General features: G+C 70.0%; 47 protein-coding genes and 3 tRNA genes (1 of these 50 running past the window's edge). 13 read left to right on the forward strand and 37 right to left on the reverse strand.

Features of this window, described 5'->3' with window-relative positions:
• The 7 genes from MK786_RS09640 to MK786_RS09670 all read right to left on the reverse strand — a co-directional run.
• Positions 1 to 181, reverse strand: partial view of a heavy metal translocating P-type ATPase gene (locus MK786_RS09640; protein WP_241112018.1) — the beginning only. 1712 nt of this gene lie to the left of the window's left edge; 181 of the gene's 1893 nt are visible here — the first part of the coding sequence; its start codon is at positions 179 to 181; its stop codon lies beyond the left edge, outside the window.
• A gap of 52 nt (positions 182 to 233) precedes the next feature.
• Positions 234 to 638: a TM2 domain-containing protein gene (locus MK786_RS09645; RefSeq protein ID WP_241112019.1), complete on the reverse strand. Its 405-nt coding sequence runs from the start codon at positions 636 to 638 to the stop codon at positions 234 to 236.
• 347 nt (positions 639 to 985) lie between these two features.
• Positions 986 to 1059, reverse strand: a tRNA-Met gene (locus MK786_RS09650).
• 23 nt (positions 1060 to 1082) lie between these two features.
• A tRNA-Thr gene (locus tag MK786_RS09655) sits at positions 1083 to 1154 on the reverse strand.
• A gap of 65 nt (positions 1155 to 1219) precedes the next feature.
• Positions 1220 to 2833 (reverse strand): peptidoglycan DD-metalloendopeptidase family protein, encoded by a 1614-nt coding sequence (locus MK786_RS09660; RefSeq protein ID WP_241112020.1) that lies wholly within the window; start codon positions 2831 to 2833, stop codon positions 1220 to 1222.
• Positions 2834 to 3029: 196 nt separating this feature from the next.
• Positions 3030 to 3836, reverse strand: a complete 807-nt coding sequence (locus MK786_RS09665; protein ID WP_241112021.1) for an inositol monophosphatase — start codon at positions 3834 to 3836, stop codon at positions 3030 to 3032.
• A gap of 74 nt (positions 3837 to 3910) precedes the next feature.
• Positions 3911 to 4945 carry a ScyD/ScyE family protein gene (locus tag MK786_RS09670; protein ID WP_241112022.1) on the reverse strand — a complete coding sequence of 345 codons (1035 nt, stop codon included), beginning with the start codon at positions 4943 to 4945 and terminating at the stop codon, positions 3911 to 3913.
• A 236-nt stretch (positions 4946 to 5181) separates the two neighbouring features.
• Here MK786_RS09670 and MK786_RS09675 point away from each other — a divergent pair, with 236 nt between their 5' ends.
• On the forward strand, positions 5182 to 6765 hold the full coding sequence (locus tag MK786_RS09675; protein ID WP_241112023.1) for an NAD(P)/FAD-dependent oxidoreductase: 1584 nt from the start codon (positions 5182 to 5184) through the stop codon (positions 6763 to 6765).
• Positions 6766 to 6804: 39 nt separating this feature from the next.
• Here MK786_RS09675 and MK786_RS09680 read toward each other — a convergent pair whose 3' ends face one another.
• From MK786_RS09680 to MK786_RS09720, 9 genes are all read right to left on the reverse strand, one after another.
• Positions 6805 to 7770, reverse strand: a complete 966-nt coding sequence (locus MK786_RS09680; protein ID WP_241112024.1) for a hypothetical protein — start codon at positions 7768 to 7770, stop codon at positions 6805 to 6807.
• Positions 7771 to 7877: 107 nt separating this feature from the next.
• Positions 7878 to 7962, reverse strand: a tRNA-Tyr gene (locus tag MK786_RS09685).
• Between the two features lie 99 nt (positions 7963 to 8061).
• Complete coding sequence (locus MK786_RS09690) at positions 8062 to 8982, reverse strand: PfkB family carbohydrate kinase (RefSeq protein ID WP_241112025.1); 921 nt, start codon at positions 8980 to 8982, stop codon at positions 8062 to 8064.
• Positions 8979 to 9479, reverse strand: a complete 501-nt coding sequence (locus MK786_RS09695) for an FBP domain-containing protein (protein ID WP_241112026.1) — start codon at positions 9477 to 9479, stop codon at positions 8979 to 8981. The genes MK786_RS09690 and MK786_RS09695 overlap by 4 nt, the downstream gene beginning before the upstream one ends.
• Before the next feature lie 156 nt (positions 9480 to 9635).
• The gene (locus MK786_RS09700) at positions 9636 to 10550 is read right to left on the reverse strand and encodes a bile acid:sodium symporter family protein (RefSeq protein WP_241112027.1); all 915 of its coding nucleotides are present in this window, start codon (positions 10548 to 10550) and stop codon (positions 9636 to 9638) included.
• A gap of 33 nt (positions 10551 to 10583) precedes the next feature.
• A complete protein-coding gene (locus MK786_RS09705) occupies positions 10584 to 12569 on the reverse strand; it encodes a glycoside hydrolase family 13 protein (protein ID WP_241112028.1) in 1986 nt (661 codons plus the stop codon).
• Between the two features lie 120 nt (positions 12570 to 12689).
• Positions 12690 to 13706, reverse strand: a complete 1017-nt coding sequence (locus MK786_RS09710) for a sugar ABC transporter permease (protein ID WP_241112029.1) — start codon at positions 13704 to 13706, stop codon at positions 12690 to 12692.
• A complete protein-coding gene (locus tag MK786_RS09715; protein ID WP_241112030.1) occupies positions 13706 to 15301 on the reverse strand; it encodes an ABC transporter permease subunit in 1596 nt (531 codons plus the stop codon). The genes MK786_RS09710 and MK786_RS09715 overlap by 1 nt, the downstream gene beginning before the upstream one ends.
• Positions 15302 to 15398: 97 nt before the next feature.
• A complete protein-coding gene (locus MK786_RS09720; RefSeq protein WP_241112031.1) occupies positions 15399 to 16643 on the reverse strand; it encodes a maltose ABC transporter substrate-binding protein in 1245 nt (414 codons plus the stop codon).
• Between the two features lie 271 nt (positions 16644 to 16914).
• Here MK786_RS09720 and MK786_RS09725 point away from each other — a divergent pair, with 271 nt between their 5' ends.
• The gene (locus tag MK786_RS09725; protein ID WP_241112032.1) at positions 16915 to 17403 is read left to right on the forward strand and encodes a YajQ family cyclic di-GMP-binding protein; all 489 of its coding nucleotides are present in this window, start codon (positions 16915 to 16917) and stop codon (positions 17401 to 17403) included.
• Between the two features lie 39 nt (positions 17404 to 17442).
• Here the strand turns inward: MK786_RS09725 and MK786_RS09730 are convergent, their stop codons facing one another.
• The 5 genes from MK786_RS09730 to MK786_RS09750 all read right to left on the reverse strand — a co-directional run bounded on the left by MK786_RS09730 (position 17443) and on the right by MK786_RS09750 (position 26747).
• Positions 17443 to 18834: an Ig-like domain-containing protein gene (locus MK786_RS09730; protein ID WP_241112033.1), complete on the reverse strand. Its 1392-nt coding sequence runs from the start codon at positions 18832 to 18834 to the stop codon at positions 17443 to 17445.
• Positions 18824 to 19618, reverse strand: a complete 795-nt coding sequence (locus tag MK786_RS09735) for a TIGR03943 family protein (protein ID WP_241112034.1) — start codon at positions 19616 to 19618, stop codon at positions 18824 to 18826. The genes MK786_RS09730 and MK786_RS09735 overlap by 11 nt, the downstream gene beginning before the upstream one ends.
• 1 nt (position 19619) lies before the next feature.
• Positions 19620 to 20705, reverse strand: coding sequence for a permease (locus MK786_RS09740; RefSeq protein WP_277397461.1), 1086 nt, complete (start codon positions 20703 to 20705; stop codon positions 19620 to 19622).
• A gap of 78 nt (positions 20706 to 20783) precedes the next feature.
• Complete coding sequence (locus MK786_RS09745; protein WP_241112035.1) at positions 20784 to 24998, reverse strand: beta-L-arabinofuranosidase domain-containing protein; 4215 nt, start codon at positions 24996 to 24998, stop codon at positions 20784 to 20786.
• A 210-nt stretch (positions 24999 to 25208) separates the two neighbouring features.
• Positions 25209 to 26747, reverse strand: a complete 1539-nt coding sequence (locus MK786_RS09750) for a serine/threonine-protein kinase (RefSeq protein WP_241112036.1) — start codon at positions 26745 to 26747, stop codon at positions 25209 to 25211.
• A 309-nt stretch (positions 26748 to 27056) separates the two neighbouring features.
• Between MK786_RS09750 and MK786_RS09755 the strand changes: the two genes are divergently transcribed.
• The 3 genes from MK786_RS09755 to MK786_RS09765 are packed head-to-tail and all read left to right on the forward strand — an operon-like array spanning position 27057 to position 30330.
• A complete protein-coding gene (locus MK786_RS09755) occupies positions 27057 to 27557 on the forward strand; it encodes a hypothetical protein (protein ID WP_241112037.1) in 501 nt (166 codons plus the stop codon).
• A 58-nt stretch (positions 27558 to 27615) separates the two neighbouring features.
• A complete protein-coding gene (locus MK786_RS09760) occupies positions 27616 to 29481 on the forward strand; it encodes a lipase family protein (protein WP_241112038.1) in 1866 nt (621 codons plus the stop codon).
• A gap of 48 nt (positions 29482 to 29529) precedes the next feature.
• A complete protein-coding gene (locus MK786_RS09765; RefSeq protein ID WP_241112039.1) occupies positions 29530 to 30330 on the forward strand; it encodes a hypothetical protein in 801 nt (266 codons plus the stop codon).
• Here the strand turns inward: MK786_RS09765 and MK786_RS09770 are convergent.
• From MK786_RS09770 to MK786_RS09790, 5 genes are all read right to left on the reverse strand, one after another.
• Positions 30241 to 31248, reverse strand: coding sequence for an alpha/beta hydrolase (locus MK786_RS09770; protein ID WP_241112040.1), 1008 nt, complete (start codon positions 31246 to 31248; stop codon positions 30241 to 30243). The genes MK786_RS09765 and MK786_RS09770 overlap by 90 nt on opposite strands.
• Before the next feature lie 59 nt (positions 31249 to 31307).
• Positions 31308 to 32678: an FAD-dependent oxidoreductase gene (locus MK786_RS09775; RefSeq protein ID WP_241112041.1), complete on the reverse strand. Its 1371-nt coding sequence runs from the start codon at positions 32676 to 32678 to the stop codon at positions 31308 to 31310.
• Positions 32679 to 32756: 78 nt separating this feature from the next.
• Positions 32757 to 33812: a polyprenyl synthetase family protein gene (locus MK786_RS09780; protein ID WP_241112042.1), complete on the reverse strand. Its 1056-nt coding sequence runs from the start codon at positions 33810 to 33812 to the stop codon at positions 32757 to 32759.
• Positions 33813 to 33897: 85 nt separating this feature from the next.
• Positions 33898 to 34644, reverse strand: a complete 747-nt coding sequence (gene ubiE, locus MK786_RS09785; protein WP_308220037.1) for a bifunctional demethylmenaquinone methyltransferase/2-methoxy-6-polyprenyl-1,4-benzoquinol methylase UbiE — start codon at positions 34642 to 34644, stop codon at positions 33898 to 33900.
• A gap of 41 nt (positions 34645 to 34685) precedes the next feature.
• Positions 34686 to 35234 (reverse strand): DUF402 domain-containing protein, encoded by a 549-nt coding sequence (locus tag MK786_RS09790; protein ID WP_241112043.1) that lies wholly within the window; start codon positions 35232 to 35234, stop codon positions 34686 to 34688.
• 22 nt (positions 35235 to 35256) lie between these two features.
• On the opposite strand from MK786_RS09790, the gene MK786_RS09795 reads away from it, so the two are divergent.
• The gene (locus tag MK786_RS09795) at positions 35257 to 36549 is read left to right on the forward strand and encodes an isochorismate synthase MenF (RefSeq protein ID WP_241112044.1); all 1293 of its coding nucleotides are present in this window, start codon (positions 35257 to 35259) and stop codon (positions 36547 to 36549) included.
• A gap of 172 nt (positions 36550 to 36721) precedes the next feature.
• Here MK786_RS09795 and MK786_RS09800 read toward each other — a convergent pair whose 3' ends face one another.
• Both MK786_RS09800 and MK786_RS09805 read right to left on the reverse strand, forming a co-directional pair.
• On the reverse strand, positions 36722 to 37618 hold the full coding sequence (locus tag MK786_RS09800; RefSeq protein WP_241112045.1) for a permease prefix domain 1-containing protein: 897 nt from the start codon (positions 37616 to 37618) through the stop codon (positions 36722 to 36724).
• Positions 37615 to 37968 carry a PadR family transcriptional regulator gene (locus MK786_RS09805; RefSeq protein ID WP_241112046.1) on the reverse strand — a complete coding sequence of 118 codons (354 nt, stop codon included), beginning with the start codon at positions 37966 to 37968 and terminating at the stop codon, positions 37615 to 37617. Before MK786_RS09805 ends, MK786_RS09800 begins: the two co-directional genes overlap by 4 nt.
• An 80-nt stretch (positions 37969 to 38048) precedes the next feature.
• Between MK786_RS09805 and MK786_RS09810 the strand changes: the two genes are divergently transcribed.
• On the forward strand, positions 38049 to 38813 hold the full coding sequence (locus MK786_RS09810; RefSeq protein WP_241112047.1) for a class I SAM-dependent methyltransferase: 765 nt from the start codon (positions 38049 to 38051) through the stop codon (positions 38811 to 38813).
• A 15-nt stretch (positions 38814 to 38828) separates the two neighbouring features.
• Here the strand turns inward: MK786_RS09810 and MK786_RS09815 are convergent, their stop codons facing one another.
• The 3 genes from MK786_RS09815 to MK786_RS09825 all read right to left on the reverse strand — a co-directional run bounded on the left by MK786_RS09815 (position 38829) and on the right by MK786_RS09825 (position 42138).
• Positions 38829 to 39692: a polyphosphate kinase 2 family protein gene (locus tag MK786_RS09815; RefSeq protein ID WP_241112048.1), complete on the reverse strand. Its 864-nt coding sequence runs from the start codon at positions 39690 to 39692 to the stop codon at positions 38829 to 38831.
• A gap of 149 nt (positions 39693 to 39841) precedes the next feature.
• Entirely contained in the window at positions 39842 to 41653 is a 1812-nt protein-coding gene (gene menD / locus MK786_RS09820; RefSeq protein ID WP_241112069.1) for a 2-succinyl-5-enolpyruvyl-6-hydroxy-3-cyclohexene-1-carboxylic-acid synthase, read from the reverse strand.
• A gap of 5 nt (positions 41654 to 41658) precedes the next feature.
• Complete coding sequence (locus MK786_RS09825; RefSeq protein WP_241112049.1) at positions 41659 to 42138, reverse strand: PLD nuclease N-terminal domain-containing protein; 480 nt, start codon at positions 42136 to 42138, stop codon at positions 41659 to 41661.
• 109 nt (positions 42139 to 42247) lie between these two features.
• On the opposite strand from MK786_RS09825, the gene MK786_RS09830 reads away from it, so the two are divergent.
• On the forward strand, positions 42248 to 42538 hold the full coding sequence (locus tag MK786_RS09830) for a DUF4229 domain-containing protein (protein ID WP_241112050.1): 291 nt from the start codon (positions 42248 to 42250) through the stop codon (positions 42536 to 42538).
• A gap of 30 nt (positions 42539 to 42568) precedes the next feature.
• Here the strand turns inward: MK786_RS09830 and MK786_RS09835 are convergent, their stop codons facing one another.
• Positions 42569 to 43549, reverse strand: a complete 981-nt coding sequence (locus MK786_RS09835) for a 1,4-dihydroxy-2-naphthoate polyprenyltransferase (protein ID WP_241112051.1) — start codon at positions 43547 to 43549, stop codon at positions 42569 to 42571.
• Positions 43550 to 43664: 115 nt separating this feature from the next.
• Here MK786_RS09835 and MK786_RS09840 point away from each other — a divergent pair, with 115 nt between their 5' ends.
• Entirely contained in the window at positions 43665 to 44048 is a 384-nt protein-coding gene (locus MK786_RS09840) for a VOC family protein (RefSeq protein WP_241112052.1), read from the forward strand.
• Positions 44049 to 44203: 155 nt separating this feature from the next.
• On the opposite strand, the gene MK786_RS09845 is transcribed toward MK786_RS09840, so the two are convergent.
• From MK786_RS09845 to MK786_RS09865, 5 genes are all read right to left on the reverse strand, one after another.
• A complete protein-coding gene (locus MK786_RS09845; protein ID WP_241112053.1) occupies positions 44204 to 45358 on the reverse strand; it encodes an AMP-binding protein in 1155 nt (384 codons plus the stop codon).
• Positions 45359 to 45362: 4 nt separating this feature from the next.
• Positions 45363 to 46259 carry a 1,4-dihydroxy-2-naphthoyl-CoA synthase gene (locus MK786_RS09850; protein WP_241112054.1) on the reverse strand — a complete coding sequence of 299 codons (897 nt, stop codon included), beginning with the start codon at positions 46257 to 46259 and terminating at the stop codon, positions 45363 to 45365.
• A 32-nt stretch (positions 46260 to 46291) separates the two neighbouring features.
• Positions 46292 to 47092 (reverse strand): LLM class F420-dependent oxidoreductase, encoded by an 801-nt coding sequence (locus tag MK786_RS09855; protein ID WP_241112055.1) that lies wholly within the window; start codon positions 47090 to 47092, stop codon positions 46292 to 46294.
• A 62-nt stretch (positions 47093 to 47154) separates the two neighbouring features.
• Positions 47155 to 48117 carry a permease prefix domain 1-containing protein gene (locus tag MK786_RS09860; RefSeq protein WP_241112056.1) on the reverse strand — a complete coding sequence of 321 codons (963 nt, stop codon included), beginning with the start codon at positions 48115 to 48117 and terminating at the stop codon, positions 47155 to 47157.
• 3 nt (positions 48118 to 48120) lie between these two features.
• Positions 48121 to 48456, reverse strand: coding sequence for a PadR family transcriptional regulator (locus MK786_RS09865; protein WP_191763904.1), 336 nt, complete (start codon positions 48454 to 48456; stop codon positions 48121 to 48123).
• 134 nt (positions 48457 to 48590) lie between these two features.
• On the opposite strand from MK786_RS09865, the gene MK786_RS09870 reads away from it, so the two are divergent.
• From MK786_RS09870 to MK786_RS09885, 4 genes are all read left to right on the forward strand, one after another.
• Positions 48591 to 49556 (forward strand): TIGR03885 family FMN-dependent LLM class oxidoreductase, encoded by a 966-nt coding sequence (locus MK786_RS09870; RefSeq protein WP_241112057.1) that lies wholly within the window; start codon positions 48591 to 48593, stop codon positions 49554 to 49556.
• A complete protein-coding gene (locus MK786_RS09875; protein ID WP_241112058.1) occupies positions 49553 to 51214 on the forward strand; it encodes an alpha-amylase family protein in 1662 nt (553 codons plus the stop codon). Before MK786_RS09870 ends, MK786_RS09875 begins: the two co-directional genes overlap by 4 nt.
• Positions 51215 to 51272: 58 nt before the next feature.
• Complete coding sequence (locus tag MK786_RS09880) at positions 51273 to 51449, forward strand: hypothetical protein (protein ID WP_241112059.1); 177 nt, start codon at positions 51273 to 51275, stop codon at positions 51447 to 51449.
• A 19-nt stretch (positions 51450 to 51468) separates the two neighbouring features.
• On the forward strand, positions 51469 to 52254 hold a 786-nt coding region (locus MK786_RS09885), incomplete at its 3' end, for an o-succinylbenzoate synthase (RefSeq protein ID WP_241112060.1).

Here is a 52254-nt window from a genome sequence, read left to right on the forward strand (position 1 = left end):
CACGGAGGACGTCGCGCACCATGCCGACGATCGTCCAGGCGATGAACAGCCCGACGTACGCGGTCGCAAGCCACCTCGCCGGGCCGGCCGCGCCCGAGAACTGCAGTCCCAGGACGACGGCGAGGATCACGACCGACACCGTGATCACCGGGTACCGCCGTACGGTGCGAACCAGCTTCACATGCCCAGCATCCCGGCTCCTCTGCTCGATCGCCAAACGCGAGGCCGCGAGATCACTGCAGCTGCCACCACGGCATCATCGGCCAGACGTCGGGGATGTAGGCCATCACCCGCGAGATCGCCGCCGTGAAGAGCCAGAGCCCGAACCCTGCGGCGGTGATGATCCAGGCGATCATCTTGTGCTCTTCGAAGTCGGGAAGCAGGCGACCCTCCTTGTCACGCTGCACACCGGCCAGCGTCAGGATGAGGTCGATGAGCCACCAGACGCCGAACCCGCCGACGGTCAGCAGCTTGATGATCCCGGTCCCGATCTTGCCGAGGTAGAAGCGGTCGACGCCGAGGAACCCGAGCAGCCAGGCGAACATCCACGTGGCGATGAACGACCTGTCCGACATCGCGATCTGCGACGGAGCGCCCACGCCTGCCGGCACGTGCGGCGGGGCTGTGTTGGTGGACATGGCATCCTCCTTCACCCCTCACACTGCGCCAACGCAGCACGGGTACACGGGTCGAAGGTCCCGCGCGAACCCCGGCCGAAGGTGAGAGCCCCCCGGCGATCGCCGCCGCGGCGCGCGACGCCGGCGTACCGCCGCACCAGAGACGAACTGTTCGCCGCGCGTCATCCTTGGTGCGGGTTGCGGATAGTGCACGACGCGCGGGCTCACGCAGCGCTATCGTCGCAGCAGCGGTGCGGGTTCCGGCGAGGGAATCCGCACCCTTTCTTTCGTCTGATGAGAATCAGAGCGGCGCCGGGAGACGTCCACGACAACGACGAAACCCCCGGAAATCCGGGGGTTCTAATCTGTAGCAGGAGCGGGGCTTGAACCCGCGACCTCACGATTATGAGTCGTGCGCTCTCACCAACTGAGCTACCCTGCCGCGTCACACCTCACGATGTTCCGAGCCCCGAGTCAGGATTGAACTGACGACCCCTTCCTTACCATGGAAGTGCTCTGCCACTGAGCTATCGGGGCACACTGCCCGCGTGCGGGCAACTAGAAGAGGATACCAGAGCAACGGCACCACTCTTGAATCGAGGTCAGCCTCCGGTGTGCTCCCGCAGCCAGGGCAGCGGGTCGATCGCGGTCTTGCCGTTGAGGAGGAGCTCGAAATGCGTGTGGGCGCCGTACGAACGGCCGGTGTTGCCCGTGCGACCGAGCACCGTGCCGACCGTGACGTGCTGACCCTGCGACACCTGGATCGAGCCGTACTCCATGTGCGCGTAGTGGCTCGAGATGAGCTGGCCGTCGATCACGTGGTCGATGATCACGTGCACGCCGTAGGCGCCGCCCGCTTCTGAGGCCACACGCACGGTGCCGTCGGCGATCGCCTGGATCGGCGCACCCGCGCCGGGCGTGAAGTCGATGCCCTCGTGCATGCGGCCGGAGCGCATGCCGAAGCCGTACGACATGGTGACGCCGACGGCGAACGGCCACTGGATCGCGGCGTTCGGGTCGTTGACGAAGAGGTTGGAGAAGTTGCGGATGCCCGCCTCGGACGCGAGCTCGGCGACCGTCGTCGTGCCGTAGTTCTCGGTGCGGTCGAGCGTGTCGGCCGCGATGCCGGCCGGCGCGACGTAGGCCTGGATCTCGTCGGCGTCGACCTCGGTGACGGTGGTCGCGCCGGGGGCGAGGATCGACATCGACGTCTCGGCACCGCCGGCGGCTGCCACGGCCTCGGCGGGGGTGGTCATTCCGACTGTCATGAGACCGACGATGCCCATCACGCCCACCGAGAACGACGCTGCGGTCAGGCGCTTGAAGGACGCGCCGCGGTTCACGCGCGCTTTGCGCGGAGCGGTATGTGCGGCCTGGACGGGCTCCGCGGCGGGCTCGGCGGCGTCGACCGTCGTGACCTGCTCGTCCTGGACGGGCAGCTCACCGGTGAACGAGAACAGGCGGGCAGCGGCTTCGAATTCATCGGAAGCGGATGCCGCGGCCCGCGGCCCCTCCGACGGGTCGGTGACCCGCTCGGCGGCGATCGTCGGCTCGCCGACCGGGGTCTCGTCGGGAACGACTTCGAGCACGGTGACCTCTTCGGTCACCGGCGCGACGGTCGGCTCGAGCAGCTGGAACGGCTCGGCGGGTGCGAGGACGGCCTCGAGCATCGGTGCCGGAGCCTCAGCCGACGGGAGGTCCGCGTGGAAGACGGGTGCGGGACGCTCGACCTCGGCCGGGGCGGCGAGCGCGATGGGCGGCACGACCACGGCGGGCTGCTCGCCCGTGCGCGGAACGCGGCGAGCGCGACGGCTCATCGGCGCGGGCTGCGCGACCACCGGCTGCGGTGCGGGGGCGACAGGCACCGCGGCTGCGATCGGGTCGGCGATGTGGATGGGCGCTGCCGGAACCTCGATCGCGGACGGGGCCGGGGCGGGGGCCACGGGAGCGGCAGGCAGATCGGTGAGGGGCTGCACGCGCGCGAGGTCCTCGACCTCGGCCGCCGCGATCACCGGACTGTCGGTCGGCGCCGAGGGCGCAGCATCCTTCTGCTTCTCTTCGACCGGGCGGCCCCACACGACGGCGGGACGCTCGGAAGCCGCACCGGCGGCCCTGCGACGGAGCTCCGCACGTGACGTCCCGAGGGTCTCCGAGGTCGCCTGGACAGGCGTCGAGGAGGTGCGGCTGGAACGGCGCGTGCGGGCGGGCTCAGCCATCGGGGCGTCAAAAGGCAAGCGGGGGGCTCTCGGGTCGTGTCGCTCGGGGGGCAACGGTACGGTCTTCGGGCAAGTGATGACTTCCGCCGTTCGGGCGACGAAAGTAACGATCGCATAAACACTACATGGGGAGACCTGGGAATGCCATGAGCGGTGTGGACAACTCACCGCGTTTCGTGGAGATCCTTGCGAACGCTCAGGCTTCGTCGGCGAGCGCCGCGTCGACCAGCCGCTCGAAGATCACCGGAGTCGACGCCACGATCAGGTGCCGCGACCGCTCAGAGTCATCCCGGACGAACGTGAACGAACCGCCCGCCTCCGTGACCAGCAGCGAGCCCGCTGCGTGATCCCACGGCGCGAGGCCACGCTCGAAGTAGCCGTCCAGCCGCCCAGCGGCGACCCACGCGAAGTCGAGCGACGCTGCGCCTCCACGGCGGATGTCGCGGGCCATCGGCATCACCCGGCCGACGCGGGCCAGGTCGCCGGCATGCGTCGTCGGGTCGTAGCCGAAGCCTGTCGCCAGCAGCGCACCTGCGGCCGACACGTCGGCGTTCACGGTCAGCGACTGGTGGCCGAGCCAGGCGCCCTCCCCCCGTGCGGCCCGGAACATCTCGCCCGACGCCGGCGCGTACACGGCTCCAGCGACGGCTTCCCACTCCCCCGGTGTCGGTTCGCCGATGACGGCCGCGATGCTGACGGCGTAGGCCGGGATGCCGTATGCGTAGTTGACGGTTCCGTCGATCGGGTCGACGACCCAGGTGACGTCGGTCCTCCCACGCTCGGCTCCGGTCTCCTCACCGAGGAACCCGTCGTCGGGTCGGGCATCCGCGAGGCGTGCCCGAATGAGCTCTTCCACCTCGCGGTCCGCTTCGGTGACGATGTCGGCGAGCGCCGACTTCGTCGCGGCGATCGCGACCCCCGCCGTGCGACGCACCCGCGCCAGCTCACCGGCTTCGCGGGCGATGTCGACGGCCAGGGACTCGAGTTCCTTCGCGAGCGTCATCCCCTCACGCTATCGGGCGCCGCGAGACACGACGCGCGATAGCGCTGCGGGACGCGGCATCCGCTCCGCAGCTCTCACCAGGCGCCATGCCCGCACGCCCTGCCGTGCCTGCCGGCGCTGGTCATGTCGACCTTCCACACCTCGCCGTCGACCGTCACGACGAAGGCGGAGCGGCGCGAGAAGTCCACGGAGGTCGGCAGGTCCAGCCCTGCGGCGATCACGGAGACCGTGCCGTTGCGGTTGACCTTCAGCAGTTCACCGCTGTCGGGCAGCGCGGGAGAGCCGGGCTCGACGTCACCGGGAGAGTCGCCCTGCGACAGGGCGTACAGACCGCACGCGCCCCACTCCACGTCGACGAGAAGGCTGGCCCCCGACGCCACCTGTCGCGACTGCGGGTGGCGCAGGCTGAGCGACACCACCTTGCCGGTCGCCGGCAGGTGCGGCACGGGCCCCGCCTCGGTCATGTAGATCCTGGATCCCTTGACGTCCAGACCCGTCGGCACGATGTTGCCGTACTGCGCGATGAGCGTGATGTCACCCGACAGCGAGACCTTGAGCAGGCGGTTCATGTGCCCGTCGGTGACGAGGAATCCCCCACGGATCGGCTGCATCGCGAACTGGAGCCCGGCGGCCACGAAGAAGTCGATCTCAGGCGGCGGCGGATTCTCGACCGTCCACGAGCCGAGGTCGGCGATCGTCGTGAAGCTGTGTCGGCCGTCGACGCGGTAGATGCCTGCGATGTCGTCGGCCGTGCCGCCGGGCACGCCGTCGCCGACCAATGTCACCAGGACGTAGGCGGTCTTGCCGATGAAAGCCACGTCGATCGCGCCGCCGAGCGGCAGGATCGCCGGCGGCAGTCCTGTCACGTACGGCGTCTTCGCTCCTGTCCGCGGATCGATCCGGGTGACCTGACCGATCCTCCCCTCGGTGACGTACAGGGCGCCGTCCGGTCCGATGGTGCTGCCGCTGGCGCCCTGCAGTCCGGAAGCGAGAAGCGATGCGACGGGCTTCCCGCCGGGCTTCCCGCCCTCACCCGCTACCGCCGCTCCGCCCGTCGCGACGCCGAGCAGCGACGCCACGGTGAGCGCCGCGACCACGGCACCCGTCACGATCCTTCTCCTGATACCCATGAGAGCCCTCCTGGCCTCGCACGACCGCGCTGATCTCCCCGCGCTTCGACCGTCCTCCGACCGCACGCCACGGTCAACGCGTCGGCCGGCATCTGAGGGTCCGCGCGCGAAGAATGAGGGGGTGGGGGTGTTCGTCTGAGGATGCCCGGGATGCGGCATCCGCTCGCCGTCCTGGGGACAGGCGAGCGCCTCCTGCCCCCGGCTAGCGTGGAGGGATGGTCAGAGACGCCCCCGCACACACCCACGACGTGGTCATCGTCGGCGGAGGCCACAACGGCCTCGTCGCCGCCGCCTACCTCGCTCGCGCAGGCCACTCGGTCGTCGTGCTCGAGCGTCTCGACCACGTCGGCGGCGCCGCCGTCTCGGAGCGCCCGTGGCCCGGCGTCGACGCGCGGCTGTCGCGCTACTCCTACCTCGTCAGTCTGCTGCCGCAGCGCATCATCGACGACCTCGGCCTCGAGATCGCCCTCAAGCGGCGGCGGTACTCCTCCTATACGCCGGACCCCACCGATCCGTCGCGCGGCATCCTGATCGATACAGCGGATGCCGCGGCCACCGCGGCCTCCTTCGCCCGCGTCACCGGCGACACGAGCGAGGCCGAGCGCTTCGCCGCGTTCTACGAGCGCCTCGCGCCGGTCGCGGAGCGACTGTTCCCGACCGTGACCGACCCCCTCCCCCGTGCGGCGACAGCGCGGCAGCTGATGGGCGACATGTGGACCGACCTCGTCGAGCGCCCGCTCGGCGAGGTGCTGCGCTCCTCATTCGAGACCGACATCGCCCGCGGCATCGCCCTCACAGACGGTCTCATCGGCACGTTCGCGAACGCCGACGATGAGAGCCTCCGACAGAACCGGTGCTTCCTGTACCACGTGATCGGCGGCGGAACGGGCGACTGGGACGTGCCGGTCGGCGGGATGGGCCAGGTCAGCGGCGAGCTCGAGCGCGCCGCCCGCGCAGCCGGCGCCGAACTGCGCACCCGCGCCGACGTGACCTCGATCGCCCCCGACGGCGCGGTCGAGGTCGCCTGCGACGGCGGGCGCACCGAGCTGCTGCGCGGACGCGTCGTGCTCAGCGGCGTCGGCCCGGCGGTGCTCGACCGACTGCTCGGCGGATCCGGGCCGGCGGCCGACGCGCCGGAGGGCGCCCAGGTCAAGGTCAACATGCTGCTGCGGCGCCTCCCGCGACTGCGCGACATGTCGGTCGATCCCGAGGCCGCCTTCGCGGGCACGTTCCACATCAACGAGACGATGACCCAGCTCGACGACGCCCACCGCACGGCGGCCGGCGGCAGCATCCCGAACCCGCTCCCGGCCGAGATCTACTGCCACTCGCTCACCGATCCGTCGATCCTCGGTCCCGAGCTTCAGGCCTCGGGTGCCCAGACCCTGACGCTGTTCGGTCTGCAGGTGCCGCACCGTCTCGTGGCAGGGCAGGATCGGGATGCTGCGCGCTCCGCGCTGCTCGCCGCGGCGCAGGCGTCGCTCGACTCGGTGCTGGCCGAGCCGATCGCCGACGTCGTGTTCGAAGCTCCGGACGGCATGCCGTGCATCGAGGCGCGGACGACGGCCGACCTCGAGGATTCGCTCGGGATGACGGCCGGCGACATCTTCCACGGCCCGCTGTCATGGCCGTGGGCGAGCGACGACGAGCCGCTCGACACTCCGGCGCAGCGCTGGGGAGTGGCGACTGCGCACGACCGCATTCTGCTGTGCGGGTCGGGCGCGCGACGCGGTGGCGCGGTCAGCGGGATCGGCGGGCACAACGCCGCCATGGCCGCGGGAGAACTGCTCCGCGGTTGACGCGTGCCCCCGCGCGCGGCGCGGCGCCCGCTCGTTCCCTTACCGCTGCGGCGGCAGCGGCGGCGGGGGCGGGTAGCCCTCGTAGCCGGGGTGGGGCGGGGGCGTGGCGTTGTCGATCGCGGAGGCGCTCGTCTGGGTATCGCCTCCCTGCGGCGCAGCCTGCGGGGCACCGAACACGTGCGCGCCCGGGCTCGGGTAGCCCGTGTAGTAGGCGTTCCAGTCCGGCGAGCCGTCGGGCAGCATTGGCAGCGGAGTGACCCCGTCGACGTAGTTCGGCCACGGCAGCAGTTCCTGCTGCGCGCCGGGAGCAGGTGCGGGTGCGGCGGCCGGCATCGCGCCGTACGCAGGGTACGCGGCGGCGCGCGGCTTCTTCGGCGCGAAGAGCACGTTCACCAGCGGGATGAGTGCGGTGCCGACGGCGGCCAGGATCGCGACGGCGACCACGATGCGCCAGTAGATGTCAGGGAACCGGAGGTACTCGTCGAACATCAGCGGCAGGATCAGCAGCACGACGAGCGCGGCCACGAGCACGATCGTGATCACCGCGACCGTGCGGGTGAACGGAGTGTCATAGCGCTGCAGCGCCTTCGTGTAGAGCCTCACGTGCAGCAGCGCGAGCTGCAGGATGAGCACGATGAAAAGGAACTGGACGAAGCGGGTGAAGCCATCCCACGAATAGCGCTCCGGCATCCAGATGAGCACTGCGCCGATCAGGAGTGTGAGGATCCAGGTGCCCATGCTCGCGAGCGCGAACCAGGCCGGGCGCCGCGGCGCGAGGTGGGCGTCGAGGATCGTGACGCCCGCGAAGGCGACGAGCAGGAGGATCGTGAGGAACGCCTTGCCGATGATGTCGCTCTGGTCGCCGACGAGCACCCACACGACACAGACGACCGCCGACGCGATGAGCGCGCCGATGGCGACCCAGATCGCTGCGCGAAGCAGGGATGACACAGGCGCGTCAGCCGCCTGCGGTTGAACCGGGGCGTGGGGATCGGGCACGGTCATGACGGTCCTCTCTGTCGCGGGGCACGGCGTCCGCACGCTTATCCTGGCATGCCGCCGATCCGCCAAACGGAAGAAGCCCCCATGAAGGGGGCTTCTTCCGTTCGCGATGGTGGCGAGTGAGGGATTCGAACCCCCGAATGCTGAGCAGTCTGATTTACAGTCAGATCCCTTTGGCCGCTTGGGTAACTCGCCAGACGCACCCGTCCGACTTTCACAGCCGACCGGAGGCGCGATTACACATCTTACGCTGTCCCGCGCGCTTGCTCGAAATCGAAGTGGCGCGAGCGGCGATCAGGTGCCGATCCGGTCCAGGTCGAGCGCCTCGAGAGCCGCCGGCGTGCGCAGCAGCGCGCCTTCGAAACGGCAGGTCGCGGCCGCGGCGTCCATCGCGCTCTTCAGCGTCTCGGCCCACTCGTCCTCACCCCCGGGCTCGCGGTCGAGCAGCGACGCGATGGCCGCGGCGAAGGCGGCATCGCCGGCGCCCATCGTGTCGACGATCCTTCCCGGCAGCGCCGTCACCGGCGCGGTGACGACGACGTCGCCGGCCTCGAGCGTCCCGCCCGCCGCCCCCTCGGTCGCGAGAACCGCGCCCACGCCGAGGTCGACGAGCCGCTCGCGCAGCCAGTCGAGCGGCTCGTCGTAGAGCAGAGTCGCGTCGTCCTCGCCGACCTTGACCAGCGTCGCACCGGCTGCGAGCGCCTCGAAGCCGCGAACGAACTCAGCCTTGTCTCGCATCATGCCGCTGCGCGGGTTGGGGTCGATCGCGACCGGCACGCCCGCGCTCTTCACCGCGTCGATGAGCTCCGCCGCCTGCTCGGCGCCGTCGAACGCGAAGCAGCTGACGACGACGATGGGGGCGTCGGCGATCGCGCGCTGCGCATCATCACCGAATCGGATGCGGCGCTGCTGGGATGCCTCGTTGAAGTCGTACTCCGGTTCGCCGCCGCCCGTGCGCACGCTCACTGCGCGAGCGGTGCCCAGTGACGACTCCGTGGCGACGAGCTCGACACCGTAGTCGGCGAGATACGAGCGGATGTGCGCGCCGGGCTCATCGTCGCCCACCATCGCGATCAACGTGGCCGGCACACCCAGCCGGGAGAGGCCGACCGCGACGTTCAGGGCAGCACCTCCGACGAACTCGCGCACTCCGTTGTCGTCACGCAGCTCATCGATGAGCGCATCGCCCACCACGACCACACGGCCGGCGGTCATCGGCGGCTTCCGGCGGTCTCGAGCACGCGCTCGACGAAGGCCTCCGCACGTCGGCGCGTGCCGTCGATCTTCAGGTCGACGCTGGCCCGCACCTCGTTGGGGGCGAGCGGCAGGGCGAGCCGCACGTTCTCATGGCACGACAGATCGGTGCAGATGTAGGTTCCGACGCTGTCACCGGCGTGTCCGGCATCACCCGCCTTCCGCGCCGTGAAGAGCGCGACCTGGTCGGCGGGCTGCATCGTGTGGCAGAGGTTGCACATCGCCGATCGTGCACTCGACGTTCCGTCGGCTGCACGCAGCACGATGCCGCGGGGCTCGCCCTGGACCTCGGCGATCACGTAGCCGCGACCGCGCGTGCGCGGATCGCGCCACGCGAAGAAGTCGAGGTGATCCCAGTCGGTGAGCAGGAAGTCGGTCGGCAGGGCGACCAGGCGGAGCTCTTCGGGTGAGGCGTTCGCGAACGCGGAACGCACGTCGTCTTCGGTCAGTGGGCGCATGGCACCTCCTCGCGCCCCCAGTCTACGAAGGACGGATGCCGCCGCCACCCCGCTCCCCGGCGTGCGGAGCCGCGAGTTGCCACTTCGCGTGGGAACGAGGCATCCGCTCCCCGCCCGACGTGGCGACTCGGGTGGCGACGCGCGCCGAGCGCCGGGTCAAGGGTGCGCGGCGGCCTCGGCGTCGTCGTCGGCGACGGCGACGGCGATCTCGTCGTCGGACGCACCGCGGCGCTCCCGGATCAGGAAGCCGAACCCGAAGGCGATGAAGAACATCAGCACGCCGTAGACGGCGGCGGGAAGGCTGAGCTCGACCGACCCGAGCACCGTCTGCGCGATGACGATCGCGAGAGTGGCGTTGTGGATGCCGATCTCGAACGACGCTGCGATCGCCTGACGCTTGCCCACCTTGAGCAGACGCGGAACGAGGTAGCCGACCGACAGGCTGATCAGGCAGAACACGATCGTGATGACCGACAGGCGCGCGAAGTTCGCGACGAGGAGGGTCCAGTTCGAGGCGACCGCACCGGCGATGACGACGACGAGGATGATGATCGACGCGATGCGCACCGGCTTGTCCATCGCCTTCGCGAACGCCGGCCAGAGGCGCCGCACGACCATGCCGATCGCGACCGGCACGAGCACGATCGCGAACACCTCAAGCACCTTCGACCACTGCATGCCGAGCTGGCTGTCGAACGGGTCGAAGTAGATGATCGCGAAGTTCGTGATGAGAGGCAGGGTCACGACCGAGATCACCGAGTTGACCGCCGTCAGCGAGATGTTGAGAGCCACATCGCCCCGGAACAGGTGGCTGTAGAGGTTCGCGGTCGTGCCGCCGGGCGATGCCGCAAGCATCATCATGCCGACGGCGAGCACCGGAGGCAGCTGGAACGCGAGCACGAGACCGAAACAGATAGCGGGCAGGAGCACCAGCTGACAGAGCAGAGCGACGATCACCGCCTTCGGCTGCTTCAGGACGCGCGCGAAGTCGCCCAGGGTGAGACTCAGACCGAGCCCGAACATGATGATTCCGAGGGCCACGGGCAGGCCGATGGTGGTCAACGCTGACATGGCACTCAGTGTGCCCGATGCCGCGACGGCGTGTCACGCCCCTGTGGAATCGGCGCCCTTCACGACCTCGGCAGGTGTCGGCTCGTCAGCGTCGACCACGCCGCGCGAGACCTCAGTCGTCTCGTCCGTCTGAGTCGGCGTCGGCGCGCTCACCCCGGGAAGGACCCAGATCGCGAACGCCGGGCCTTCCGCCGAAAGCAGCACCGACCCGTCATCCGACACCGCCAGGGTCGCGTCGCCGAACACCGGCTCACCGGACGCCGCACCGGGGAGGGCGCCGGCCGGGATCGCGGCATCCGCATCTCCTCGCGTCGCGAGCACGAGCACGGTCTCGCTCGCGGATTCGCGCACGAAGACGACTGTCTCGTCATCGACGTACACCCAGCGGAACCCGCCGTCCTGCAGCGCGGGATGGCTGCGGCGCAGCGCGATGAGGTCGCGGTAGAGCGCGAGTCGCGCGGCGACCTCGGGCTCGTCCTCGCTCCCCCACGGCATCGGGGTGCGGCTGGACTCGCCGTCGGCGCCGAGCAATCCGAACTCGTCGCCTGCGAACACCACGGGAAGCCCGGGCATCGCGAGCGACAGGCCGACGGCGACCGGGATCGCACCGGGCGCCGCGTTGGTCGCGAACCGGGCGGTGTCGTGCGTGTCGAGGGGCTGCATGTTGCCGAGCCGCACGCGCCATGGGATGCCGGCTGTGAAGCGGCTGACGGCCTCGGCGAACTCGCGCGCCGTGTACCGCGGGATGCCGCCGATCGGCTGACCGAAGAACCACGAATCGGTCAGCTCGCCGCCATCCGCGTCGAGGTAGGGCGCGCCGGTCGGCTCGCTGAGCCATCCCCACAGCGGCCGCGTGAACGACGGGTACGTCATCGCGCCGTGCCAGCCGTCGCCCTGCAGGTCGCTGACGGCGTCGTTGGTGGACTCTCCGAGCAGGATCGTGTCGGGATTGACCTGGAGCATCGTCTCGCGCAGCAGCTGCCGCACCTCGGCGTTCAGGTCGACGGCGCCGAGGCGGCCGGTCATGTTTGCCACATCGATGCGCCACCCGTCGGCGTTGTACGGCGGCTTCAGCCACTTCGCGACGACCGAGTCCTCGCCCGAGATGAACCGGCGGCGCAGCTCCTCCGACGACCAGTCGAACTTCGGCAGGCTCGCGTAGCCGAGCCACGAGACGTACGCGCTGTTGGCGTCGTCGGTGAAGTAGTAGAAGTCCTCTTCGGGCGCTCCCGGGTTGCCGAGCGCCGCCCGGAACCACTCGTGACTGTCGCCGGAGTGGTTGCTCGTGAGGTCGCCGATGACCCGGATGCCGCGGGCATGCGCCTCCTCGATGAGCCGGATGTACGCCTCTTCCCCGCCGAGCAGCGGGTCGATGCGATCGAAGCTGGCGGCGTCGTAGCGGTGGTTCGACTCCGCCGGGAACACCGGGGTGAGGTAGAGCAGGTTCACACCCAGCGAGACCAGGTGGTCGAGCTTCTCGATGATCCCGGGAAGGTCGCCGCCGTAGAACTGCTGCGAGCGCGCCGGCATCACGGCGTCGACCGGATCACTCCACGCCGCCGGGATCGCCCACTCAGGCGTCGGGTGCTCGTCGGCCGCCGCGGAGCGCGCGAACCGGTCGGGGAAGACCTGGTACATCACCGACTCGTTCAGCCAGGCAGGCGGTGCCGGGTAGGCCACGAGCGCGAAGTCCTCGGAGTCGAGGGTCTCGATGCGATGCAGGCCGGTCTGGTTGAGCCATTCGACGCGGCCGTCGGCGTGCTGCAGCATCCATCGATATCCGTGTCGCGGGTTGCGCACCGTCACGGGCGCATCCCACCACTCCCACGCGTCGGCGGCACCGACGCGTACGGCGTCGGTCCACTCGGGCTCGTGGTCGGGGTTCGAGCGCGTGCGCACGGCCGCGAGAGGTCCGTACCCGGCGGGCACGCGCAAGCGCACCGTGACGACCTCGCCGAGTGCCGGCGCGAGGTTCGACACGTGCAGGGACGAGCCGTCGTGGTGGGGTGCAGGGGTCATGACATGCCTTTCGATCGGTCGGCAGCGCGCGCCGCCGGGTGCGACGTGGTTGCACGGCCGGAAGCCATGACAGAGCCCTTGAGTTGTGTGATCCAGGATGCCGCGGCCCGCGGCATCCGTCTACTTGACGCTGCCGGAGACCAGACCGCCCGCGATGTAGCGCTGCGAGACGAGAAAGAACGCCATCACCGGCAGCGCGGCGAGCACCGCCCCGGCAGCGAACACGCCCCAGTTCTGCGACATGAAGCCCGACACCAGCTGGAAGAGCCCGATCGCGACCGTCTGCTGGGACGGGTCATTGAGGATGACGCTCGCGATCGCGAACTCGCCGATGATGCCGATGAAGGTCAGCAGCCCGATCACGACGAGGATCGGCGTGACCAGCGGGAGCATGATCGTGAAGAACACCCGCGCGTGACCCGCGCCGTCGATCTTCGCCGCCTCGTCGATCGCCGTCGGCACAGTGTTGAAGAACCCGTACATGAGGAACGTGTTCACACCGAGGGCGCCGCCGAGGTAGATCATGATCAAGCCGGCGTGGGTTCCCAGGCCGATCGCCGGGAAGACGTCGCTGATCTGGATCATCAGCAGGAAGATCGCGGTGATCGCCAGCAGCTGCGGGAACATCTGCAGCACGAGCAGCGTGGCCAGGCCGAAGCGGCGACCCGTGAAGCGCATGCGCGAGAACGCGTAGGCGCCGAGCGCGCACAGCAGCACCGTGAAGACGCTCGTGACGACCGCGATGATCAGCGAGTTCGCATACCACTGCGGGTAGGGCAGGTCGGGGTCGGTGAACAGCCGGACGTAGTTCGAGAAGTCGATCTGTCGGAACAGCTGGTTGGAGCCGGTCAGGGTGCCGATCGGGTTGAGCGACACCGACAGGATGTACAGCAGCGGGAAGAGCGCGAACACGATCGCCGCCCACGCCACGACATGACGCCAGCCCTTCTCGGCGAACCAGCGCCGGAACGACTGCCGTCGCACGTGGGGGGTGGGCGGGCGGTGCTCGGCGTTCAGCGCCTGACCATAGATCTCGCCGGCTTCGAGAGCACCCTCGCTGAACACGGCCAGAGTGGTGCGAGCCCCGAAGGACCGCTGACGGGGCCCGGCTGCCGAGCCGTTCTCGTTCTCGCTCATCAGTTCAGGTCCTCCAGTGCCTTGGTCTGCCGGAAGCTGATCACGGCGACGATCGTGACGATGACGAAGATCAGGATCGACAGGGCCGACGCGAGGCCGAGGTCGCGGCCGCCGCCACCGCCGAACGCCACCTTGTAGACCATGGTGATCATGATGTCCGTCGCGCCGATGTCGAGCGTCGTGTCGGTGAACCGCGGATTGCCTCGGGTGAGCATGTAGATCACCCCGAAGTTGTTGAAGTTGTAGGCGAAGGTCGCGATCAGCAGCGGGGCGACCGCCACGAAGAGCAGCGGCATCTTCACCGAGCGGAAGATCCGCCACGCACCCGCGCCGTCCATCTTCGCCGCCTCGACGATGTCGTCGGGCAGCGACTGCAGCGCGCCGGTGCACACCAGGAACATGTACGCGTAGCCGAGCCACATGTTTACGAAGATGACGCTGAATCTCGCGAGCCACGGATCGCCGAGCCATGGGATCTGCGCGCCGCCGAGGAGCACCTCGTTGATGAAGCCGAACTCCGTGTTGAGCATGCCCGCCCAGACGAGTCCCGTCAGGTACGCGGGGAAGGCGTAGGGCAGGATCACCAGCACGCGGTAGATCTTCTTGCCGCGCAGCGTCGGGTGGTTGAGGACGAGCGCCAGGAACAGACCCAGGGCGAAGCAGACCAGGGTCGACAACGCAGCGAAGGCGAAGGTCCAGATCGTCACGCGGAGGAGCGGGTCGCGGATCTGCTCGTTGGTGAAGGCGAACGCGAAGTTGTCCCAGCCGATCACCACGCGCCATCCCGGCGTCAGCGTCTCGCCGTTCTCGGCGCGGAAGTTCCCCTCGCCGTCGTCGGAGTAGACCTGTCCGGTCTCGGTGTTGGTGAACGTGTCGGCGGCCTCGTCGTACTCGAGGCTGGAGGTGAAGACGAAGGCCTTGCGTCCGTCGGATGTGCGGAGGGTGCCGTCATTGAGGTCATCGCTCACCGGGACGTTGAGCGCGAGCACCTCGTCCTGGAACCGGATGATCTGGTTGAGGTTGAGCTGCTCCCAGCCGTCGGGTGCGCTCGAGGCGTCCTGGAGGGGCTGCTCGTTCGTGCCGAACGCGGTGCCGCCACCCGGCTCGGCCACGAGGAGTCCGAACTGGTCAGCCTGCTTGTAGACCTCGACGGTGTACTCGGGCGAGTCGGGCACGCGCTCCTGCGAGGTGCGGATGATCTGCTCGATCGCATCCTGCTTGGTGCTGTTGTGCTGGTCGCCGGCGTTGGTGAACGCGATGTAGCCGGTGTAGATGATCACGAAGATCTGGAAGACCGCGAGGAATGCCAGGCCGGGCGCGAGGTACTTGCCCGGCAGCAGCCCGGGGCGCAGGTAGAGGTAGTTGACTCCTGCGACGACGAGCAGGAGCACGCCGGCGGCGATCCAGTCGCCCTTCGCGACGAGCACCCAGACACCGAAGACGGTGAGGGCGTCGATGATCGCGAGGAGCACGACCTTCACGATGAGGGCGACGATGCCTCCGGTCGTGAGCCGCCGCGCGGGCTTGTGGAACGGATCATCGCCCCAGGCACTCGGTGCCGCGGACTTCGTCGCGGCAGTCTTGACATCGGCCATGGAGGGACGCTCCTTCATCGCAGGTCTTCGGGTTCAGAGTAGAAGAGAAGGCGGGTGGAGCCGCGAGAGGCCCCACCCGCCTTCATCACATCGGCTGTCAGCCGATCTTGGACTGGATGTTCGTCGCAGCGGTCTCCCAGACCTGCGCCGGGTCACCCTCGCCCTTGATGAGCTGGAGCTCAGCGTTGCCCCAGTCCGACCACACGGCACCCATCTCGGGGATCGCGGGCATCGGAGCACCGGTCTGCCCGATCTTGCCGAAGGCCTCGACGTCGGGGTCGGAAGCGGCGGCGCTCTCGTAGGCCGAGATCAGTGCCGGCGGGCGGCCGCCGACCTCGAACAGGCTCAGCTGCGCGTCCTCGGTGCTGAGGTAGTTGACGATGAAGTCGGTCGCGGCGAGCGCGTTCTCCGACTTGCTCGACAGGAAGAAGCCGTTGACGCCCACGAACGGTCGGGCCTCCTGGCCACCGGCGCTGGGGAGCGGGTCGATGGCGTAGTTGATGCCTGCCTCGGAGATCGCCGGGATGTTCCACGGACCCGTGAGGTAGTAGGGCGACTTGCCGGCGACGAAGAACTCGCGCGCCTTGTCACCGTCGATGTTGGCGTTGAGGATGCCCTCGGCGCCCCACTGCTTCAGAGCGGTGGCGAACTCGACGCCGGCGGCGTCGCCGAGCACCAGCTGCGACGGGTCGTACGAGCCGTCGGCGCTCTGCGCGAACACCTGCGAGCCGAACGACGTCTGCAGCGGGTAGAGGTGGTACGGGTCGCCCTGTTCCGGCGAGAGTCCCACGAGGAAGGGGTACTCGGTGCCGGCGGCCTTGCCGTTGGCGATGACCTCGTCGAACGTCTCGACGGGCTCCGACACGAGGTCGGCGTTGCGGACGAGCGCGACGTTCTCGATCGAGTACGGGACGCCGTAGACCTTGCCGTCGTACGTCATGGCCTGAACGGCCGCCTCGGCGAAGCCGTCGGCGACGTCACCGAGCTCGAGCGGGGCGACGACGCCGGCCGACACGTAGGCGCCAAGCTTGTCGTGCGGGCTGACGATGACGTCGGGGCCCTTGCCGGTGGGAACCTGGCTGATGAAGTCCTGGTCGACCGTGGCGAAGTCCTTGGTGACGAGCTTGACCTCGACGCCGGTCTCTTCGGTGAAGGATGCCGCGACGTCCTCGAGCGCGGGCTTGCGCTCGATGTCGACCCAGACGGTGATGGGGGTCGTGTCCGCGTTCTCGCCGTTGTCGCCGCCGTTGTCTCCGCCGCCGCTTGCGCAGCCGGAGAGCACGAGCGCGCCGCCCGCGATGAACGCACTGATCGCGAGCGCGCTCTTCTTGTTCACCTTCATCGGTGTGTGCCTCTCTTAAGTGCTGTTGGGGTTAGACCGGCCCGGGCCGGCGCCAAGCACCGTCGAAGGCCGTTCTTCTGCTCGCAGATGATGCAAGCGCTTACATTGTTATCATCTTCGACCCGAAACGCAACCCACGATTGGGATGATCGATACGCGTTCGTGACTTGCGGGATAACGCGGATCATCCGCGAAACCCCCTCATTTGCAAGCGCTTCCAAGGCATGCCCGGTCTTCGCGGCGTCACGCGACCGCGGATAGACTGCCCGTCATGGCCGATTCTTCGTTCGACATCGTCAGCAAGGTGGACCACCAGGAGGCCGAGAACGCCCTCAACCAGGCGCGCAAGGAGATCGAGCAGCGCTACGACTTCAAGGGCACCGGCGCCTCCGTCGAGTGGAGCGGCGACTCCATCCTCATCAAGGCGAGCACCGAGGAGCGCGCGAAGGCGGTGCTCGACGTCTTCCAGTCGAAGCTGATCAAGCGCGGCATCTCACTGAAGAGCCTCGAGTCAGGCGAGCCGTTCGCGAGCGGCAAGGAGTTCCGGATCGTCTCGACGCTCAAAGACGGCATCTCGTCCGAGAACGCCAAGAAGATCTCGAAGCTCATCCGCGACGAGGGCCCGAAATCGGTGAAGTCCCAGATCCAGGGCGACGAGCTGCGCGTGCAGTCGAAGAGCCGCGACGACCTTCAGGAGGTCCAGCGCATGCTCAAGGCCGCCGACCTCGACGTCGACCTGCAGTTCGTCAACTACCGGTAGGGCGCGACGCGCGGCCGGCCCGCGGGCCGGTGCCCTCACTCACGACGCTGGTGCGCGGCACCACGAGATCGCGAGACCGGGCATCACCTGCGTGTCGTCCGACTCGAGGGAGAAGACCCTCGTCTCGACGGTCTCGGGCATCGCGAGAATCGCGTCGTCGAGCGGGTTCGCGGCGATGTCCGGAGCGACGACGACACCCACCCAGCGTCCGCTCGGTGCGGCGCACACCTGCAGGATCGCGTCGGTCGTCGGCACCTCGACGATGACCCGACTGTCGGCGGAAGGCGCTCGCATCACGACCGTCTGACCCTCGAGCTCGCCGGAGTCGCTGAGATGCAGATAGGTGAGCAGCGTTCCGTTCCCCGTCACCTCCTCCGCGGCGAACGGCTGCCCGAACTCCGCGTCGGCCCCTGCGGCGGGAGTGCGTGAACCGTCCCGGAGGTCCACGATCTGCGGACCCTCCGCGGTTCGCACGTACGCCACGGGCTCGGTACGCGAGACGTCGTCGATGATCGAGGCCTTGCCGAGCGTGACGGGTTCGCCCTCCGCGACGGGGTCGGCCAGCAGCAGGTCGTCGCCGCGCGTCACGAGGAGAAGCGACGTCGTGCCCTGCACGAAGCGGAAGTCGTCGATGCGCGGGTCGGACGTGCCGAGATCGAGCTGCTCGGGCTTGGCATCGGGTGCGGAGATGCTGCCGAGGAAGACCACCGAGTCGCGAACCGGGATGCCCTCGACGGACGGGTCGGTCCAGGTGTAGGCGAAGCGGTCGCCGGAGTCCGAGAGCTGCAGGCGAGCAAGGCGACCGACGGCGGGAAGACGCACCTCGTCGACACGGCCGTCCTCTCGGACCACCACGAGTTCGGAATCACCCTGCTCGGTGCGCAGCGCGACGACCAATCCGCGGGGGGATGAGCGGAAGTCCTCGATCCGCGGGTGCTCGAACACCGTCTCCTCCGTGGCTCCGTCGAGAGTCGTGCGATAGATGCGGTCGCCGTCGGGCGAGCGCTCGAGGAGGAACGCCTCCGCGCGCGGCGTCTCCAGCGACGTGGAGAAGGTGGAGGATGGGCCGCCCGACCTGCCCACCACGTCGCTGATCGTGAGCGTGTAGCGGGTGCCGTCCTGCAGCGGCTGGGCAAGTCGCACGCCGACGTCGCGACCGGCGGTGTCGACCGTGAAGGGCACCTCCGGCTCGATCCGCACCTGCGCAGCGGACACCTCCGCCAGCGCCTGGTTCGCCGTGAAGATCACGCGTGAGCCGCTGACCGTCGTCGCCGCGGCCGGGTCGGACAGCACCGCCGAGATGCGGGGTCCGGCGGCGACGCTCGCACCGGCGGCAGCCGCAGACGCGACCAGGATTCCCGCCAGCACGGCTGCGTAGACGAGGAGGAACCGCTTCCCGCCGCCCGTGCCCGCGCGCTCGTCAGTACTCATACGGATCCTGCGGCTCCTCGATGGGCGTCAGCGTCGTCGGACGGATGGTCAGCTCTCCGCCCTCGAGGACCACGGTCCCCTCCACGCGCGCCCAGTCGCCGACCTCGATGCCGGCATCCCAGTCCGCGTCGCTGACCGGCACGGCGGCGGGCTGCGCGTCGATGACGCAGTGAGTGATCACCAGCCTGGTGAGCAGGAACTGCTCCGGGTCGTCGGGGTGCGGGGTGACGAACCCCTCGAGCTCCACGGCGTCGCCGGCGAAGTCCTCGGGCGAGGTGGCCGTGGCGAACACGGTCGACCAGTCGGGGATCCCGAACTCACGCGTGTCGCCGGAGCTCGCCAGTTCGACCGCGTCATCCCTGCCGAACAGCGCGGGGGCGTTGGTCGCTCGATCCATCGCAAGCGTGACCGAGAGCGTGGTGGGTGGGAGCAACCAGGCGGCGACCACCACCGTCGAGGCGATGGCACCACCCACGATCGATACGGCGCTCGCCCGGCCGACGGCGCCCTGGCTGTGGTCCCATCCGTGATCGTCGACCTGATCCCGACTGTGATCGTGATCGTGGTCGGTGGATGCCTCGCCAGGATGATCGTGCTCCCGCTCGATGCCGAGGGGAAGGGCGAGACCGACGACCCCCACTCCGATCGCGACAACCGCCATCGCGATCGCGAACCAGCTGCCTGCCGGGTTCAGGAAGAGTCCGAGCCGTCCGGTCAGCGCGAGCACCAGCGTCGCGATGCCGAGTACCGCGGCGAGGCCCGCACCCAGCCAGCGTTCCCACATGTCACGCAACGAGGTTCACCACCGCTCCGATGAACCATGCGCTGAGGATGACCACGGGCACCACCCCGGCGAGCAGGCGGGTCGTGAACGTCGTGCGCAGCAGCGCGAGCATCTTCACGTCGATGAGCGGACCGATCAGCAGGAAGGCGACGATCGAACCGGGCGTGAACGTGGAGGCGAACGACAGGGCGAAGAAGGCGTCGACGTTCGAGCAGATGGCCACGACGAGCGCCAGCAGGGTCATCGCGAGGATGGAGAGCACGGGGTCGCTGCCGATCGCGACGAGGACCTCGCGGGGCACGAGCACCTGGATCGCACCCGCGAGAGCCGACCCCAGGACGAGCGCCGGCATGACGGCGCGGAGCTCGACGAGGAGCTGCGCCGCCGTCCGCCGTCCTCGGCTCTCTGCTTCGAGAACAGAGGGGGCGTCGCAGGTGGCGGCGAACCGCGCGGTGAGGAGGGACGCGGGATCAGGATGCCGCGAATACAGCCACCCGATGAGGTTGGCGATCGCGTATCCGCCGAGCAGCCGCGCGAGGAGGATACCGTCGTTCAATCCGAAGGCCTGGTGCGTGGTGAGGATCACGATCGGGTTGACGATCGGCGCCGCCATGAGGAAGGTGAGCGTCTCCGGGACCGAGAAACCGCGCATCATCAGCCCGCGCGCGAACGGGACATTGCCGCACTCGCACACCGGCACCAGCATCCCGAGCAGCGAGAGCACCGCGCGGCGGGCCCAGGCGCGCCGCGGGAGCCAGCGTTCGATCGCCCCCGGCGGGACCCACACCTGGATGACGACGGCGAGCACCACCCCCAGCATCACGAACGGCATCGACTCGATCAGGACGCTCACCGCGAGGGTGAGCCCGTCCTGCAGTCGCTCCGGAAGAGCTGCGTCGGTCAAGGCCTGTGTCGCCAGCCCGATTCCCACCAGGACGATCGCAAGGACCGCACCCCACCACAGGCGTCGCCGGCGAAGGGGCGGCGCCTCCGGCGCTGATGCGGGGGCGGATGCCGCGACCGCGGTCGCGACACGTGTCCGTGCTGCGGGACTCAGCGTTCCCATCGGGCGACGGCGCTTGGCCATGGTGATGTCTCCGGGTCGAGTGGGTCGGCGAACGGCCGGATGCCGGCAGCGAGTTCGCTGCCGGCATCCGGACCGTCATCAGAGCGCGCCGGCGCCGCAGGCGGTCTGAGCGTACGGGACGTTCACCGTGGTGGTGACGTCCTCACCGCCGACGGTCGCGGTCGCCGTCACGACCGCCTCGCCCTGCGGCAGGACCGCAGCACGCGTGGTGAACGCGTGACTGCTGGTCTTGCCGGCCCCCAGGGAGGCGACGGTCTTGGTGCCGTACGTCGACTCGAGACGGACGCCGACAGGTACCTCGTCGCCGTTCGCGACGCTCACCGTGAGCACCGCCTTGCCCGCCACGCAGCGGGCCGTAGCGGTGCCCGTGACGGCGAGCTGCCGGTCCGCATCCTCGCGGATGACCAGGGTGTACGTCGTCGACGTCTCGTGATCCTGCGCGAACGAACGGATGGTGACCGTCTTCTCCTCCCCCGGCACCAGCGAGACCTGGCGAGGCTCGGTGTCGTCGATCAGGATGTCGCCCACCCGGACCAGGCCGCTGGGCACGTTCGGCGTCGCGGTGAACGACATCGAGGTGGCGCCCTGCGGGACCGTCACCGTGTAGTCGGTGGTCGATCCGGAGAACGTCGGCGAGAGGACGCCCCCGTCGACCGTGAGACCCGTGAGCGACGACTCCGCGCTGTAGGTCACCGGCCGCGAGGTCGCGACACCGAAGACGCCGCCCGCGAAGCCTCCCGTCGACTGGTAGCGCACCGTGACCACGGGGATCCGGTTGCCCTGCCCATCCAGCACCGGGTTGCCGGCGGCGTCCACCTTGTACCGCACATCCGGGCCGGTCAGGTACTGCGCCGGAATCGTGTCGACCACCTCGTAGAACACTCCGGAGCCGGCAGCGTTGGTGATCTGCTGCGTCTTGAAGAGGGTGTCATTGAGGTAGATCGCGAACGAACGCCCGCTGTCCCCCGAGAAGTACGTCGTCTCGAGTCGGTTGGTCGATGCGGCGGGGTCCACGGCCATGTCGTAGCTGAACCAGCCGTTGCTGTTCGCGTGACGATACTGCCGACCGTTGTGGACTCCGACGCTCGTCGTGCCGCCGGTCTTCAGGTTCTTCGCGGCCTCTCCGTTGTTGTTGTCGAACGTGGTGAGGACGTCGATGAACCGTGCGGCGTCACGCTGGCGCTTCTTCTCGTCGAGGATCGCCTGCTGTGCGGCCGGCGAGTCCGGGACCTCGAAGTTCATGTAGATGCCGTAACGCTGACCGTGCTGCGAGTAGTGCGGCGTGTAGATGAGGTCTCCCCCGTCGCGCGTGTTCTTCAGCACGAACTGCGCTTCGCCGTCCGCATTGTCCTCGATGCGCTCCACATTCTCCGCGATGTCGTCGTACCACTGCTGAGTGGTCTCCGTGGCCACCGTCACCGTCTGCTGAACGTCGGCCGAGGGTGCGAGGGCGATCCGCACGCTCACTCCGACCGATCCCCAGCCCGTCATGTTCTCGGTGCCCAGGCCGGCGCTGAGCACCGTCGGTCCGTACTTGAACGCGACGAAGTCGGCGTTGTCGGGGGTGTCGTACGCGACGACCTCCATCGGGGTGGTCAGCTCGATCACATCCCCCGCGGCGACGTCATCGAGGACGATGTACCCCTGGCGCACGTCCGGCGACACGACCGTGCCGTTCACCGTGAGGGTCGGCTCGCCGGCCACCCAGTCCGGGACGCGCAGACGGAGCGTGGCGCCTTCCGCGAGCTGAGATCCCGTCAGGGCGTCCACGGTGATGCGCACCGTGTCGTCGTTGGGGAAGTCGGCTTCCTGGGTGACGCGCATGTTGCTGTCGGCGTGGTCGTACTGGGAGCTGAAGTACAGGTTGACCCAGACGTTCTGATCACGGGAGAAGTACAGCGTGTCGGCGAGCTTGGAGAAGTTCTCCATCCCCGTGCCGATGCAGCACCAGAAGAGCTGCGACTCGGTCGGTGCCGGGCCGTAGACCTTGTAGTAGCCGGGCGCCATCGGGTTGAAGTACATGCTCATGCCGTTGTCGGGATTCTGCGAGGACACGATCGTGTTGATGAACGTGTTCTCGTAGTAGTGCATGTACTTGACGTCCTGCGTCACCTTGAACAGCTCGCGCGACAGCTTGAGCATGTTGTACTCGTTGCACGTCTCGGCCGTCTGCGGATTGCCCGTCGACCCCTGCTGTGTGGCGTAGCGCCACAGCGTGTCCGGAGCGCGGAAGTGCTCGGACTGGCTGTTGGCACCCGTCACGTAGGTGTGGTGATCGACCACCGTCTGCCAGAAGCTCTGCGCCGCGGTCAGGTACATCCCGAGGTTGTCCTTCTCGGCCTGCGTGAGCATCTCGTAGTATTCGGGGTTCTCGGTGAACACCGTGTAGCGCTTGAGCGCGCCGATGAACTTCGGGATGGTCGTGTTGGCGTGACGACCGGGAAGCACGTCGGTGCCGTTCGCGAGCGACTGGAAGAGCGACACCTCATCGAATCCCTGCGCGGCCGTCTTGAAGTGGGGGTTGCCCCCGGACACGTCGAACAGCTCGTACAGCGCCTCGTTCATGCCGCCGTACTCGGTGCCGAGAAGTGTGGCGGTGTTGCTGAGGGTGGAGACGCGCCCGAACATGTACTCGCCGAAGCCTTCAGCGACATCCAGCGCCAGCTCGCCCAGCTCACCCGGCACGTACTCGTACGCGTCGAGCAGCCCGGCGAGGATCTTGTGCAGGTTGTAATACGGCACGATGACCTGATCGTCGGACGTGCCTCGTCCCTCCACCGCGTCGAGCGCTGAATCGCGGAACGGAGCGAGGTAGCCCGCGCGCGACGTGCCGTCGTAGGTGTCCTGCACCGCGGCGAGACCGCGGATCGTGGCCTCGAGGTCGGCGAGGACCTCAGCCTTGACCGCAGGGTCATCGGAGTTGGCGTAGTTCATCGCCAGGGCCGACATGTAGTGACCGAAGGAGTGGCCGCGGAAGTTCCAGGTCACCGATCCGTTCTCCCACCCGGGGTAGCTCGTCGTGTTGACGGCGAAGCTGCCGGGCTTGTAGGAGTTCGCCGTCACGCGGAACCAGTGGAGGTACCGCTCGGGGTCGAGCGTGAGGAGGTAGTCGATCTCCTTGTCCTGCGCGTTCTTGAGGTAGTCGTCGAAGATGACGACGTCTTCGAGGCCGGTGTCCTGGACCGGTTCGACGACCGCCGGAACGTACACCTCGAAGGTCTTGGTGGTCGCGGGGCCGCCGAGGTAGCTGACGCGGGCGGTCAGCGTGACGGTGACGTCCTCTTCGCCGGCCTCAGGGCGCACGACGACTCCGGACGGAGCGATGACCTCGGGGTTCGTCGATGTCCAGCTGACGGTCGACCCGTTCGACGTCGTCGTGGGGAGCGTCAGGTTGACCGTCGCCGTCGTCGGCACCGTGATGCCTGCAGCCGCCGATGCGGCGAGAGCCGCACGGTCCACCGTGCCTCCGCCGTCCTCGTAGAGGGCGACGACGCCTGCGAGGTCGGCAACGCCCTGGAACACTCGGTAGTCGTCCAGCGCGCTGGTCAGGTATCCGCCGTTGTAGTTGGGGCCGTTGTACCCGATCGACTTCGGCAGCACGGGGCTCGCCTCGGCGATCGTGCCGGTCGCGGTGGCGCTGACAGGGGTCTGCACCGACGTCGTGACCTTGACGCCGTTGCGGTAGAGGTTGAACTGCTTCGACGTGCTGCTGTACGTGGCGGTGATATGCGTCCACTCGCCCACGGGGAAGAATCCGGCGCGATCGGTCGAGGTGGCCCGCACCTCGTGCGGCTGGCCTCCGCCCGGGCCGAAGGAGAACAGGAGGGGGTTCGTCGCGCTCACCGACGAGGCGTACCAGCCCGCGGTGTTGTATGCCCGCTTGTTCCAGGTGATGATCTGCTCACCCGAGCCCATGGCTGCCGTGGGCTTGAACCAGAACGACAAGGTCAGGTCGGAGGGGACGAGCTCGCTGCTCGTGCCCAGATCGAGGAAGGTGCTGCCGTTGAGCTTCAGGCCCTTCGTGCCGGCCTTGTTACCGGCGATGTACTCGTGGTTGAGGGTGGTCGACCCGTTGTGCCCCTTCAATGCGGTGGGGTGCGCGAGAGGGCTGGAGTCGACGACCGAGTCCTCGAAGGTCAGCTCCAGGACGGGATCACCCAGTCCGAAGTCGTCGACGGCATGTGCCGGCGACATGCCTCCCAAGACCAGGGCGCCCGCCGTCGCGGCGACGATCGCCGACAGGCCTGCCCTTCCCCACCGCCTCTGGCGTCTACGGCGTCGTGATAGCTCCATGCCAACCTCCTCATTGATGGGCGCGTCGACGTCGACTCGCCGCCCTCGGCATCGCCACCATACTGATAGCGCTAACAGTCGCGCAAGGATCAATTTGAAAACGCACCATGGGCGTCGGTTTATCGATCAACCACATCAGCCCCTCGAGGAGGGCTTATCCGTCGACCAGACGGCCGACTCGACAACGGCTCTGAGGCGCCGGGGCGCGCGTCAGTCGCGCTTGCCCTGGCCCTTCTCCTTGCCGGGCTGGGAGTTCGCGCCGGCGGCCTTCTCGGCTTCCTTCGCCGCCTTGCGCTCCTGCTTCGCGAGGTCGCGTGCCGCCTTCTCGGCGGTCTTCTCGGCTTCCTTCGCCGCCTTGCGCCCCTCCTTCGCGAGGTCCTTAGCCGCCTTGTCGGCGGCCGCACCGGCCTCGCCCTTCGGCGTCTCGACGACGTGGGACGCCGGCTCGATGGAGAGCCCGTCCTCGACCTGGCCCTCGGGGGCCGAAGGCGTAGCCTCGTCCGCCCCGCCGTCGAGCAGGGGCTCCGGGACGCTCGAGGAGGTGGCGTCGCGCAGCTCGCCGTAGGAGGTGGCTGGGGTGGCACCGGGCACGCCAACGCCCAGGACCAGGCCGAGCGCGACGGTGGCTGCGGCAACCGCTCCTCCCCCGGCTGCGACGATCCGGCGTCGGCGAGCGGCGAGCGCCCGTGCTCGCCTGCGCCGAGCGGGCCGCGCACGCAGGCTCGGGGTCGCCGGAGCGAACGCGCCCACGGCCACCTCGGTGACGGCCGATGGGACCGGGGTCGAAGCACGGGTGGGGGCCACCGGAACGGACGGAAGGGTGGGGGCAGGGGGAATCGACGGGAGGGCGCTGAGCACCGGCATCGCCGGCTGCGTGGCCTCGGGGTCGCCGATCGCGTCAGGGACGATCTCGATCGGCAGGGCGGCAGCGCGCTGCGCGACCTCCAGCGCGGCAGGCCGGTGCGCAGCATCCGTCGCCGTCATCTCGGTCAGCAGGCGCGCCCACTCGGGTCCTACCCACCCCGGCACCGGCGGGGGGTCGATGAGCCGCGCCATCACGGCGGCGATCCCCGACGACTGACCGTAGGCGCGTACGCCGGTCAGCGCCTCGAGCAGGACCAGCCCGAGCGCGTAGACGTCGGACGCCGGTCCTGCCTTTTCACCCCGCACCTGTTCCGGGGCGAGGTAGGCGGCGGTGCCGACGATGGTGCCGGCCGCGGTGATCCGCGTGCCGTCGACGAGTTGGGCGACACCGAAGTCGCCGAGCTTCACCTGCTCGCCGAGACCGGGCACCGGGTTCTCGGCGAGCAGGATGTTCGAAGGCTTGAGGTCGCGGTGCACCACACCCGCCCCGTGGACGACATGCAGCGCCGACGAGAGTTCGATGGCGAGATGCCGCACCCGCGCGGCGGGCAGCGGACCGCGACCGAGGGTGGCCGCAAGGGTCTCGCCGTCGACGAACTCCATCACGAGGTAGCTCGGCCCGTCGGACCGCACCCGGCCGTCGTAGAGCTTGACCAGCGACGGGTGGCTCAGCGACGCGAGCACCGTCATCTCGTTCTGCGCGCGCTCCGGGGTGCAGAGATCGTCGGAGCCCTCCCGCATGAGCTTGACGGCGACGGTGCGACCGAGCTGCTCGTCGACGGCGCGGTGAACCCGCGCCACGCTTCCTGAACCCACGCACTCTTCGAGCCGATACCGGCCATCCAGACGGCCGGTCACCGCGGCGCCCTGCTGCACGACTGCCACCGTTGCCTCCCCCGCGCCACCCATCCAGGTAGCGACCGTTCACACGGTATTCGGAGCGGGGTCGAGGCTGTCCCCTCTTGACAAATCGTCAGAAGTCCGCATGACGCGAACGGTGGCGCGCGCGGACCGTCCACTGCGCCATGGAGGGATGGACACGCCGGGTGTCAATACCGCGCGGGGCCCCGGCAGAGGGCGTAGTCTCGGCCGCGCCCCGAACGGAGTCGGGCGCGCGCCCCGAGCGGACTGGGGCGATGGTGAGCCGGGAAGCCTGGTCGGCACAGTGTGAACCGACGATTGCGAGGCCGATCCATGACCGAGACCGCCGACTACATCGTGCGGGGCGACCACCTTGCGGTCCTGAGCGCGCTCGCCGTGAGCCAGGCCAGTGGTCTGGAGTCGCCGAAGACCCTGGTGTGGGGCCTCGACCTCGCTTCGGCTCCGACCCGGCGAGCAGCGCACAAGCAGCTTCGGCTGGAATCACGCGGCATCGCGCGGGCATGCCAGGCTCAGGCGAGCCTCACCCACCTCTTCGTCGTGTACACCCACGGAGCCTCGCTCCCGGAGGGGAGCTGCCTGTCCGCCGCCGCTCAGACCGCGACCAGGCTCCACGCCGAACTCGAGCGCTCGCGCGGTCGCTTCATCGAAGTGATCCTCATCGACGCGACGGGGTGGGAGAACGGCGACGATCTGCGCGACCGGGTCGTGCAGTCAGCGTCCACCCCGGCAGGAGTCGCCGGCGACCTGGCTCTCGGATGGCACGACATCACCGACATGTCCATCCACCAAGCCGCCACCGCGAAGATCTGCTGACTGCGGCGACGGCCGCCGTCGGCGCAGCGCGCCCTCCCGGCGCGAATATCATGTGGCGATGGCGCGAAAGCCGTCCGTGAGACTTCTCCCGCGCAAGGGCGCACTGCCCATCCTCCTCGACCGTGCGCCCGTACCGGTCGCGATCATCGTGGGGTTCGGGCTGATCCTGCTGGGCGCTCTGATCGTCACGCGACCGCTCACCTCGATCGTCCTCCTCGGGATCTACGTGGGGTGCAGTGCGGTCGTCTCCGGACTGGCCGAGCTGCTGGGCCGGCGGGGCGAGCGCGCGTGGTGGCCGCGACTCGTCGCGAGCGCATGGCTCGTCGCGGGCGCGATCATCCTGCTGTTCCTCGAGCGAAGCCTGCAGCTTCTCCCTCCCGCGATGGCGCTGCTCCTGGTGCTGGGTGGGCTCGCCTCGCTCGGCGACGCGCTGTCTCCGGCGACCGTCAGCCAGCGCGTCCTGACCCTCGCGTGGGGTGTGAGTCAGATCGTCTTCGGGATCCTCGCGCTCGCGTGGCCGGACGTCACGGTCCTGGTGATCGCGGTGGTGTTCGGGATCCGGACCGTGCTGTACGGGGGCTCCCTCGCCGCCCGGGCGATTCGAGCGGAGAGCGCCCAGGGCACCGCATCGTCAAAGGCGGAGCCGTCACCGGCAACGACCACGGACCGTCTGCATCGATCGACCTTCTGGATCGCTGCCGGCCGGTATGCGCTCACCGCTGTCCTGCTCGCCGTCTGCGCAGCGGGTTGGGCGCTCAACAGCTGGCTCGCCGAGGGAGCGCCCGTCGCCGACGCGTTCTACGATCCACCCGCCACCGTTCCCGCGGAGCACGGTCGCCTGATCCGGGCGGACGATTTCACCGGCCAGAGCCCGCCTGATGCGGATGTGATGCGGATCCTCTACACGACCCGCGACGCGTTCGGCGCACCGGCAGTCGCCAGCGCCTTGGTCATCGCTCCCCGTGAAGACCAGGCCGGCGCTCGGCCCGTGGTCGCGTGGAATCACGGTACGACCGGTGTCGCCCGCGGCTGCGCACCGAGTCTGCGCGACGCCTCGGCGACTCACTGGGCGATTCCGGCGCTGAACGACGCGGTGGCCCGGGGATGGGTGGTCGTCGCCACGGACTACTCCGGCCAGGGGGCACCGGGGGTCTTCCCCTATCTGATCGGCGCCGGCGAGGCGCGCTCGTCACTCGACGCCGTCCTCGCCAGCCGCGAGCTCGAGGGTCTCGCCCTCCGTCCCGAGACCGTCGCGTGGGGGCACTCGCAAGGCGGTCACGCGGCGCTGTGGATGGCGCAGCTGGCGGAGCGGTACGCGCCCGAGATCGACTTCCGCGGCACGGCGGCGCTCGCGCCCGTCACGGCGCCGCTGGAGCTCGCCCAGGAGCTGTCGGTTCGCGATGCCGACCCGCTCCTGTCCGTCCTGGTGTCGTGGGTGCTCGTGCCCTACGCCGACACGTACCCCGAGATCGACCTGAGGAACTATGTCGCGCCGGGATCGCGGACGATCGTCCGGGAGATGACGCAGCGATGCCCCAGCGAGCCCGGCGTCATCGTGTCGGTCCTGACGTCGCTCGGGGTCTCGGAGGACCGACCCCTCTACGTGGGCGACCTCACTGCCGGTCCGCTCGGCGAGCGACTCGCGCAGAACGCGGTCGCCGGTCCGTTCACGACGCCCGTGCTCGTCGCCTGGGGCGATGCCGATGAGGTCATACCCCCGCGCCTTCAGCAGCGGTTCGTCGACCGGCTCTGCGAGCAGGGCGACCGTGTGCGATGGGCCGTCTATGGCGGCTATGACCATTTGCGACCGCTGCTGCCCGGATCGCGCTTCCTGCCCCTGCTCGTGAACTGGACCGAGTCTCAGCTTCTGGGTCGCGACGCGCCGACGGACGACTGCGCGCGCTACGGGCCCGGATCGCCCTGACCGGCGGCCGGGCCTGGTACGCCGACGACGCCGGGTGGACAATGAGCCATGGCCGTCGACACGCCCGTCGACCCTGCAGCCGACGACGCCTCGCCGGCGGCGGACACTGCAGAGTCCGACGCCGCCCTGGGGCGGCGCGCGCAGATCCTCGCGACCGAGCACTGGGGACTGCTCGCCGCCCGCGGCACCGCGCAGAGCGAGGTGCTCACCCGCATCACCATCTTCCTCACGCTCGTGTCGGCCGGACTGGTCACCATCGGTCTGCTCGGACAGGCGACCGGCTTCGAGGACTGGTTCGCCGGCGCCGCGCTCTCGATCCTCGGGTTCCTGGCGCTCATCGGGTTCATGACGCAGACCCGGGTCTTCAACGTCGCCGAAGAGGACATGATGTACGTCGTGGCGATGAACCGCCTGCGCGGTGCCTACGTCGACCTCGATCCCCGGGTGCAGCGCTACTTCCTCGCCGCGATCGCCGACGACGAGCGCGGACTCGAGCTGACCTACTCGTTCCTTCGCCGGCGGAGCGTGTCGCACCTGTTCGGCAGCTCCGCGATGCTCATCACCGTCGTGAATGCGTGCGTCTCCGGTCTGCTCGCCGGGTCGACTCTGGTGGCTGCGGGGCAGGCGATCGGATGGGCGATCGCCACCGGGGTCCTCGTCGCACTGGTGCTCATCGCGTGCTTCATGACCTACGGGTACTGGACCTACCGCACCGCGTGGCGCAACCACCGGCCGCTGCGGACGACCCCGCTCTCGCAGTCAGACAAGGGGACGGATGCCGCGTCCGACGGCGTCGACGGCCCACCGCCGCAGGACCCGGTACGCCTCCGCACGCGCCGCCGGTCCTGAGAGGAACACGTCGTGGACGGCGTCCTGGATCCGCCCGATCGTGACGAGCCGCCCGATCCGCGTCGCGCTCTTGGCGATGTCGTCCACCACGAGCACCGAGTCCGACGTCGTCATCGTCTCGTTCCACGCGAGCGGCGGCGTCGATCGGGATGACAGGAGGACGAGCGCCGGGCACCCGACGTCGACGCCTGCCGCGACCCGCCGGTGCCCGTCCAGGATCGCCGCCAGCCACGCCGGCCGTGTGGGGAAGCCCCGTTCGGGCCGCCAGTCGGGATGGTCGACGGCGAGCGGCAGGACGCCGAGCTCGGTCAGCGCTCGCGTGTAGAAGCCGAGGTCGACCGCGGGCTGGTTGCCCCGCGGATCGAACCGCGCCCGCGCGTTCACGAGCGGCGCGATCGCCTGCCGGCCCACCGCCCCGAACTGGAATTCGAGCCAGGGGCTGTTCAGAACCACCGCACTCGCCCGGCCGGGATGCCGGGCCGCCCAGAGCGTGAGCGTGAGACCGCCCGTCGAGTGGCCGACGAGTACGAGCCGGCGGCGGGGCGCGGCATCCGTCCCCTGTCCCATCACCGTGAGCGCCGCCTCGATGTCGACGTCGTAGTCGTCGAGCGCGTCGATGTAGCCGGGTGAGTTCCCGGCACGGAGGCTGCGGCCGTAGCGGCGAAGATCGAGGGCGTGGAAGCGCGCCCCGAGCCCGGTCCAGAAGCGCGCGAGCTCGGCCTGGAAGAAGAAGTCCGACCAGCCGTGCACGTACAGCACGTCGACGTCGCGGAGCGGCTGCAGCACGGCGACGACCGGATTCGGCAGGAGGCGCACGAGGCTCGCCGCGAGCGGTCCGTCTTCCTCGTCGAGGCCGAGATCGAGCGTCAACTGCTCGAACGGCTTCCCGAGCACGTCGGTCTGCCACTGGCCCGCCATGACGCGAGCCTATCCAGCCGCGCGCCGGCTCGCGGAACGCGCGACGACCCGGGCGGCGGTCAGTCGCGCGAGATCGTCACCATCTCGTCGCGTGGGACGACCTTGATTCGGGCGCGACCGTGCGGGGCGCCGAGCGCGACTTCGTGGGAGTCGAGGCGGTGCCACCCGTCGAGGTCGGTCCAGATCACGCCACGCGACGCGAGCAGCGCGGGGATCGCGTCTTCCGACGGATCGGCCGGCTGCCACCACGACCCCTGGTCGTTGATGAGGTGGCGGATCGTCTCCATCGCATCGGACTTCGTGTGACCGATGAGGCCGACCGGGCCGCGCTTGATCCAGCCGGTCGCGTAGACGCCGGGCACGCGCTCGTTCGACTCGCGCCGCAGCACCTGTCCCTCGTGGTTCGGGATCACGCCGTGGCGCTTGTCGAACGGCACGCCGGGCAGCGGCGAGCCGAAGTAGCCGACGGCGCGATAGATCGCCTGGATCTCCACCTCGCGGATCTCGCCGGTGCCGACCACGCCGCCCTCGCCGTCGGGACGCGTGCGCTCGTACCGGAACGCGCTGACGCGGCCCTCGGCATCCTTCACGACCTCCAGGGGCTTCGCGTAGAAGTGCAGATGCAGGCGGCGGGATGCCTCTCCCCCGGCGTTGTTCGCCGCAGGGCGCTGGCGCCACGACTGCAGCACGCGATCGATGACCATGACCTGCTTGTTGCTGGCGATCGCCGTCCTCGACGCCTCGTCGTAGTCGAAGTCCTCGTCGTAGACGACCATGTCGACGTCGCGCAGCTCACCGAGCTCGCGCAGCTCGAGCGGCGTGAACTTCACCTGCGCGGGACCGCGGCGGCCGAAGATGTGCACGTCGGTGACGGGGCTCGCCGCGAGGCCGGCGTGGACGTTGTCGGGGATCTCGGTCGGCAGCAGGTCTTCGGCGTGCTTGGCCAGCATGCGCGCGATGTCGAGTGCCACGTTGCCGTTGCCGATCACGGCGACCGATTCGGCGTCGAGCGGCCAGTCGCGCGGCACGTCGGGATGGCCGTCGAACCAGCTCACGAAGTCGGCGGCGCCGTACGACCCCACGGCGTCGATGCCGGGGATGTCGAGATCGGTGTCTCGCACGGCGCCCGTGGCGAAGATCACGGCGTTGTAGTGGTGCTTGAGGTCTTCGAGGGTGATGTCCTCGCCGAAGCGCACGTTGCCGAAGAGGCGGATGTCACCGCGGTCGAGCACCTCGCGGAGGGCCGTGATGATGCCCTTGATGCGCGGGTGGTCGGGGGCCACGCCGTAGCGCACCAGGCCGTACGGGGCGGGGAGCTGCTCGAAGAGGTCGATCGAGACGTCGAACTTGCGCTCGGCCTTCAGCAGGATGTCGGCCGCGTAGATGCCGGCCGGGCCCGCGCCGACGATCGCCAGTCGGAGCTTCGTCATGGTGGTCCTTTCGTGTCTCGAGTCGCGGCGCCGCCGCTGCTCGACAAGACAGGTGAGGTGGGCTGCCGGGTCGGCGCCTCAGCTCGAGCGGTCGGCCACAGCCTGCGCGAAGCGCGTCAGCGCCTCGCGCACCGGGCCATCGGGAAGGGGGGTGAGCGCGTCGACGGCCTCGCGCGACCACGCGTTCGCGAGGTCGAGCGTGGCCTGCGTCGCCTCATGGTCGCGGAGCTCCGCGAGCGCATCGTCGAGGATCGCCGGGTCGGCACCGTCGGAGATGCGCGCGACGCCGTCGTCGATCCGCGTGCGCAGGGCGACGGAGCCGGCGTCGGTGCGCTGCCCGAGCACGAGGTACGGCATCGTCGGCACGCCGGCGCGCAGGTCGGTGCCGGGCACCTTGCCGGTCTCGTCAGGGTCGGCCGACAGGTCGATGACGTCGTCGAGCAGCTGGAAGGCGACACCGGCCTTCTCGCCGAAGGTCACCATCGGCGCCTCGAACTCGGTGGGGCCGTTCGAGAAGATCACGCCGGCCTGCGCGGCCGCGGCGATGAGCGAGCCCGTCTTGTCGGACAGCACCTGCAGGTAGAAGTCGACGGGGTCGTCGCCGTCCTGCGGACCGACCGTCTCGTGCATCTGGCCGAGCACCAGGCGCTCGAACGTGTCGGCCTGGAGCTTGATGGCGTCGTCGCCGTACCGGGCCATGATCTGGCTCGCACGGGAGAAGAGGATGTCGCCGGTGAGGATCGCGATGCTGTTGCCCCAGATCGCGTGCGCGCTGGGGACTCCGCGGCGCTTGTCCGCGGCATCCATCACATCGTCGTGATACAGCGAGCCGAGGTGCGTCATCTCGAGCGCGGTCGCACCGTCGATGACCTGCTCCGTCGCGCCGTCGCCGAGCTGAGCGGTGAGGAGGGCGAGCATCGGGCGCACGCGCTTCCCGCCGGCCTCGTAGAGGTAGCGGCTGGTGGCGTCGGCGAGCGAGTCCGCGACGCGCAGTTCGCGCTCGAGCGCGTGGTCGACACGCTTCAGGCCCGCCTCGACCGCGGAGAGGAGCTTGCGGGACCTCGGGCCCGCGAAGACACGGTCGGTGAGGCCCAGCTTGCCCGCGATGCGCGAGCCCGGCGCTGAGGGAGTCACACGCCCAGCCTACCGGGGCTGCGATTCGCCTCGGTCCGCGCGGTCCCCCACGGCGGCCGGGGACGCGTCGTCTCGCGCCCCCCGCTCACCGACCGGAGGCGACGAGGGGCTTGGTGGCGCGGTGCAGGGCGACGATGCCCATCGAGAGGTTGCGGTGCGCGACATCCGTCCACCCCGCCTCGCGGATCCACGCCGACAGCGTGCGCTGATCGGGCCAGTCGCGGATCGACTCGTTGAGGTAGTCGTACGCGTCCGCGTTCGAGCTCACGGTCTTGGCGACGACCGGCAGCACGCGGTCGTTGTAGAAGCGGTAGAGGCCGCTGAACACCGGCGACGGCGGGTGCGAGAACTCGCAGATCACGAGGCGGCCGCCGGCGCGGGTGACGCGCAGCAGCTCGGCGAGCGCCTTCTTCGGCTCGTTCACGTTGCGCAGCCCGAACGACATCGTGACCGCGTCGAACCCGTCATCGTCGAACGGCAGGTCGGTCGCGTCCGCCTCCACGAACGTCAGATTCGGGATGCCGCCGTGCCGCCGGCGTCCTTCCGCGATCATCCCCGGCGAGAAGTCGGCGGCGACGACGCTCGCGCCGCTGCGGGCGAGCGCGACGCTCGAAGCACCGGTGCCGGCCGCGAGGTCGAGGATGCGCTGACTCCGCCGCGGCGCGACGGCCCGCGTGGTCGCCGCCCGCCAGAAACGGTCGTTGCCCATGCTCAGCACGGTGTTGGTGCGGTCGTACGCCGGCGCCACCTGGTCGAACATGCCGCTCACGCGCGACGGGTCCTTGTGCAGGTCGGCGCGATTCGGCTCGTGCTCGGAGGGGTGCGATGCCACCCGTCGAGTCTAGGCGGCGGGCCGGGCACGGGCACCCGTGGTCACCCGAGGCCGAGCTCCGCGAGTCGGGCGAGCCACACCTCGGCCGTGGCGTCGTCGAAGGGCGGGATGCGTCCGAGGACCCGTGTCTCGAGGTCGGCGGCGAGCGCTTCGAGGTGCTCGACGATGTCGAGCGGGTAGCCGTACTCGACGCGGTGCTCGTCCCATTCGTCCTGATCGTCGATGTAGACGCCGCGGTCGGCGTGGTCGACGACGTCGAGGTCCATGTCGATGCCGGTGGGCTCGCCGTGCTGCCAGCGGAGGTCCCAGGCGATGTCGATGTAGATGCGGGTGCGGTGGGGGGCGGCGTTGTGGGTGTAGGCGAAGTCGCCGCTGGGCGGGAGGAGGGTCACATTGGGATGCTGCGGCTCGAACACCCTGCCGGGCCGCGAGCTGTCCCACCCGGGCAGCTGGCCGAACCAGTCGCCCCAGCGGTCGCGGCCGAGGTAGACGCACTCGTGCACCCAGTGCGGCCCGCCGTCCCATTTGCGCCAGCGGAACAGCAGCCGGGTGCCCGGGGCGGGACGTGCGGAGACGGCGTCGTCGGTCACGGGGCGAGTCTAGGCTTGACGTGTGACCTCTTCGCTCCGCCCGCCGAAGCTGGTGGTCGAGACCCGTGAGTTCGCGACGGTCGACGATCTGCTGTCGTACACCGATCCGGGTTCCCCGCTTGCCTGGCTGCGGCGCGGCGAGGGAATCGTCGGCATCGGCACGGTCGGCGGCTACGAGACCGGCCTTCCGGGGGCACTTCCCGGGGCCGGGCAGCCGAGCCCGGCCGACTGGTGGCGCGGGCTCTGCGCCCATGCCGAGATCGATGACCCGATCGGACTGCATGGAACCGGCCTCGTCGCCTTCGGCACCCTCGTGTTCGACGCTCGCTCGCAGGCGTCCAGCCGCCTGATCATCCCCCAGCTCGTCGTCGGACGGCGCGACGGACGCTCGTGGATGACCCGCATCCGCTGGTCGGACACCGAGCTGCCCGAGCCGCCGGCCGAGCCCGTGCCCTACGGTCCGTACTGGTCGGCCACCCTCGGCCCGGGCGCGCTCGACCCCGAGGGCTACCAGGCCGCCGTGCGCGCCGGGCTCGACGTCATCGCCGCCGGCGAGGTCGACAAGGTCGTGCTCGCCCGCGACCTGGTGGGAACCGTTCCCGCCGGCTCCGACCTTCGCCGGCTCGTGCGTGCGCTGTCGACCGGCTATCTCGACACCTGGACCTTCGCGGTCGACGGCCTCATCGGTGCGAGCCCCGAGACGCTCGTGACCGTGTCGGGCGGCGAAGTCACGGCCCGGGTGCTGGCGGGGACGTTCCCGCGCGGCGCCGACGCAGACGACGACGCCGCGGCATCCTTCCGCCTCTCGCACAGCGGCAAGGACCTCGACGAGCACCAGTTCGCCGTGCAGAGCGTGCTCGATGCCCTGGCCCCGCACGTCAGCTCGGTGCGCGCCGACGATGAGCCGTTCGCGCTCGAACTGCCCAACCTCTGGCACCTCGCGACCGACGTGGCCGGCGAGATCGCCGACCACGCCTCCGCGCTCGACCTCGTCGCGGCGCTTCACCCGACCGCGGCGGTGGCGGGGACGCCGACGGATGCCGCGCTCGAGGTCATCCGCCGGCTCGAGCCGTTCGACCGCCGCCGCTACGCCGGCCCGGTCGGCTGGGTCGACGCCCACGGCGACGGCGAGTGGGCGATCGCGCTGCGGTGCGCCCAGATCGGCGCGGAGCCGGCGCGGCGCTTCGCCGAGTACAGCGAGACCATCCCCGTCGTCGCGCACGCAGGCGCCGGGATCGTGGCCGGCAGCGACCCCGAGACCGAGCTGCTCGAGACCCGGGTGAAGTTCCGCCCGATCGTCGACGCCCTCGCCTGAGGCCGGGGCGCCGGACGCCGCTGACGCCCGGTCGTGTGCCGCAACATCGGAGATCGTGGCGACACGCCGGGGTTCGTGCCCGGCCACGCGGCGTGGCGGCCGCGGCATCCGATTCTGCGCACGCGTCCGCCGCCGCGCAAGCCGCCGCGCACATGACCGCGAAGCCGGCGGGTCAGGACGTCTTGTCGGGGGCGAAGAGCATCCGTGCGAGGACGAGCATCATGGCCGCGAAGCCGCCGGCGAACGCCAGCGGCGCCCACCACCAGCCCACGGTGAAGACGAGCACCGCGATGACGGCGAAAGTGACGATCCAGATCGCGACGGTGTAGAGGCCGAATCGCGCCGCGGTCTCGGGCTCGCGCTCGAATCGGTTGGCGGGCTCGCGGGCGAGCGCCTGGCGCGTCCATGCCTTGTGCCGGTTGGTCTGGCTCGCGCCGAGGAAGGCGAACAGGATGATCGACGCGATCACGCCGAGCGCGGCGAAGACGACGCACCATACCGGCAGCGCGCCGACGGCGACCATGAATCCGAAGGCCACGCCGTACGCGGCGAGGAACGTCGCGCCGGCGAAGCCGCCGGCCCGGTTCTCGGGCATCGGGTGGTTCGTCGTGGTCTCCTGCGCGAGGGTATCGCCGACGAGGAGTCCGAGTCCGGTCGACGCCATGCCGAAGAGTCCGATGAGGGGCCCGGCGACGAGCGGGAGGACCCCGGTCGCCCCGAGCACGCCGAGCACGATGCCGACGATCGCGGCGAGCGACCAGACCACGGCGCGCACGACATAGCCGACCTCGAGCTTCACCCGGTGGCGCTGCTGCAGGGCCGCGTAGTCCTCGCGCGGCGTTGCGGCTGCGGCATCCGTCGACTCGGCGACCAGATCACGCACGTCGCCCAACTCCGCGACCGCGCGCCGAGCGGCATCCGCAGGCGTGCTGCCCGCCTCCTCCAGTTCGGCGGCGCGTGCGAGCAGGTTGGCACGCATCTCCTCCTTGAGGTCCTGCGCGTCGGCGGTCATCTCGATGCTCCGGAACGCTTCGTCGAGAAAGCGGTGGATGTCGGTGTTCTCTCTCATTTCTCCGTGCCCTTCGCGTCGAGGAGCGAGTCGATGATGCGGCGGGTGGCGTTCCACGCCGCGACGTTGCTGCTGAAGACCGCGCGACCGGCGTCGGTGATGCGGTAGTACTTGCGGCGGCCGCCCTGCGTCTCGTCGCCCCAGTACGACTCGACGAGTCCGTCCTTCTCGAGACGTCGATACGTGGCGTAGAGAGTGGCTTCCTTGATCTCGTGGCCGCCCCCGGTCGCGTCGCGGATCGTCTTGTAGATCTCGAACCCGTACCGGTCGCCCCGCCGGAGCACGCCGAGCACGATCGTGTCGGTGTGGCCGCGCAGCAGGTCTGCTGCGAACGCGTCGTCCTTTGCCATGTCGGGTACTGTATCAGATCTAATACTCCATGCAACATGCTTCTATGTCCGATCCACCACCCCGGTCCTAGACTGCGGGTATGTCGTTCGATGTGGCGGCGGAGGCCTACGACCGGTTCATGGGGCGCTACTCCACGCCGCTGGCCGAGACCTTCGCCGAGTGGGCGCGACTGCCCGGGCACGGCCGCGCGCTCGACGTCGGCTGCGGTCCGGGCGCGCTGCTCGCGGTGCTGTCTCGACGGTTCGGCCCCGACGAGGTCGCGGGCGTGGATCCGTCCGAGAGCTTCGTCGCGGCCGCGCACGACCGGCACCCGTGGGCGGACGTGCGGCACGGCATGGCCGAGGCGCTGCCGTTCGAGGACGACACGTTCGACGCCGCGCTCGCGTCACTGGTCGTGCATTTCATGACGGATGCCGCCGCCGGCGCCCGCGAGATGGTGCGCGTCACCCGCCCCGGCGGTGTCGTGGCGGCCTGCGTGTGGGACTTCCCGGGGCGGCGCGCACCGCAGTCGACGTTCTTCTCGGCGCTCTCGGCCGTGGTCGAGGGAATCGATGACGAGACCGACCGCGTGGGCGCCGCGTCCGGCGACCTGGTTGCCCTCCTGCGGGGCGCCGGCTGCACCGAGGTCGAGGAATCCGAGCTGTCCGTCGCCGTCGACTACGCGGGGTTCGACGAGTGGTGGGAGCCGTACACGCTCGGGGTCTCCCCCGCCGGCAGGCAGCTGCAGGCGCTGTCGGAGGAGCAGCGCGGGCTCGTCCGCGAGCGGTGCGTCGAGTCGATGCCCGCCGGGCCGTTCACCGTGACGGCCACCGCCTGGGCGGCGCGGGGCGTGGTGCCGCGGTGAGCGCAGGTCGTGCCGTCAGGTCAGCGCAAGGCGCTTCTTCTCGGCCTCCACGTCGAAGTCCGCCTTCGGCCACTGCGGGTCGATCTCCTCGAGAGCTTCGAGCAGCAGGTGCTGCACCGCGAGGCGCGCGTACCACTTGCGGTTCGCGGGCACGACGAACCACGGCGCGTGATCGGTGGACGTGCGCTCGAACACCTGCTGGTAGGCGTCCATGTACTGCGGCCAGAGCTGGCGCTCGTCGACGTCGCCGGGGTTGTACTTCCAGTGCTTGTCGGGGCGGTCGAGCCGCTCGGTCAGCCGCGCCTTCTGCTCGTCCGACGAGATGTGCAGCATCACCTTGATCACGCGGGTCCCGCTGCCGGCGAGCTGCTCCTCGAACGTGTTGATCGCGCCGTAGCGCCGCTCGATCTCCTCGTGCGGGGCGAGTTCCCGCACTCTGCCGATCAGGACGTCCTCGTAGTGCGACCGATCGAAGACGCCGATGATGCCCGGCTCGGGCACCCGCTTCGCGACGCGCCAGAGGAAGTCGTGCTCGAGCTCCTCGGGCGTCGGCTTCTTGAACGCGGTGATCGATACGCCCTGCGGGTCGACCGAGCCCACGACGTGACGCACGATCCCGCCCTTGCCCGCGGAGTCCATCGCCTGCAGCACGAGCAGCACGGCGGCGTTCGTCGCATCGACGCGGCTGCGGGCGTAGAGGCGCTCCTGGTACTCGTCGAGCTGCATCGAGCCTGCCGCCAGATCTTCGGCGGCCTGCACCTTGTCCTCTTCGTATCCCGGCGTGGCCTGCGCATCGACGTCGGCGAGCACGAAGCCCTCTCGTACGCGGAGCATGTCTGCGACATCGCCCGACCAGTGCTTCTGACTCTTCGCGATCATGTGCCCATCATGCCGACCCCGGCCAGGTCCGCGCGTGCCGGATTCAGGAGACACGCCGCGCGGGGTGCGAGCGGCGGCCGGCCGCGGCGTGTCTCCGTCCGGTGTCACGCGAACCGGGCGTGCCGAAGAGCAGGCGAGCGGATGCCGCGCTACCGCGCGAGCGGGACTTCGATGAGCTGCCGCCCGCCGGCGGGCGCCGTGAGGGCCTGGTCGAGCTGGGTGCGGGTCGTGACGCGCTGATACTCCCAGCCGTACGCGAGCGCCAGGTGCTCGAGTCGCACCGAATGCGGCGTGTACAGCACGCGGTCCATAGCGTCCGCACCGGCGACTCCGGCGACCTCGAGACCGTCGAAGATCGTGCCACCGCCGTCGTTGCCGACGATGACCTGGATGCGCGGCTCGGTCTCGCCGGGTGGGAGGAGCAGCGCACCGACGTCATGCAGCAGCGCGAGGTCGCCGAGCAGCACGCGCGTGACGCCGGGACGCCCGGCGGTCTGGCTCGCGATCGCGATGCCCGTCGCCGTCGCGACGGTGCCGTCGATGCCGGCGAGGCCGCGGTTCGCATGCACCGGCACCTTCTTGCCACCGAGCAGGTCGTCGGCGACGCGCACCAGGCGGGAGGAGCCGAACATCAGCCGGTCGTGCGGCCAGGTCGCGCGCCACACCGCGTCGGCGAGCACGGCCCGGTCGATCGGTGCGCGCGCCGCCGCCAGTTCGGCGGCGATCGCGCCGAGCCGTTCCTGCGGCACCGCGGACGTGAGCCCTTCGGCGTCGGGTGGCGGCGGAGCGAGATCGACGGATGCCTCGCGCGACGCGTGCAGCCAGGCGCCGAGCCATTCCCGGTCGGCGTCGCCGGTTGCGACGGCGACGGTGTCGACCGCGGTCGTGGCACCGTTGAGGTTGAGCGGCTCGCCCGGCCCGCGCAGCGCGATGACCTCGACCTCGGGGTCGGAGAGGAGCGCGGCCACCTCGCGGCTCAGAGTCGGATGGCCGAGCACGATCGCGCGCTCCACGCGTCCGCCGAGCTCGGGAGCCCGCAGCAGCGCGCGGTAGCCGTGGACGAGGTACCGGCCGAAGCGAGCACCGCTGACGATCTCGGCGATGAGCGGCCACCCGCCCGCATGCGCGAGCACCTCGGCGTCTGGGCCGGCGTCGGATCCGGCGACGACGACCGTGCGCGGGCCGCGCACGACGACGAACGGCTGCTCCTCGGGATCATCGGGCACGTCCGAGACGCCGATCCCACCGCCGCCCTGATAGAGCGCACCGGATGCCTCGTCCTCGGTCGCCGGGTCGGGAGCAGGCGGACCGTCGGGGTCATCGCCGGCGGTCGAGGCGAGTTCCGCGGTCGGCACGCCGAACCACGCGGGCAGGTCGCCGGCGAGCGGCTCCCGGTAGGGAAGGTTGAGGTGCACGGGCCCGGCCGAGCGCAGGCCCTCCCCCAGCGCTGCGGCGACGGCCTCTTCGGCGACCCGCCGCAGCATGACGCTCTGCTCCTCGTCGCCCTCGGTGTCGCACCCCTCGGGCACCGGGAGGTCGGCCTCGTAGCGCACGCTCGGCGAGAACATGCCCGGCTGCCGTGTCGTCTGGTTCGCCCCCACACCGCGCAGCTCGGGAGGCCGGTCAGCCGTCAGCAGCAGCAGCGGCACACCGGCGTGGTGCGCCTCGAGCGCAACGGGCATGAGGTTCGCGACGGCGGTGCCGGACGTGCAGACCACGGCCGCCGGCATCCGTGATTCGCGTCCGATGCCGAGCGCCGTGAAGCCGGCAACGCGCTCGTCCACGCGCACATGCAGACGCACCGCTCCACGCCGCTCGAGCTCGGCGGCGACGAGGGCGAGCGCCTGCGAGCGCGATCCCGGGCTGAGCACGATGTGCTCGACGCCGAGTTCGACCAGTCGGCACAGCAGCGCCGCGGCGGCATCGGTGGCGGCGGAGGCGAGTCCGCTCCCACCGCTGATCTCGGTCAGTTGACGGCTCCGCGCTGGCCGCGCTCGTCACCTTCGTCCGACGGGCGGACGGGCGGATCAGCGGGGGTGTCGGCCGGCGGTGCCGACGCGGCCGGCGACGTGTCTGCCGTGGCGGGTCCGGCTGCGGCGTCGGGTCCGTCGATGCTCCACCGCGGGTCGTCGGCCTCGGCGTCGAGCTGTGCGAGCTCTTCCTCGAGGCGGCGGATGCGCTCGTCCTGGTCGCTCACCACGCCGATGCGTCCGAGGAACTCGGGATCATCGTCGGGCGCTCGCCGCGCGGCGAGCGTGGCACGGCGCGTGCGGCCGACGAGAAGCCACAGGACACCGCCGAGCACGGGGATGAACACGACGATGAGGATCCAGATCGGCTTGCTCACACCGCGGTGCCTCGTGGGAGGCTGCACCGCGCAGTCCACGATCGTATAGACCCAGAAAGCCGTCGCCACCAGGGCCAGGATGAGCAGGGCCCGTGTCATGCTCCCCATCCTAGGCGAGCATCGTGCAACGCGGCCCTGTCGTGACCGAACCGTCGTCTGGCAGGACCGCCCCGCCGGAGCGCACCGCGGGCTCGATTACGATGGACGCGTGAAAGCCCGCTCCGCCCTCGTGTACACGGTGCTGCGGCTCCTCGCTTTCCTGGTGCCGTTCGGCCTGCTGATGCTGCTGCCGATCATGCGCGAGTACTACTGGCTCGCCGCGATCTTCGCCGCGCTCATCGGCCTGAGCCTGTCGATGCTGTTCCTGCGTCGTCCGCTCGACGAGATGAGCGCAGGCATCGCCGAGCGCCGTGATCGATCGCGCGCGGAGCGAGCGGTGAGCGACGAAGATGCAGAGGATGCCGCGGCCGGCTCGACCGAGTCCCGCTCCGGCGACTGATCCCGGCGTGCGCCGGCACCCGGCGGGAGCTCAGCCGATGAGCGCCCACGCGAAGAATGCCGCGTAGGCGAGCGAAGTCAGCGACGTGAGCCCGAGCGCGACCACGAGCTCACGCGGGTCGCGGTAGGTCCAGACGATCAGGATGGCCGGCAACCCCGCCAGCAGCACGAGCAGCGACAGCCACGCGATCGGATAGAAGAGCGCGAGATAGGCGGCGATCACGAACGGCGCGAGCACGAAGATCGTGAACAGCCAGCGCGTGGCCGTACGGCCGATCAGGGTCGTGAGCGTGCGCTTGCCCGAGGCGCGGTCCTGGTCGATGTCGCGCAGGTTGTTCGCGAGGAGCACGGCGCACGCCAGCAGACCGATGGCGACCGCGCCGAACCACGCCTCCTGCGGCAGGGCGAACGCCTGCACCCACGTCGTGCCGAGCGTGGCGACCAGCCCGAAGAACACGAAGACGAAGAGCTCACCCAGGCCGTAGTAGCCGTACGGCCGCTTGCCGCCGGTGTAGAACCACGCGGCGAGGATGCACGCGGCGCCGACAGCGAGGAACCACCACTGCTGGGTGCGGATCGTGATCGCCAGCCCGGCGACCGCGGCGATCGCGAAGAACACCAGCGCGACGGTCAGCACCGCGCGGGGCTTCGCCTTGCGCGACGCCGTGAGCCGGGCCGGACCGACCCGGTTGTCGTCGGTTCCCCGGATGCCGTCGCTGTAGTCGTTGGCGTAGTTGACGCCGATCTGCAGCGACACCGACACGATGAGGCAGAACAGCGCGATCACCCAATGGAAGACGTCGACGACGAGGATCGCGGCCGCGGTGCCGACGACGACGGGGCTGATCGCGAGGGGCAGCGTGCGCAGGCGGGCCGCGCCGATCCAGTCGCGCGCGGTGGCCGGCTCGACGGCGCGGGGATCACCCGACTGACGCGCCTTCTGCGGGTTGCCGCGGGAGGGCTGCTTCTTCGGACCCGGATGCCTGCGCTTCTTGCTGGAGGTGCCTGCCACGAATCGCCATCCTAGAGGGCGCCGCGATGAGCCGCCCCGAGGCGACGCCGGGTTGCAGGCACGCGCCCGCGCAAGCCCCTCGCCGGATGCGCCCTGCAGGCGCACAATGACAGCCATGCTGAGCATCGGAACGATCGTGCTGACGGTGGAGGACATCGCCCGCGCCGCCGACTTCTGGCGGGGCGCCCTGGGCTACGTGGACAGGGGCGAGCCGAGCGAGGACTGGCTCATCCTCGACCCACCGGACAAGGCCGACTGGGCGTCTCCCGGCGCGAGCGTCGCGCTGTCGGTCACGGGGTATCCGCAGCACTATCCCCCGCGCATCCACCTCGACCTGTACGCCGAGGATCAGGCGGCAGAGGTGCGCCGGCTGCTTACGCTCGGCGCGCGCGAGGTCGACTGGCACGACTACCCCGACGACGCCGACTGGATCGTGCTCGAAGACACCGAGGGCAACCGCTTCTGCGTGGTCGACACCGGCCCCTACCCCGGGCACTGAGCGGCACGACGAGCCCTCGCCCAGGCATCCGCAGCCGAAAACAGGAGCTCTGGCGAGAACAGGATCTTTCCAGCGGAATCGTCCTGCGTCCGCCGGATCTCCTGTTCTGGGCAGCAAGAATCTTCTGGGCGAGGCGAGCGGTCGGCCCGCGCGCGTCAGTGAAGGGACGCGACGGCGCGGCGGATCGCCTCGCGATCCGGCTTGCCCGACGGCAGGGTCGCCAGCTCGTCGACGAGCACGAGCCTCGCCGGGCGCGCGTGCGGGCCGATCGCGTCTTTGACGGCGGCCCGCGCTTCTTCGAGCTGCACGGACTCGCTGCGGCGCAGCACTTCACCCCGGGTGGCGACGACGACGGATGCCTCGCCCCAGCGCTCGTCGGGCACGCCGACGACCACCGCGCCCGACAGTCCGGGCACGGTGCGGACGATGCGCTCGACGCGGTCCAGCGAGATGTTCACGCCGCCCGAGACGATCACGTTGTCGATCCGGCCGCGCACACGCAGGACGCCGTCTTCGAGGATGCCGGCGTCGCCGGTGCGGTACCAGCGGGCCCCGTCGGGGGTGCGGGGGAACACGGCGTCCGTCAGCTCCGGATCACCGAGGTAGCCCTCAGCCAGCACCGGCCCCGAGACCTGGACCTCGCCGCGCATGATCCGCAGGCTCACGCCGCGGAGCGGGACGCCATCGTAGACGCAGCCGCCGCAGGTCTCGGTGGCGCCGTAGGTGCGGACGATGCGCGCGCCTGCGGCCTCGGCCCGCTCGAGGGTCACCGGCGGCAGTGCCTGCCCGCCGACGAGGATCGTCTCGAACGATCGGAGGGCGGTCAGCACCGTGCTGTCGTCCTCGGCCGCATCGAGCAGGCGCGACAGCTGCGCCGGCACGAGCGACGTGTAGGTCGGGATGCGCTGGCCTCGATCGCTCGAGGCCATCATCAGCGCGGCGGCCGCGAACCCCTGGGGGGTGAACGATCCGCTCAGCACGGCGGGCTCGCGATCGGCGACGATCGAGCGGACGAGCACCTGCAGACCGGCGACGTAGCTCGCGGGGAGCGCCAGCAGCCAGGCGCCCTCGCCGACGCGGTCGGCCGTCGCCAGCGCGCTGGCGGTGAGGGCGTCGCGGCTGAGCACCACGCTCTTGGGCACGCCGGTGGATCCCGAGGTCGTCACCACGACGGCCGTGCCCGGCCGCACGTCGCCGGGCAGCTCGCTGACCATGCCGAGCCCGAGCGCCGGACCGGCGCCGTGCAGTGCGCTCTTCAATGCCCTCAGGATGTCGCGGGGGTCGTCGCCGCTGACGGGCTCGAGTTTCATGGCTTCAGTACTGCCAGGGGTATGGGGCCCAGTCGGGCTCCCGCTTCTCGAGGAATGCATCGCGTCCCTCGATGCCCTCATCGGTGCCGTAGGCGAGGCGCGTCGCCTCGCCGGCGAAGACCTGCTGGCCGACGAGGCCGTCGTCGACCGCGTTGAACGCGAACTTGAGCATGCGGATCGCGGTCGGCGACTTCGTGAGGATCGTACGGGCCATCGCGATCGCCTCGCGCTCGAGCTCGGCGTGCGGTACCACCCGGTTCACGGCACCCATCTCGTAGGCGCGCTGCGCCGAGTACTCCTCGGCGAGGAAGAACACCTCCCGCGCGAACTTCTGGCCGATCTGCCGGGCGAAGTACGCCGAGCCGTAACCGGCGTCGAAGGATCCGACATCCGCGTCCGTCTGCTTGAACCGCCCGTGCTCGGCGCTCGCGATCGAAATGTCGCACACCACGTGGAGCGAGTGGCCGCCGCCGGCCGCCCATCCCGGGATCACGGCGATGACGACCTTGGGCATGAAGCGGATGAGCCGCTGCACCTCGAGGATGTGGAGCCGGCCGGCGCGCGCCGGGTCGGTGACGGTGTCCGTCTCGGAGTACTTGTAGCCGTCGCGCCCGCGGATGCGCTGGTCGCCGCCCGAGCAGAACGCCCAGCCGCCGTCCTTCGGGCTTGGCCCGTTGCCGGTCAGCAGGATGACGCCGATCCGCGGGTTCTGGCGCGCGGCATCGAGCGCCTGGTACAGCTCGTCCACGGTGTGCGGGCGGAAGGCGTTGCGCACCTCGGGCCGGTCGAATGCGATGCGCGCGATGCGCCCGTCCTTCGACACGTGCGAGGTGATGTCGGTGAAGCCGTCGGTGCCGGGTGCCGGCATCCACTCGGCTTCGTCGAAGAGCTCCGAGACCATGGGCTCCAGCCTAGGGCGCGGGATGCCGCCGCTCACGCGCCGTTCTTGGCGTCACGCCACCGCAGCCACGACTTCACGAGGTCGTAGTCCCAGTCCGGACCCCCGAAGCCGAGCGTGAACAGCCGCACCCCGGCGTCGTACAGCTCGTCGGCGACGTCCTCGCCGCGTCGCTTGAGCTCGTTCGAGACGATGAGCCCCGAGGTGTCGCGCCCTTCGCGGTCGGCCCATCGCTCGATCACGCCGAGCTTGTGCGCCAGGTCGTCGGGCCGCACGAAGCTGTGCCAGATGTCGGCGTGGCGCGCCACCAGCCGGAGGGTCTTCTGCTCGCCCTTGCCGCCGATCATCACAGGGATGCGCCGGGTCGGCGCCGGGTTCAGCTTCTGCCAGCGCGCCTCGATGCGCGCGAGCCCGTCGGCGAGGTCGTCGAGGCGCGAGCCGACGGTGCCGAACTCGTAGCCGTACTCGTCGTAGTCGCGCTCGAACCAGCCCGAGCCGGTCGCGAAGATGAAGCGGCCGGTGCCGCCCTTGGCCGAGATGTGGTCGATCGTGCGGGCCATATCCGCCTGCAGGTCGGGGTTGCGGTAGCTGTTGCAGTTGACCAGCGCCCCGAACTCGACCCGCTCGGTCTGCTCGGCCCACGCGGCGAGCATCGTCCACGACTCGAAGTGCATCCCCTCGGGATCGCCCGACAAGGGGAAGAAGTGATCCCAGTTGAAGAGGATGTCGACCCCCATCTCCTCGAGCCGGAGGACGGCGTCGCGGAACGCGGAGTAGGGGGCGTGCTGCGGTTCGAGCTGCACGCCGAGGCGCACGGGGGTGTCAAGAAGGGGCATGGGAAGAGCCTAAGCGGGTGGGAGGCCGAGGGCTCCGGCATCCCACCCGCCCTTCTCCTGCGTCAGCGGGCGCGGTACGCCTTCAGGTAGGCGTCGACGGAGTCCCATGCGGCGATCGCGATGACGCCGAATCCGAACACGGTGGTGACGACCGCGGTCACGGTGCCAGCGTCCTCGGGCACGAGCGTGGGGAACAGCGCGGGGTTGACCAGCAGCTGCTGCGAGAGCAGCCACAGCGCACCGCCGGCGATCACGAGGTTCAGGAACAGGTTCACGGTCGCGGATCCCATGTTCCAGCCGCCCTTGGCGTGGACCGAGATGGCCAGCAGCGCTTCGAGGACCATGAGCACGAAGAGCGCACCGATCCACCACGGCCACAGCGCCGGCGAGAGGAAGGGCATCCAGCCCTCCGGCGCTGAGTACACGACACCGACGAAGTGGTCCCACAGGATCGCGCCGGCCGCGATCGCCAGGAAGATCAGCGATGCGACCAGGTCACTCAGGCCGGCGCCACGATCCTTGAGCTCAGGGAGGTCGTCCGGCGTCCAGTCCTTGACGACGCCGGCGTCGGTTCCCCGCTCGGATCGCTCGACGATGAAGAACACGAGCGTGGTCCAGAAGGCGATGTGGACGATGACGCTCAGCGTGACGCTCACGACGTTGCCGATGATGGTGCCGACGCCAGCCCCCGAGAGCGTCTGCCCGAGCGCGACGCCGAACGCGGCGCACGCGGGCACGATCGCCCACAGCAGCTTCAGCAGGCGCCACCACGTCAGGTAGTAGCGCGGGCCGATGAGCCACAGCGGCCGGTCGGTGTAGCCCGCGGCGAGCGTGTCGGGGTCGCCGAGATCGGTAAGCACCGCACGTTCGGCCGTATCGCGCGGCTCGCCCTCGGCGATGCGGGACTCGACCTGGTCGTCGATCGAGCCGCGCAGCTCTGCGGACAGGTCGGCGCGCTGCGCCTCGGGAACGGTGCGCATCGCGGCCGCGACGTAGCGGTCGGTCAGGGTCGTCTTCATTGCCATTTGTCAGTCCTCCTGCGGAAGGGAGTCGATCGCGGTGGCGATCGCGTGGAACTCGTCGGTGAGGGCGGCCGCGAGGCGGGAGCCTGCGGCGCTGGTGCGGTAGAACTTGCGGGGCCGGGCCTCGTCGGTATTCCACTCGCTCGTGAGGTGCCCCTGCTTCTCGAGCCGGCGCAGCAGCGGGTACAGGGTGTTCGCGTCCGTCGGGAATCCGCGATCCCCGAGCTGTTCGAGCAGGCCGTACCCGTATCCCGGCTGCTCGAGCAGGCGGAGACAGGCCAGCACGATCGTGCCGCGCCGCAGCTCCTGCAGGTGCGTGTCGAGGATCTCGGATTCGCTCATGGCTCACACTGTACTGTGTGACACACACTATCGTCAATCACACTTTGTAAGCTGTGACACCTTGTTTGCGGGGACCCACTCGCCTGGCCCGCAAGTGCCTTGAGCCAAGCGGGATCCCCGTCGAGACTCGGACGATGGTCTTCGTCGGATACCACGCCTCGCATGAACAGCTCCCCCCCAGCGCTCTGCTGACCTCCGTCGTCGGCGCGGAGCGCGCCGGCTTCGACGGAGCGATGTGCTCCGACCACCTGGCGCCGTGGGGCGTGCGGCAGGGCGAGTCGGGCTTCGCGTGGTCGTGGCTCGGCGCTGCGCTCGCCGCGACGTCTTTCTCACTCGGCGTGGTCAACGCGCCCGGACAGCGCTATCACCCCGTCGTGATCGCGCAGGCCATCGCGACGCTCGAGGAGATGTTCCCCGGGCGGTTCTGGACGGTGCTCGGCAGCGGCGAGGCGATGAACGAGCACGTCACCGGCGACCCGTGGCCGTCGAAGGACGATCGCAACGCACGGCTCGACGAGTCGATCGACGTGATCCGTCGCCTGCTCGCGGGCCACGAGGTCACCCACGACGGCCATGTGCGCGTGCACCGCGCCCGCATCTGGTCGCTGCCCGCCCAGCCTCCCCCGCTGTTCGGCGCCGCGGTCAGCGCCGAGACCGCCGGCTGGCTCGCCGGACGGGTCGACGGCCTGGCCACCGTCGCGCAGGAGCCGGATGCGCTGCGCCGCGTCGTCGACGCGTACCGCTCGGCGGGGGGCGCCGGACCGTGCACCCTCCAGGTCCATCTGTCGCTGGCGGAGACGGATGCCGCGGCCCTGGCCCTCGCGAAGGATCAGTGGCGCAACGGCCTGATCGGGCCCCCGCAGGCGTGGGACTTCGACCAGCCCGAGGACTTCGACGCCGCCGTCGGCGAGCCGGACGAGGGCGAGCTGCGCAAGGCGGTGCTGGTGGACTCGGATGCCGCATCCCTCGCCGAGCGCATCACCGAGCTCACCCGCATCGGCTTCGACCGCGTCTACCTTCACCACGTCGGCAAGGACCAGAACTCCTTCCTCGACCGCGCCGCCTCCGAGCTGCTCCCGGCCCTGCGGAGGACGCTGTGAAGATCACCGACACGAGCGACCTGTGGTGGAAGACCAGCGTGGTCTACTGCCTCGACGTCGAGACCTACCTCGATTCGAACGGCGACGGGATCGGTGACTTCACCGGCCTCGGCCGGCGCATCGGCTACCTCGCCGACCTCGGTGTGACCTGCCTGTGGCTCATGCCGTTCTACCCGACTGCCGACCGCGACGACGGCTACGACGTGACGGACTTCTACGGCGTCGACCCGCGGCTGGGCACGCACGGCGACCTCGTCGAGGTGGTGCGCACGGCGCGTGACCACGGCATCCGGGTGATCGTCGACCTCGTGGTGAACCACACGAGCGACAAGCACCCCTGGTTCGTCGCCGCGCGTCGATCGAAGACCTCGCCGTTCCGCGACTTCTACGTGTGGCGCGACGAACCGCCGGCGAACAACGTCAACGCGGTGTTCCCGGGCGAGGAGAGCACGCTGTGGGAGCTCGACGAGAAGAGCGGCCAGTACTACCTCCACAGCTTCTACAAGCACCAGCCCGACCTCAACATCGCCAACCCGACGGTGCGCGACGAGATCGCGAAGACGATCGGCTTCTGGCTGCAGGTCGGCGTGTCGGGCTTCCGAGTGGACGCCGTGCCCTTCCTCCTCGAGGTGCCCGAAGGCGAGGCCTTCGCCGATCCGCACGAGTACCTCCGGGATCTGCGCCGCTTCCTGCGGCGACGATCGAAGGAGGCCGTGCTGCTGGGCGAGGTCAATCTCCCCTACAAGGAGCAGCTCGACTACTTCGGAGCCGGGAAGGGCGAAGAGCTCACCCTGCAGTTCGACTTCATCGGCATGCAGGCGCTCTATCTCTCGCTCGCCCGCTCCGATCCCCGGCCGCTCGCGAAGGCGCTCCGCGCGCGTCCGCCGATCGAACCCGAGGCACAGTGGGCGAACTTCGTGCGGAATCACGACGAACTGACGCTCGACAAGCTCACCGAGAAGGAGCGCGACGAGGTCTTCGAGGCGTTCGCGCCCGACGAGCGGCAGCGCGTCTACGGGCGTGGGATCACCCGCCGGCTTCCTCCGATGCTCGGCGGCGACCCGCGCCGCATCCGCATGGTCTACAGCCTCCTGTTCTCCCTCCCCGGCACCCCGGTGCTCTTCTACGGCGAGGAGATCGGCATGGGCGAGAACCCCGAGATCCCCGGCCGCCTGGCTGTGCGCACGCCCATGCAGTGGAACGACACCCGTAACGGAGGCTTCTCGACCGCCCCGCCGTCACGACTGACGGCGATGCCGCCCGAGGGCGGCTATGCGCCCGCGCACGTCAACGCATCGGCTCAGCTCAACGACGAGGGCTCGCTGCTGCAGTTCATCCGCCGCCTCGCGGCGCGCTACCGCATCTCTCCCGAGATCGGGTGGGGCGAGGTCGAGATCCTCGAGCACGACGCCCCCGCGGTGCTCGCCCACTCGGTCTCGGCCGACGTCGGACGCATGATCGCACTCCACAACTTCGCCGAGGAGCCGACCCGCGTGCAGCTGACCCTGGGCGACGAACCGGAGGGCACCCAGCTCAGCGACCTCTTCGGCCCCGACCGTCGCGATCTCGACGACGGTGGTCGCGTCGACATCGAGCTGCCCGCGTACGGCTGGACGTGGCTGCGTGTCGAGCGGCCCGGAGACGGGCGCCTCGGCTGAGCGAAGAAGGATTGCCGGGGATGCGCGGCCGTGCGACGATGACTCGAAGGAGGCCACCATGACCGCCAAGCCCTCGCTCGTCGCCCGCATCCGGCACGCCCTGTTCGGCAAGCCGCTCACCCACGAGGAGGCGCAGGCGCGTCACGAGGCGCAGGTCGCCACGGCGCGCAGTTCAGCGAGCGGCGAGAACGGCGCACGCGGACGCTCCGTCCAGAATCAGACCTGGTACTTCTGACCCGGGCATGATGGGTCGCGTGAGCAACGCCATCCCTCCGCTGTCCGAACTGCTCGCTTCCGCCCGCGTCGTCGCCCTCCCGCTGGCAACGCGATTCCGCGGAGTCGATGTGCGCGAGGCGCTGGTGTTCGAAGGGCCGGAGGGCTGGACCGAGTTCTCGCCCTTCGTCGAGTACGACGACCGCGAGGCGGCGACCTGGCTGGCCGCCGCCATCGACTTCGGATGGATGCCGCAGCCCGCGCCCGTCCGGAACGAGATCCCCGTCAATGCCACGGTGCCCGCGGTGGCCGCGGCATCCGTCCCCGCCGTCCTCGCCAGGTTCGACGGCTGCCGCACGGCGAAGGTCAAGGTCGCCGAGGCCGGGCAGCGGCTGTCGGACGACGTCGAGCGCGTGCGCGCGGTGCGCGAGGAGATGGGTCCGGAGGGGCGGGTGCGGATCGACGCGAACGGCGCCTGGAACGTCGACGAAGCCGAGCGGGCGCTCCACGCCCTCGCCGAGTTCGACGTGGAGTACGCCGAGCAGCCGTGCGCCACGGTCGAGGAGCTCGCCGAACTGCGCCGCCGCGTGAATTACATGGGCATCCCGATCGCGGCGGACGAGAGCGTGCGGAAGGCGTCGGATCCCCTCGCCGTCGCGCGCGCCGGCGCCGCGGACCTCCTCGTCGTCAAGGCGCAGCCGCTCGGCGGCGTGCGGCGAGCGCTGGCGATCGTGGCCGAGGCCGGACTCCCGGCCGTGGGGGGGGGGGGGGGGGGGGGGCCCCGCGCCGCGGCCCCCCGGGGGGGGCGCCCGCCCCGGCCCGCCCAC

It is taken from the genome of Microbacterium sp. CFH 31415 (assembly GCF_022538185.1).
In the GTDB taxonomy this organism is placed as follows: domain Bacteria; phylum Actinomycetota; class Actinomycetes; order Actinomycetales; family Microbacteriaceae; genus Microbacterium.

What these genes read in the sequence shown, in the direction of transcription:
- MK786_RS09855 (WP_241112055.1), bottom strand. Translation starts at nt 47,092, where the DNA reads ATGCCCCTTCTTGACACCCCCGTGCGCCTCGGCGTGCAGCTCGAACCG.
- MK786_RS09660 (WP_241112020.1), bottom strand. Translation starts at nt 2,833, where the DNA reads ATGGCTGAGCCCGCCCGCACGCGCCGTTCCAGCCGCACCTCCTCGACG.
- MK786_RS09810 (WP_241112047.1), top strand. Translation starts at nt 38,049, where the DNA reads ATGTCGTTCGATGTGGCGGCGGAGGCCTACGACCGGTTCATGGGGCGC.
- MK786_RS09710 (WP_241112029.1), bottom strand. Translation starts at nt 13,706, where the DNA reads ATGAGCGAGAACGAGAACGGCTCGGCAGCCGGGCCCCGTCAGCGGTCC.
- MK786_RS09720 (WP_241112031.1), bottom strand. Translation starts at nt 16,643, where the DNA reads ATGAAGGTGAACAAGAAGAGCGCGCTCGCGATCAGTGCGTTCATCGCG.
- MK786_RS09850 (WP_241112054.1), bottom strand. Translation starts at nt 46,259, where the DNA reads ATGGTCTCGGAGCTCTTCGACGAAGCCGAGTGGATGCCGGCACCCGGC.
- MK786_RS09840 (WP_241112052.1), top strand. Translation starts at nt 43,665, where the DNA reads ATGCTGAGCATCGGAACGATCGTGCTGACGGTGGAGGACATCGCCCGC.
- MK786_RS09755 (WP_241112037.1), top strand. Translation starts at nt 27,057, where the DNA reads ATGACCGAGACCGCCGACTACATCGTGCGGGGCGACCACCTTGCGGTC.
- MK786_RS09735 (WP_241112034.1), bottom strand. Translation starts at nt 19,618, where the DNA reads ATGTGGGAACGCTGGCTGGGTGCGGGCCTCGCCGCGGTACTCGGCATC.
- MK786_RS09700 (WP_241112027.1), bottom strand. Translation starts at nt 10,550, where the DNA reads ATGTCAGCGTTGACCACCATCGGCCTGCCCGTGGCCCTCGGAATCATC.
- MK786_RS09695 (WP_241112026.1), bottom strand. Translation starts at nt 9,479, where the DNA reads ATGCGCCCACTGACCGAAGACGACGTGCGTTCCGCGTTCGCGAACGCC.
- MK786_RS09740 (WP_277397461.1), bottom strand. Translation starts at nt 20,705, where the DNA reads ATGGCCAAGCGCCGTCGCCCGATGGGAACGCTGAGTCCCGCAGCACGG.
- MK786_RS09775 (WP_241112041.1), bottom strand. Translation starts at nt 32,678, where the DNA reads ATGACGAAGCTCCGACTGGCGATCGTCGGCGCGGGCCCGGCCGGCATC.
- MK786_RS09845 (WP_241112053.1), bottom strand. Translation starts at nt 45,358, where the DNA reads ATGAAACTCGAGCCCGTCAGCGGCGACGACCCCCGCGACATCCTGAGG.
- MK786_RS09715 (WP_241112030.1), bottom strand. Translation starts at nt 15,301, where the DNA reads ATGGCCGATGTCAAGACTGCCGCGACGAAGTCCGCGGCACCGAGTGCC.
- MK786_RS09675 (WP_241112023.1), top strand. Translation starts at nt 5,182, where the DNA reads ATGGTCAGAGACGCCCCCGCACACACCCACGACGTGGTCATCGTCGGC.
- MK786_RS09825 (WP_241112049.1), bottom strand. Translation starts at nt 42,138, where the DNA reads ATGACACGGGCCCTGCTCATCCTGGCCCTGGTGGCGACGGCTTTCTGG.
- MK786_RS09665 (WP_241112021.1), bottom strand. Translation starts at nt 3,836, where the DNA reads ATGACGCTCGCGAAGGAACTCGAGTCCCTGGCCGTCGACATCGCCCGC.
- MK786_RS09770 (WP_241112040.1), bottom strand. Translation starts at nt 31,248, where the DNA reads ATGGCGGGCCAGTGGCAGACCGACGTGCTCGGGAAGCCGTTCGAGCAG.
- MK786_RS09645 (WP_241112019.1), bottom strand. Translation starts at nt 638, where the DNA reads ATGTCCACCAACACAGCCCCGCCGCACGTGCCGGCAGGCGTGGGCGCT.
- MK786_RS09805 (WP_241112046.1), bottom strand. Translation starts at nt 37,968, where the DNA reads ATGGCAAAGGACGACGCGTTCGCAGCAGACCTGCTGCGCGGCCACACC.
- MK786_RS09765 (WP_241112039.1), top strand. Translation starts at nt 29,530, where the DNA reads ATGGCCGTCGACACGCCCGTCGACCCTGCAGCCGACGACGCCTCGCCG.
- MK786_RS09870 (WP_241112057.1), top strand. Translation starts at nt 48,591, where the DNA reads ATGGTCTTCGTCGGATACCACGCCTCGCATGAACAGCTCCCCCCCAGC.
- MK786_RS09860 (WP_241112056.1), bottom strand. Translation starts at nt 48,117, where the DNA reads ATGGCAATGAAGACGACCCTGACCGACCGCTACGTCGCGGCCGCGATG.
- MK786_RS09730 (WP_241112033.1), bottom strand. Translation starts at nt 18,834, where the DNA reads ATGAGTACTGACGAGCGCGCGGGCACGGGCGGCGGGAAGCGGTTCCTC.
- MK786_RS09815 (WP_241112048.1), bottom strand. Translation starts at nt 39,692, where the DNA reads ATGATCGCGAAGAGTCAGAAGCACTGGTCGGGCGATGTCGCAGACATG.
- MK786_RS09800 (WP_241112045.1), bottom strand. Translation starts at nt 37,618, where the DNA reads ATGAGAGAGAACACCGACATCCACCGCTTTCTCGACGAAGCGTTCCGG.
- MK786_RS09705 (WP_241112028.1), bottom strand. Translation starts at nt 12,569, where the DNA reads ATGACCCCTGCACCCCACCACGACGGCTCGTCCCTGCACGTGTCGAAC.
- MK786_RS09725 (WP_241112032.1), top strand. Translation starts at nt 16,915, where the DNA reads ATGGCCGATTCTTCGTTCGACATCGTCAGCAAGGTGGACCACCAGGAG.
- MK786_RS09680 (WP_241112024.1), bottom strand. Translation starts at nt 7,770, where the DNA reads ATGACCGTGCCCGATCCCCACGCCCCGGTTCAACCGCAGGCGGCTGAC.
- MK786_RS09690 (WP_241112025.1), bottom strand. Translation starts at nt 8,982, where the DNA reads ATGACCGCCGGCCGTGTGGTCGTGGTGGGCGATGCGCTCATCGATGAG.
- MK786_RS09880 (WP_241112059.1), top strand. Translation starts at nt 51,273, where the DNA reads ATGACCGCCAAGCCCTCGCTCGTCGCCCGCATCCGGCACGCCCTGTTC.
- MK786_RS09745 (WP_241112035.1), bottom strand. Translation starts at nt 24,998, where the DNA reads ATGGAGCTATCACGACGCCGTAGACGCCAGAGGCGGTGGGGAAGGGCA.
- MK786_RS09760 (WP_241112038.1), top strand. Translation starts at nt 27,616, where the DNA reads ATGGCGCGAAAGCCGTCCGTGAGACTTCTCCCGCGCAAGGGCGCACTG.
- MK786_RS09865 (WP_191763904.1), bottom strand. Translation starts at nt 48,456, where the DNA reads ATGAGCGAATCCGAGATCCTCGACACGCACCTGCAGGAGCTGCGGCGC.